The following is a 44,347-nucleotide window of genomic DNA, read 5'->3' as shown; positions in this document are numbered from 1 at the left end:
CCGCCGTCATGGCCATGGCACTGCGCCACCCTATCCAGTCACTGATCAACGCGCCCATCGACGGTGCGGCAATGGTTGCGAGCGAGACGCCCAGGGTGACGATCGCCATGCCCCGACCTGTCGCGCTGGCGCCAACCAGCCTCGCCACAACGGCGACCGAAAGTGCCCAGAAAGCGCTGAGAGCGATGCCAAGCCCGGCCCGGCCCAACAGCAACAGCCAGAAATCGGTCGCCAGCGCCGCCAGGACATTGGAACCGACCGCAAGAGCACTGAGACCAACCAGCACCGCCTTGCGGTTCAAGCGGCCGATGAGAACATTGCTCAACATGGCCGTCACGGCGCCGACGGAAGCGGTGGCGGTGACGACCTGTCCGGCCGTCCCCTCGCTGATGCCGAGATCACGTGCCATTGGCGTCAGCAGACCTGCGGGCAGGAATTCGGCCGACACCAAGGCAAAGCTGGTGGCCGCCAATGAAATCACCGCGAACCAGGTGGCTGCGCTCCACGCGGCTGGTGCATCGGCATCAAGGCCAGTCGCGGCGTCTTCAAGCTGTAATGTTGTGTCAGTCACGGAAAGATCTCCAAAGTTTGGAGGTCTTAAATAGGCGAGTCCGCTCGGATGATATGTATCTTAGAATCCGAAATTCATATCCATTCGTCCGGGAATTGTGCGACGCACAACGCCCGGCGAGACATTGGTGATGCGCTTGAACGCGCGCGCGAAGGATGCCTCCGAATCATAGCCCAAACGGGTAGCGACTTCGGCAACCGACAAGTCGTTTTGGCCCAGCAATTCGCGGGCAAGCTGCATGCGCAGGCGGGCGAGATAGTGTGCGGCACCCTCCCCCAATACCGCACTGAAACGCTCGGCGAAAATCGAGCGCGATTGGCCTGCCACGCCGGCCAGGCTTCCCAGCGTCCAGTTGTGGCCGGGGTCGCGGTGCATGGCCGCCAAAGCGCGGCCTATATGGGGGTCGCGGATGGCTGCGAGCCAACCGGTGGTCGAGGCTCCGTTGCAATTGACCCAGCAGCGTATGAGCCGGGCCGTCAGCAAGTCGGCCATACGCGACAGAATCGTGGCGCTGCCCATCTGCGGCTGCGAGGCCTCCACCGTCATGGCCGCCAGCAAAGGACCGACGACCGGGTCATTGCCGGCCACGTCGCAACCCTTGATGACAGGCGGCATCAACGTGATCAATGGGTTGAGCGCATAGGAGTCCAAGGCCATGGAGCCGCAGAAAAGGGTGCTCGTCGCGCCCGTTCCTTGCCGTACCACTTCGCAGACGTTGCCCCCCAACTTGATCACCTGGCAACCTTCGAGCGAGCCCCCTGCAACGTCCGGCGCGCTCGCCAGCCGATGGGCGATGCCTTGCGGCAGCAGCACCAGATCGCCATCGCGCAGCTCCTGCCAGCCTTGCGATTCAGTATGAATCCAGCATGGGCCCTGGCCGACAAAGTGAAACCGAAGCAGCTGTTGTTGCGGAAAGTCTATGCTCCATGGGTGCCGGAGTTCGCAGCGGCCATAGTTGACACCACTCAAGCGAAAGTCTTGCAGAACTTCGCTGAGCGCATCCATCGGGATATGTGGCGGCGAGGACGGCCGGGACGAATGGTCAAACATATACGCAATATAGATGCCGAACGTCCGGCAGACAAGCGGGGACCGTTGTTCCACCAGGTCAATCACTGCAACGGCACACTACCCTTCCCGGCAGATTTCTCGCCTTGCCTCCCGCTCCAACTGCATGCAAGGAGTGCTGCAAGACACAGGGACAAGAGGCATGGCGGCGGAAGCATCGGGCAGTGATCTGGTTCAGGTGGTGGCGCTGCTTGCTGCCGGTGTCGTCGCCGTTCCCATCTTCAAGCGCATGGGCCTCGGCTCGATCCTCGGCTATCTGGCTGCCGGCGTGGTGATCGGCCCGTTCGGCCTCGGCGTCTTTTCCGAATCGGAAGCCATTCTTCATGTCGCCGAACTCGGCGTGGTGATGTTCCTGTTCATCATCGGGCTGGAAATGCAGCCATCGCGGCTCTGGGGCCTGCGCCGCGAGATCTTTGGCCTCGGTGCGTTGCAGGTCGGCGTCTGCGCGCTTCTTCTGACCGCCGTCGGCATGGCTGGAGGGTTTCCAATCGCGCAATCCTTCGTCGCCGGCGCCGGCTTCGTGCTGACCTCGACAGCGATCGTCATGCAGCTTCTCGAGGAACGCGGCGAAATCGCCGCGCCGAAAGGCCAGCGCATCGTATCGGTCCTGCTGCTCGAGGATCTTGCCATCGTGCCGCTGCTGGCCCTGATCGCGTTTCTGGCGCCCGGCGGTGCCGACACCAGCCTATCGGAGCGGCTGACCGAGGTCGGCATCGGCCTCGCCGCGATCGTCGGCCTGGTTGTGGCCGGCCGTTATCTGCTCAATCCGTTCTTCCGCATCCTGGCGGATGCCCGTGCCCGCGAGGTGATGACGGCGGCGGCACTTCTGGTCGTTCTCGGATCCGCGCTCGCCATGCAGCTCAGCGGCCTGTCGATGGCGATGGGCGCCTTCCTGGCCGGTGTGCTTTTGTCCGAATCGACCTTCCGCCATCAGCTCGAAGCCGATATCGAACCGTTCCGCGGCATCCTGCTCGGTCTGTTCTTTCTCGCGGTGGGCATGTCGCTCGACCTGCATGTGGTCGCGGCGAACTGGCGGCTGATTGCCATCTATGTCGTCGCCTACATGGTGATGAAGGCATTCGGCATCTACATCGTCGCCCGCATCCTGAAAACCAGCCACCGCGAGGCGCTTGAGCGCGCGGTCTTCATGGCGCAAGGCGGTGAGTTCGCCTTTGTCCTTTATTCGGCGGCCGCGGCGGTCGGCATCATCGACGGCAACGCCAATGCGACGCTGACGGCGATCGTCATCATCTCCATGGTGCTGACGCCGCTGGCCATCATCGCCTTGCGCTATCTGACGCCGCGCGACGAGCAGTCGCTCGACGGCGTCGACGTCGCCGATGGCCTGACCGGCAGCGTGCTGATCATCGGCTTCGGCCGCTTCGGCCAGATCGCCAGCCAGCCGCTGTTGCTGCGCGGCATCGACGTCTCGATCATCGACAATGACGTCGAAATGATCCAGGCGGCGGCCGATTTCGGCTTCAAGGTCTACTATGGCGACGGCACGCGGCTGGACATCCTGCATGCCGCCGGTGCCGGCCGGGCGCGCGCCGTGCTGATCTGCGTCGACAAGGCCGATGTGGCTGTTCGCATCGCCCAGCTGATCAAGGCCGAATTCCCACTGCTCACCGTGCTGGCCCGCGCATTCGACCGTGGAACGGCGCTGCAGCTCATACGTGCCGGCGTCGACTACCAACTTCGCGAAACCTTCGAATCCGCACTTGTTTTCGGCGGCTCGGCCCTGGAATCTCTGGGCGTCGATCCCGAAGACGTGGCTGAAACGATCGAAGATGTCAGGCGCCGCGACACCGACCGCTTCGAAACCCAGCTCGCCGAAGGCATTCGCGCCGGACAGCGCTTCCTGAGAGGCAATATCGGCACGCCGATTCCGACACCGCTCTCGACGCCGCGCCGGCCTGGTCAGGCACTCAACGAAGAGACCGCGGGTGTGCTGCACAAGTCCGAACCCGCCGATTGAGCAAGGAATCAGGTATGGAATTGGACAGCAGAGCCCTGTCGGTCACCAAATTCTGGCGCGATGCCGGCGAGGATGCCTGGTTCGAGAAGAACGAAGCATTCGATGCCGAGTTCCGCGACCGCTTTCTCGACCTGCACTACGCCGCCGCGCGGCGTGAATGCGACGACTGGCTGGAACATGCCGAAGGCGCGCTGGCGCTGATGATCCTGCTCGACCAGTTTCCGCGGAACTGCTTTCGCGGCACCGGCCATATGTACGCGACCGATCCGCTCGCCAGATATTTCGCAGAGAAGGCGATCGCGGCTGGTCATGACCTGGCACTCGAGGAAGAACTCCGCGTTTTCCTCTACCTGCCTTATGAGCATTCGGAGCTACTGGCCGACCAGGATATTTCGGTCGAGCTGACGGAGGCCAGAGCCGAGCCCTATCTGAAGTATGCTGTCGAACATCGTGATATCATTGAGCAATTCGGCCGTTTTCCGCATCGAAACAAGATGCTTGGCCGCGAAACCACCTCGCAGGAGCAGACGTTCCTGGATGGTGGCGGCTTCTCGGGTTAGAGGCCTCGCTGCGCCGTTTGCAGGCCGGTATCACCTGAATATCAACGCACCTAGGCCAGCCACCAATCCCGGCCGGACGACAATCGCTCGATGCCTGAGGTATCGACGGCGACCAGGCGATCGGTGATGCTGCGACCGCTGACAACCAGGCCGGGCGCGATCTCGGCCAGCGGCGCCAGCACGAAGGCGCGCTCCAGCATGCGCGGATGCGGCACCTCCAGCCCGGTCTCGTGGATGACGCGGTCGCCGAACACCAGAATGTCGATGTCGATCAGCCGCGGCCCCCACCGCTCCTCGCGCACCCGCTTCAGCTTGCGCTCCGCATCGAGGCAGAGGTCGAGCAAGGCACGCGGTGCAAGCACGGTGGAAATTTCGGCGGCCGCATTGAGAAAATCCGGCTGATCGAGCTTGCCCCAGGGCGGTGTGCGATAAAGCGAGGAGACGCCGGTGACACGCGTATCCGCGTCGGCATCCAGCATGCGCAGCGCCGCGCTCATGGATTTCGCCGGATCGCCAAGATTGCCGCCAAGGCTGAGATAAACGGTACTATTCGGGCCAGACAACGGTCACCTCGACATAATCGAGCACGCCGGGCACTGGTGCGTTCGGCTTGCGCACCGTGATCTCGGCTTTCTTTATCTGCGGAAAACGCGCCGTCAGCGCACGGGCCACTTCGAGCGCCAGCGACTCGATCAGAAAACGGCGCTGCCCGGTGATGATCTTTTCAATGACGCTGAATGCAACGCCGTAGTGGACTGTATCCTCGATCGAATCTTCGGCAAGCGCCCGGCCTGGATCAACGGTCAGAACGGCATCGACATAGAAGCGCTGGCCGAGCCGTTCCTCCTCGTCCAGCACGCCGTGCCGGGCAAAGAAAGCGCAGTTCTTCATGCGGATGACATACATCGATCAGTTTCTCGCCCGGTCGGTTTGACGCGCCAGCATAGCATCGGCGAGCGCCAATGCGTCCACGTTGAATGCGACATCGTGGACGCGAAACAGATCGGCGCCCTGGAGCCTCAAAATGACGCTGGTCGCCGCTGTTCCGACCCCTCTGTCGGCGGCATCACGGCCGGTGACCGTGCCGATGAAGCGTTTTCGCGACGTGCCGGCCATCAGCGGCAGGCCGAGTGCATGCAATTCCGAAAAGCGTGCCATCAGGTCGAGATTTTCCTCCGCCGTCTCCTTGGCGAATCCGAAACCGGGATCGAGCACGATGTGATCATCGGCGATGCCGGTCTGGCGGGCGATTTCCAGCGACCTTCGCAGGAATGCCAACTGATCGGCAATCGCGTCCGGCAGCTTCTGGCGATCCCGCCCGGTATGCATGATGACAAGCCCGGCACCGGTATCGGCGGCGACACGAGCAATATCGGGCTCGCGCTGCAAACCCCAGACATCGTTGACGATATGCGCGCCGGCGGCGACCGCCAGCCGCGCCGTGTCGGCGCGATAGGTATCGACCGAAATCAGCACCTCGTTCACGCCCGCCAGCGCTTCGATCACCGGCAGGATGCGGGCCTGTTCCTGGCTGGCCGATACCGCGGCAGCACCTGGGCGCGTCGATTCTCCCCCGACATCGACAACCAGTGCCCCTTCCCCGATCATGCGGCGCGCCTGGGCCAGCGCCTTTTCAGGGGCGTCGAACTGGCCGCCGTCGGAAAAGCTGTCGGGCGTGACATTGAGGATGCCGACGACCACGGCCTTGCCGCCAAGGTCGAGATGGCGTCCATGCGCCAACTGCCATCGCCTGGCCGTCATTGCTCATCGACCATGGAGTTCATCAATCATGTGTGATCCCTGGCGGATCAATTTCATTGCGCCGGCAACGGCCGTAAAGCAAGGTGGTCAAAGAGGCAACATGATGAAACGATCCATGCTTGGCATGAAAAAACAGTCCTTGGGCGTGAAACAATCCTTGGCTTGCGCGCTGCTGCTCGCCATAACGTCGCACCCGGCGGCGGCGGCCAATCTCGTCAAGACGTACAGCTATTTCGCCATTGGCGGCAGCACCCTCGACGACATCGAGGCACAACTCTCCAAACGCGGGCCGGAGGTGAAAAGCACCGGCACGCGGCACCCGGGCGCTACGCAAATGGCCTTCACCACCCGTATCAGCTATGCGCAGACACCGAGTTCCTGCCGGATTGCCGACGCGGTGGTGACCGTCAAGGTGAAGGTGATCCTTCCCGAGTGGCGCCGGCCGCGCAAGGCCGATGCCGATGTCAGGCTGTTCTGGGATACGCTGTCGGCCGACATCAAGCGCCATGAGGAGCGCCATGTCGAAATCGCCAAGAACCATGGCGGCGAACTCGAAGAGGCCTTGAAAGCCACCTACCCGCAAAAGAACTGCGACGCCGCCAAGGCCAAGGCGGCCGCGATCACCGCGGCTGTTCTGGCCAGGCACGACCGCGCCCAGCTTCAGTTCGACCGCGTCGAAAGCGTCAATTTCGAAAGCCGCATCTTGCGGCTGCTGCGCTACCGCATGGAGCGCATCGGCAACGGACGACTGCCGCCGGCCTGAACGCACCCGAACTGAAGCCAAATTCACCGAAGCGTAGTGCCAGATTCGAAAAACTTTCGAGCCGCCGTCGAAACCGGCCTATATGGGACGACATATCAGGCTCGCCAGACGAGCTTAAAACACCAATGCGATCCAAACGGTCATGAAGCCGGAGCGGCTGAACAGCGCCGGTCAAATCGCAAGCTTATGGATGAACGATCATGGACCAGGCTGTCGATGAGAAAACGATGGCGGAAACCGGCACGCCGATAACAGAGCGCGAAAAGAACGCCATCATCGGCGGCGTGCTGTTGTCGATGCTGTTGGCGGCACTCGATCAGACCATTGTCGCGCCGGCCATGCCGACCATCGGGCATGCGCTCGGAAACGCACACTATCTGCCATGGATCGTCACCGGTTATCTCCTGACCGCTACAGCCGTGGCTCCGCTCTACGGCAAGATTTCCGATGTCTACGGCCGCCGGCCGACCGTCTATGCCGCGATCCTGATCTTTTTGGCGGGATCGGTGGTCAGTGCGATGGCTCCCAACATGTTTGTGCTGGTTGTCGGGCGGGCGATCCAGGGCGCCGGTGGCGGCGGCCTGTTCGCTTTGACGCAGACCGTCGTCGGGGATCTCGTGCCGCCGCGCGAGCGGGCACGCTATGCCGCCTGGTTCTCCGGCACATGGGCTGTCGCCAGCATTGCCGGTCCGTTGCTCGGCGGCACTTTCGCAGAGCACCTGCACTGGTCACTGATCTTCTGGATCAACATTCCGCTTGGTTTTCTTGCGATGGCGATCATCAACAAGCCGCTCAAGAAACTGCCCATTGCCGCAAAGCGCCATCGCATCGACGGCCTGGGCGCGCTGCTTCTGATAATTGCCACGGCGCTGCTGCTGCTCGCCTTGAACTGGGGCGGCAGCGCCTATCCCTGGACTTCGCTTGAAGTCATCGGCGTTCTCTGCGGTTCGGCGATTTTCTGGAGCGCTTTTGCCTTGCGGCTCATGCGCGCCGTCGAGCCGCTCATCTCACTCGAAGTGCTTGGCAATCCAATCGTTTTGGCGGGCACGCTTTCGATGTTCCTGCTTCAGGCCGCAAGCGTCGGCATGGCTGTGTACCTGCCCGTCTATCTTCAGGCGGTGCTCGGCCTGTCGGCAGCGGAGTCGGGCATCGCGATGCTTGGGCTTCTGCTGGGGACCGTCGGCGGCGCGGCATTCAGCGGGCGTATGATCCCGCATTTCACCCACTACAAGCGCATTGCGATGGTGGGCGTCGTCTTCAGCATGCTGTGCCTCTGCCTGCTGGCCGTCGTCGCAGGATATGCAACGCTGCTGGAGGTCGAGGTCTTGACGATTTGCATCGGGTTTGGAACCGGAACGACGTTTCCGGTCACCACCGTGTCGGTCCAGAACGCCGTCGATCGCGTGCATCTCGGCGTCGCGACGGGCGTGCTGACATTCCTGCGTTCGCTTGGCAGTGCGCTTGGGGTCGCCATGCTCGGCGCGGTCGCTCTGGGCTACGGCTTGCCGCTTGCCGGTGAAGGCGTGCGGATCGCTGGCCATAGCGCGACGATCGAGCCGTTCGTGATGATCTTTGCCGTCGCCGCCGCTACATTGCTGCTCGGGCTGATCACGCTGACGCTGATGCCCGAAAAGGAGCTTCGCGGCTACGCCGAAAATGCGGCGCCGATGCTGGCCGAGTAAAGTTCAGCCGGAGACGCCGAGCTTCTTCTGCAGGCTGGTCGATGAAGTCGTGTACTGGAAAACGATGCGCTCGCCGGGGCTGATGATGCGCTTGGCGGCCTGCGCCATCAGCGCCACTTCGTGGAAACCCGACAGGATCAGCTTCAGCTTGCCCGGATACCAGTTGATGTCGCCGACCGCGAAGATGCCGGGCACCGATGTCTGGAATTTTTCGGTATCGACCGGAATGAGGTTCTCGTGAAGGTTGAGACCCCACTCCGCGATCGGTCCGAGCTTCATGGTCAGGCCGAAGAACGGCAGCATGCGCGTGCAAGGCACCTCGACGTCGCCATCCGGTCCCTTGATGGTGGCCGATGACAACTGGCCGTCGGCACCGGTCAATCCGGTCACCTGGCCGACCTGGAATTCGAGCTGCTTCATCTCCTGCATGGCATACATCTTGTTGACGCTGTCGGGAGCGGCGCGGAACTCAGGCCGCCGGTGCACCAGCGTCACGCTCTTTGCCACCGGCTGCAGGTTCAGCGTCCAGTCGAGCGCCGAGTCGCCGCCGCCGACAATGACGAGGTCGTGGCCGCGAAAATCCTCCATCCGGCGCACCGAATAGAAGACGCTCTTGCCTTCATAGGGCTCGATGCCGGGGATCGGCGGACGCTTGGGCTGGAAGGAGCCGCCGCCGGCGGCAATCACCACCACCTTGGCCTCGAACACCTCGTTTTCGTCGGTGGTGACGCGAAAACTGCCGTCCTCCAGTTTTTCCAGGCTGGAAACCATTCGGTTGTAGCTGAAATCGGGCTTGAACGGCGCGATCTGCTCGAGCAATTTGTCGACCAGCCCCTGCGCCGAGATCGAAGGCCAGCCTGGAATGTCGTAGATCGGCTTTTCCGGATAGAGCTCCGCGCATTGGCCGCCCGGCCGATCGAGAATGTCGATCAGGTGGCACTTCATGTCGAACAGGCCGAGCTCGAACACGGCAAACAGGCCAACCGGCCCTGCCCCGACAATAAGCACGTCTGTCCTGGTGATGTCGGTCATGCCTGTGCCTCGCTGCGCATGACCCCGAAAATCGGATCGATTTTCGGAAAGGATCACGCGCAAATAAAAGTGCTACAGCGTCCTTTGCGCGTCCAAGAGGACGCGCGGCGCTGTGGTGAAACAGCAGGACACTGCATGACCATCGCCCCGCTGCCAAGCCACAGCGGGAAAAATCAGTTGGCAAAAAGGTTGCGCTTATCCCTGGCGGGCAGGCACCCGCACGACCAAGCCGTCAAGCGCATCGCGGACCTTGATCTGGCATGACAGGCGCGAGTTGGGCTGGACGTCGTAGGCGAAGTCCAGCATGTCCTCTTCCATCGCTTCCGGCTCGCCGACTTCAGCCGTCCAGGCTTCGTCGACATAGACGTGACAGGTGGCACAGGCGCAGGCACCGCCGCATTCGGCTTCGATCCCGGGCACGGCGTTGCGGATCGCGTTCTCCATGACCGTAGAGCCGTTCTCGGCGTCCATGTCGAAATGCGTGCCGTCATGGGCAATGAAAGTCAGCTTGGTCATTTGTCACCTGAAGGGAGTTGCAGCCGAGATAATCACTCCGGCTGACAAGTCAACTGCCGCATGAAAGCGCCGCCCGATGACGTTTTTCCGCAAATCGGATTCGGCGCGGATTCAGCGGTTGATGGCGGCGATGAAATCGCGCACTTCGTCGATCAGCGTACCAAGCCGCTTGAGCGTCTGGCCGTCTTCCGGCCGGTGCTCGATCTCGGTGGCGCAATCGGCGATGGCAAAGGCGCCCACGCCCCGTGCCGAACCCTTTAATCCATGGGCGAGCAGAAGCCGGTCCTTGATATCGGCGTCGACTATTCTGTCGCGCACGGACAGCGCCTGCTGTACAAATAGCGCGAGAACCTCTTGCTCAAGGCTGCGGTCACCCATCGTCTGGCGGGCAAGGTGTGCCAAATCGACCGGCCGTGACCGTCTTGGTCCGGATACATCTCCCCCGGGCATTGAGAAGGCGATGCCGCTTTCGCCACGCATGAACTCGAACTCCGTTTCTTCGACTCGCCCAAAAACCTAGGCGAATCCAATGGACAACGGGTTAATGAATGGCCCGGAAAAATGTTGCCAAAGCGGCGTCCAAATCACAGTTCCGTTAACCTTATATTTAAAGTTTTACGTATCCCGCGGAATGCATGTTTTCTTTACCCCCCTGTGTCATTACGATACGAGGGGTCCATTTTCAGCCTCCTGCGCGGGGCAAGACAAACAGAATTATAAGCCCGCGGCAGCTAGTACAGGGTAGCGAAGGCATGGCAAAGAAACCGACGACGAGAACTCTCGACAGCGAAGTGGCCAGGGAACTGGAAAAGGCGCTCGATCTCGACCTCAGCAATGAGATCGGCAGCGGCGACCTCGATATCGCGGCTTCGATGGAGGATCTTGAAGCGCAGATATCCCAGGCGGCCGACGAGCTGGCGCGCGAGGGACGCAATCATAAGCCGGAACAGAACCCGGAGCCGGTGGTCAACCAAAACCAGGCCGCGAAACCCGCGCCCAAGGCCAAACCTGCCGAATTGCGCCCCGTGGAACCGCGCAATGGCGCCCAGCCCGCAGGTTTCGCGCCGGCCAATGACGATCGCCAGAAGGATTACAAGACGCTCCTGCACAGCCTCAACAGGCGTGCCTCGAACACCATTTACTGGGTCGTCGCCTTCGTTTCGCTCGCCTGGTTCGCCGGTGCCGGTGGTTTGGCCAATCTGCTTTTCGGACCGAGCATCTGGAGAATCCGTACGCTCGACCAGTTCCTTGCCCGTCCGGAACTGATCGGCCTCGCCGTCGCGGCCATCGTGCCCGTCATCCTGTTCTGGGCCTTCGCCGCCATGATTCGCCGCGCCCAGGAAATGCGCATCGCCGCACAGTCGATGACCGAAGTGGCCTTCCGCCTGACCGAGCCGGAAAACCTTGCCCAGGATCGCGTCATGATGATCGGCCAGGCCGTTCGTCGCGAGGTCGCGGCGATGGGCGAAGGCATCGAACGCACGCTTGCCCGCGCCGTCGAACTGGAAACGCTTGTCCACAGCGAAGTCAACCAGATCGAACGCTCCTATTCCGAGAATGAATCCCGCATCCGTTCGCTGGTCGACGGCCTCGGCAGCGAGCGCGAAGCCGTCGTCACCCATGCCGAGCGCGTCCGCGCCTCGATTACCGGCGCGCATGAGACGCTGAAGGACGAGATCGGCGCGGCTTCCGACATCATTCGCGACTCGATCCTCAATGCATCGACCAAATTGTCGATGACAATCACCAATTCCGGCGACACGCTGATCGACCGCATCAACGAAAGCTCGATGTCGATCTTCGATTCCGTCGAAGGCCGGCTCGATTCGATCACCGACCGTCTGTCGACCTCGGGCGAGGCCTTCGCCAGCCTTCTCGACACCCGCATTGCCAAGCTGACGGACACCACGGACGGACTGACGCGGTCGTTGACCGATCTGCTCGACGATCGCACCACCGGCATGGTGTCGCTGCTTGGCGGCGCCGCGCGCACCCTCAATTCCGAATTCGAGGCCAGCCTCAACGGCATCGAGCGCACGCTCGCCGAACGCGGCCAGGCGCTGATCAGCGAGTTCCAGACCCGCGCCGAGGCGCTCGACACCGGAACGCAGAAGCTCAATGCCGCACTCGAGGCCCGCGCCCGCCAGATCAATGAAACGCTGGTCGAGCGCGCCCGCGAAATCGCGCACACCTTCGCCGAGAGCAAGGACACGCTGTCGGCGATGATCGATCAGGGCAAGACCCAGATCGGCGCCGACATGGCCGACATCGTCACTTCGACCTCCTCTATGCTCGAAGCCCGCGCCAGCGACTTCGCCGGACGCATGGAAGCCGCCCGTCACGTCGTGTCGCGTTCGTTCGACAGTGACATCCAGCGGCTCGCCGACGCCCGCGTCGGCATCGAGGAAGCTGTCGAGAACCACAGCAGGAAACTGTCCGAAAGCCGCGAGCGCATGGCCGCGGCCATGGAGGCCGACCTGGCGAAGTTCGCCGAGGGCCGCGCCGGCATCGATGCGGCAGTAACCAACCAGGTGCAGAAGCTGGCCGAAGGCCGCAGCCTGATCTCGCGCGCTCTCGAAGAGGATCTGCGCAAGGTCAATGAATCGCGGGCGGCCATCGATGCATCGCTCGGCAGCCATCTCGAAAGGCTGGAAGAAGGTCGCAACAGGCTCTCTATTGCCTTGAATGAAGACTCCGGAAAGCTGGTGCAAGCTCGTACGATCATTGATGAAATGGTCGCCGGACATGTCGGAAAACTCGCCGAGGGCCGCAACATTCTGTCGCGCGCTTTGGAAGCCGATCTCGGAAAACTGTCCGACAGCCGCGCCGACATCGACGGTCTGGTCGCCGGTCAGGTGGAAAAAATCGCCGAAGGCCGCGCCGTGCTCGCCAAGGCGTTGGAAAACGACATCGTCGGCATCAAGAGCCTCATCGAAACCCATTCCGCCAAACTGGCGGAAGACCGCACGCAGCTCTCCCATTCGCTCGACAATGATCTGTCCGGCATACGCGGCCTGATCGAAAGCCATTCGGGACGGTTGGCCGAGGACCGCAGCCTGCTGTCGCAGACCCTTGAAGCTGACCTTGCCAAGCTGGCCGAAAGCCGTTCGAGCATCGACGGTCTGGTCGCCGGTCAGGTCGAGAAGCTGGCGGAAGGCCGCGACATTCTCAAGCGCGCGCTGGAATCCGACCTGAACACGATCAAGGGCGTTATCTCAAGCCAGTCGGAAAAGCTGGCCGAGGATCGCGGTCAGCTTTCCCGGGTCCTGGAAGCCGACCTGCAGAATGTGAACAGCGTCATCGCCGATCACATGAACAAGCTTGTCCAAGACCGCTCCGCCCTGTCCAGGGCCCTTGAGGACGACCTCGCCAAGCTGGCCGACAGCCGCTCCAGCATCGACGGGCTGGTTGCGGGTCAGGTCGAGAAGTTGTCCGAGGGCCGAGATATTCTGCGGCGCGCTCTGGAATCCGACCTCAACGCGATCAAGGGGACCATTGCCGACCAGTCGCAGAAACTGGTCGATGACCGGGCACAGTTCGCCCGGGCACTCGAGGCTGACCTCGAAAGCGTCAATGGCTTGGTCAACAGCCATTCCGAAAGGCTCGTCCAGGATCGTTCGACGCTGTCGAAAGCGCTTGAAGCCGACCTCGAAAACGTCGGTGGCCTCGTTAACAGCCACGCGGAAAGGCTTGTCCAGGAGCGCTCGACCCTGTCCAAGGCGCTCGAGGACGATCTTGCCAAACTGGCCGAGAGCCGCTCAAGCATCGACGGTCTGGTCGCCGGCCAGGTCGAGAAACTCGCCGAAGGTCGCGATGTTCTCAAGCGCGCGCTGGAAGCCGATCTCGCCAAGCTGGCCGAAAGCCGCTCCAGCATCGACGGTCTGGTTGCCGGCCAGGTCGAGAAGCTGGCCGAGGGCCGCGACATTCTCAAACGCGCCCTCGAAGCCGACCTGCAGAAGCTGACCGAAAGCCGCAGCGACATCGACGACGTCATCGCCGGACATGTCGGCAAGCTGTCCGAAGGCCGCAATATGTTGACCCGCGCGCTGGAAGACGATCTCGGCAAGCTCGCCGAGACCCGCAAGGACGTTGACCGCTCGCTGTCGGGCCATATCGACCAGATCGCTGCCAGAAGCACCGGCATTTCCGACGCGATCGCTGCCGATGTCGAGAAGATCGAGCAGGCGTTCAGTCGCCAGACCGGCATCATCGAGGAGCGCGCCGGCACCATGGAACGTGCGCTCTCGACAGGCGTCGACAACGTCCGCGCCGTGCTCGAGAAGAGCGCCGTGTTTGTCGCCGGCGCCCTGCGCGAAAAGGTGCTGGAAGTCACCAGCACCCTGCACGAGCAGGCCGGTGCCGCGTTCAGCGACGCCGACCGCAAGATCGCCGAGCGCGCCGAGCAGACCTCCGCCGCCCTGCTGGCGCGGGCCGAAGACATCGCCCGCACCTTCGAGGAGGCCGACCGTCGCCTGCACGCCCGTGCAGAAGATACGTCGAACGCCTTGCTTGCCCGCGCGGACGACACGTCCAGCTCGCTGCTGGCCCGTGCCCATGAAACCGCCGATCAGCTGGCCGCTCGCGCAAATCAGATCGCCGGCACCTTCGAAGCGGCAGACCAGAAGCTTGCCGCCCGCGCCCAGGAAACCGCAGATCAGCTGACCGCCCGGGCTCAGGACACCGCCGACCATCTGGCAGCTCGTGCAAGCGAAATTGCAGGCACGTTCGATGCCGCCGACCAGAAGCTGGTCGCCCGCGCCATCGAAACGGCCCAGTCGCTGGCCGCGCGCGCCGGCGACATCCTGCGCAACTTCGAAGGCGCCGACCAGCGGCTCGGCATGCGGATCGGCGAATCGGCCGAAGCGCTTGCCGCACGCGCATCGGACCTTGGCCGCATCTTCGATGCCGCCGACCAGCAGCTCGTCTCGCGCATCGCCGAGGGTTCGGAAGCGCTGTCGAGCCGCGCCTCGGAAATCGGCCGTATCTTCGACGACGCGGATCAGCGTCTGGTGTCGCGCATCGCCAGCAGCACCACCACGATCGGCGAGCATGCCCAGACGATCGTCGGTGCCTTTGCCGATACCGAGCAAAGGGTCGCCGAACGCGCAAGGCGGACCGGCCAGGAAATGGCCGTGCATGCCCGCGAAATCGAGCAGGCGCTTGCCGGCGCCGACGAGCGGCTCGCCTCGAGCGCGGCAGCCGCGGCAGCCCGTGTCGAAGAGCAGGTCTCGGGCGTCGAGAACCGCCTCGCCTTTACGGCCGAGACGATGGGCCAGAAGCTCAACGAGCAGGTGTCGAACGCCGAGGCGCAACTCGTCTCGCGCGCCAATGTGATCGCCGAGACCTTCACCGCGGTTGGCCAGCATATCGGCCAGAGCACCAACGATGCCGCCAAGACGATCGGCGCCAACACCCGCGAACTCAACACCATGCTCGCGGCGCGTTCGGCCGAAATGTCGAAGATCCTCGACGAAACCGCACGGCCCCTGGTCGAGCGCTTCGCCCAGGGCGGCTCGGAACTGCAAAAGAGCATGGAAGAGGTCACAGAACGCGCCACCGAGAAGCTGCGCAGCGAGAATGCCGCACTTGTCGACGCGCTCGCCAACCGCACCGCCGAAACCTTGTCGGCGGTCGAGGGCGCCCGCTCGTCGCTGTCCGACAGCGTCGCCGACCTCATCGGCCGGATGACCAAGTCCAGTTCGCAGCTCGGTCAGTTGATCGAGCAGGCCGCGGTCAATCTCGGCCAGGTCGATGAACGCCTGAGCGGCAGCACGCAAAGCTTCGCCGCCACCACCGAGAAGGCCGCGCAGACCTTTGCCAGCTCGGCACGTCTGGTCGATTCGAACACGACAAGGCTGACGGAACTGTCGTCGTCCACCTTGCGCGAGGTCGCGTCGATTGCCACCAAGTTCGACGAGCACAGCCGCCTGCTCTCCAGTGCTTCGGACCTGTTGAGCTCGGCCCAGAGCAACCTCGAGCACACGCTCGAACGGCAGTCGTCGCTCGAAGACCTCGCCGTCGGCCTGGTCAAGAAGTCGGAAGATCTCGAAAGGGTCATGCGCTCGTTCGAAAATCTCGTCGGCCAGACGCTGCAGAACGCCGAAGGCAAGACGATGGAGTCGGCCGACAAGATCCGCAACGCCATCACCGACGTCGTCGACTCGGCAACCAAGCGGTTTGCCGATGCGACCGAGGAGATGCGGCGCACAGCGGGTTCGATCAAGAGCGAACTCGACCTGACCCGCGCCGAGCTCAAGAAGGGCGTCATCGAAATGCCGGAAGAGGCCAAGGAATCGACTTCGGCCATCCGCCGCGCCGTTTCCGAGCAGATCAACGCCCTGAAGGAGCTTTCGGACATCGTGGCCAAGTCCGGCCGCGGCGGTGAAGGGTCCGAACCACGCAACCTGCGTCCGGCGCCGCAAGCGCCGGCCGCACGCGCTGCCGAGCCGCCGCGCCGAGTACCGGCACCGCAGCCGGACCTGCGCACGCCTCAGGCGCCCTTGGGCGGCCCTGCATTGCGCGGCACGCTCGACCTTGACCGTCCGACCGAGGCGGCACCGCGTCCGCGCGGCGATGCCAACGCCCGCACGCCGCAGGGCGGCTGGGTGCGCGATCTGCTGACCGCGGCATCGAACGAGGAGGACCTCAGGTCGGCAGCTCCCCCAGCGGCTGCGGAAGCGCCCCGCGCTACGCCTGCCCAGCGCTCGCCCCTGCATGTCGTCGAATCGCTGAACTCGCTCTCCGTCGATATCGCGCGGGCCATCGACCACGATGCTTCGATCGAGCTGTGGAACCGTTACCGGCGCGGCGAGCGTGACGTGTTCACAAGGCGGCTCTACACGCTGAAGGGTCAGCAGACGTTCGACGAGATCCGTCGCAAGTATCAGGCCGAGGCCGAGTTCCGCGCCGCCGTCGACCGCTACTGCGACGATTTCGAGAAGCTGCTCAAGGATGTCTCGCGCAACGACCGCGACAACATCATGGCGCAGACCTACCTGACGTCGGACACCGGCAAGGTCTACACCATGCTGGCGCATGCGAGCGGCCGCCTGCACTAAGACAGGAATTGAACAGGCGGGCCATGGTCCCGCCTGTGCCTGCTCTAACGTCCGGTACGCGTTGAACCTGCCCGCAACAGGTCTTGCAAGACTATCGATGCCTTCGGAATCCGCCCTAAGTCGATCTCCCGACGGCGCCATAATTCATCCACAGTACCGCTGCCCTAACGCTCGCAGGGTGTGATCGTGAAGACGGCAATCATTTTCGACTGCGAGTTTCTTTGCCTGGAGGGCTCGCAACGCAGATTCTGGTGCGCGGCCCACGATCCCGACCCGGTGATCGCACAGATCGGCGCCGTCAGGCTTGGACTTGAAGGCGACTTCCCCCTGCTCGGAACACACAAGGCCTATATCAGACCGGTCGACCGGTTTGGTCAGAGATACGCCTTGGACCCATTCTTCACCAAACTGACCGGCATCACCGAGGAAGATTTGGAGACAAAAGGGGTGGCACTAGGGGATGCCCTCGCCGACATCGATCGTTTTTCCGAAGGGGCGCGATTCTGGTCCTGGGGCAAGGACGAATTGAACATGATCGCCATCAGCTGCTATGTCGGGGGCATTCAGCCTTCGATCCCGGCCACCCGGTTTGACAACGCCGTCAAGCTGCTGATCGCAGCCGGAATGCCGATCGAGGATCTGGCGAGAACGCCGAGCAACAAGCTTGCGGATTACTACGGCGTCAAGCACCCGCCATTGCAGGGGCACGATGCGCTCGATGACGCGCTGTCCGTGACCTACACCCTGCAGCACCTGATGAAGACCGGAAAGCTCCGGCCGGAGATCTTCGACCACTTGTAGGTAGAGAAGCCTGGTGGGATGAAGCCTGGTGGGATTCCGGCGCGCGTCGCGCTCAGATCACCGAATCCGTCCAGCGCACGATCTGCCCGGCGGCGTCGCCGAACGCCTTGTCGAGTGCGCTGACATAAGCAGGATTGCCGCTGCCCGAGACGGGTGCGGCTGCGGTGAAGCTCTTGGAAGCACGGACCTCGCCGTTGCGATCGTTCAGGATCCGCACGAACAGATCGACCTCGGCATGTTCGCCGCCGTCGACCCGAACCTCGAATGAGCGGATCTCGACGATCACCTGATAGTCGATCGCCAGGCCCTCGCCCGGCTTGCCGACGCCGGCAAAGCTGCCCGAGCGCTGGAAGGTCTCGGCCAGCCGCGCCTGCACGATCAGCGGCAGCCGGTCGGCCCATTGCGCGCCCTTGAGATACTGGATCGAACGATCCGACGGTTTGATGACGATGTTCTGGCTGTCCAGCGCCTTGAGCGCCGACGGCTGCGCGATCAGGATCTGGCGGCGGCTGTGGCCATGCGCGTCGACCGACGGCGCCGACAGCTCGAACGTATCGAGCGGCGCGGGCTTGCCGCCCAACGCCGCACAGCCGGCCAGCGTCAAAGCAAGCAGTGCCGCAGCCGATGTCAACCCGCCCGTTTTCACCCACACAGACTTCACGCGCGATCCCCGTTGTCCCCGGATCGTAAGATCGACCCGCTTTCGCGGCTCATGTTTCTGGGGCGCGCCGACGCCGAAGTCAACGCCGCGCCCTGCCATCGAATTGCCGAACCTCGCCGTCGCCACCCGACAGGATGCGCTGCGGATTGCGGCTGAGATCGGTTACCGCCTCCTCGATGCGGCTGATCGAACGGCGGCTGTCCTGCACCAGCGCTTCGACGTTCGAAAGCCCCTGGCCCGAGAATCGCGCCAGATTGTCGGTGATGACGCCAAGGCGGGCATTCAGCGTGTCGGCAACCTGCTTGAACGACTTCAGCGTCGCCCTCGCATCCGCCATCACGCCGTCGGCCTGCCCCGACCCGAGCAAGGTATCGACCTTGGCTAGAATGCCATCGACCCGCACCGAGGCATCGTTGAGCCGTTGCGCGAGCTGCTTTGCGTCCTTGATCGTCTGGTCGATGTCGTCGGCCCGGTTGGCGAACTTGTGGGTCACCTCCGCGATGTCGGCGGCGGCCTTGTCGGCGCTCTCGCTGGCCTTTTGGATGTTGGCGAGCGCCGAGCGCACTTGTGCGGGATCGATACCGTCGAGCACGTTGTCGACCTTGGCCAGCGTGCCTTGCGTCCGTTTGGCGAAGTCGTTGACCGACCCCACGGCTGTATCGACGTTCTTGATCACGCCGTCGAGCTGCTTCGACGTCTGCTTGAGGTTACCGGTTACTGCGTCGACATTGGCGACGATGCTCTTGATCTTGTCCTTGTCGACCGCGTTGAGAAGGCCTTCGGCCGCCTTCAGCGTGCCGTCGAGTTTGCCGGAAACGCCTTTCAGCTCATCGGCCAGCGTGCTGGCGGCGGACAGGAACTTGTCGATGCCGTCCGAATTCTTGGCCAGCGCATCGGAGAAGGTCTGGACGTTCTGGACGGTCTGCGTCAGCGGCCCGCGAACGTCCTTGGTGAAGCCTTCGAGCTCGGTCAGCACCTTGTCGGCGCGGGTGAAGATATTCTGCGCCGTCTGCAAGAGGTTGGTCACCGCCGACGGGTTGGCGACGATCTCGGCGACCTTGCCTTCCTTTTCCGCTTGGTCGAGGAGCTTTACCTCCTTGGGATCGGCGCCCTTGAGCTCGATGTTGGCCTGCCCGGTCAGGCCGGCAAGCCCGATATCGGCTTGCGTCGATTTGGTGATCGGCGTCATGCGGTCGATCTCGGTATCGGCGATGGCAACCGTCGGATTGTCGACATCGATATAGACGCGCTTGACGTCGCCGACCTTGACGCCGTTGAACAGCACGAAACTTCCGCGGCCGAGCCCGGAGGCCGAGCCCGGAATGCGCACGCGCAGCAACGTCGTCTCGCCCTTGTCGCCGATCGCCGCCGTCCAGTAGACGAAGGCAAACGCCGCCAGGATCGCGGCCAGCGTGAAGATGCCGACAATGACGTAGTTGGCTCTGGTTTCCATTGTCCCACTTATGGCTATGCGCGCGCCGCAAGATCAAGTTGCCGGGCGCGTTTTCCGCGGAAATAGGATTTTACCCACGGTTCCTCGCTCTTCAGCATGTCGTCGATGGTGCCTTCGACCAGCACTTTCTTCTTGCCGAGCACGGCCACCCGGTCGCAAGCGGTGAACAGCGTGTCGAGGTCATGCGTCACCATGTAGACGGTCAGATCCATCGTGTCGCGCAGCTTGACCACCAGCTCGTCGAACTCCGCCGCGCTGATCGGATCGAGACCCGATGTCGGCTCGTCGAGGAAGACGATGTCGGGATCGAGCGCCAGCGCCCGCGCCAGTGCGGCGCGCTTGATCATGCCGCCGGACAGTTCGGATGGGAATTTTTGCGCCGCGTCGGGCGGCAGCCCGACCAGCTCGATCTTGAGCATCGCCAGTTCGTCCATCAGCTTTCGCGGCAGGTCGAGATATTCGCGCATCGGCACCTGGACGTTTTCCAGCACCGTCAGCGCCGAGAACAGGGCGCCGTGCTGGAACAACACGCCAAGCCGCATGTCGATGCGCAGACGCTCGGCATCATCAGCCTTCTCGATATCGACGCCGAACAGCCTGATCGTGCCCGACTGCTTGCGTGTCAGGCCGAGAATGGTGCGCAGCAGAACGGATTTGCCAGCACCCGAGGCGCCGACAAATCCAAGGATTTCGCCGCGCCTTATGTCGAGCGACAGTCTGTCGAGGATAAGCTTGTCGGCAAAGGAAACGCTGATGTCGTGCGCGGAAAGCACGATATCGCCCTCGCCCGCGTCATCCGCCAATGCACCCGCCCTTTTCCTGTTTCGCAGCTTCATCTCAGAACTCGATCGCTGCGTAGAACATGGCAAAAAGCCCGTCGAGGATGATGACGACGAAGATCGACTTCACCACAGAGGCGGTGACGTGCTGGCCGAGCGATTCGGCGCTGCCGCCGACCTTCATGCCTTCGACCGAGGCAATCGTGCCGATGATCATGGCCATGAACGGCGCCTTGATCAGGCCCGCAAAGATGGTGCTGAGATCGATGGCGACACGCAGCCGGTCGATGAAGGCGGCGGGTGGAATGTCGGAATAGAGCCAGGCAGCCAGGATGCCGCCGCCGAGTGCGGCGAAATTGGCGATGATGGTCAGGCACGGCAAGGCGATGACCAGCGCCACGAGCCGCGGAAAGACCAGGACGCCGATCGGGTTGAGCCCGATGACCTTCAGCGCGTCGACCTCCTCGCGCATCTTCATCGAGCCGATCTCGGCGGTGATCGCGCTGCCGGAGCGGCCGGCGATCATGATCGCCGTCATCAGCACGCCGAGTTCGCGCAGGATCAGCACGCCGACGAGGTCGACGACGAAGATATCGGCGCCGAAATAGCTGAGCTGATAGGCGCCCTGCTGGGCAACGATGGCGCCGACGATCGCCGACATCAGCACCACCACCGGAATGGCGCCGACGCCCATACGGTCGATCTGGTTGAAAATCGCCGCCGGGTTGACCGCATGGCCACGGCCGAGCTTCATCTGCGCGCCACGGATGGTGGCGCCGAGGATGTTCATCGAGGCCAGAAAATCGTCGCGCATCTCGTAGACCCGGCGGCCAACCGCCTCCAGCGCGCGAATGACGATGTTGGGCGGTCGCACCGGGCCGGATTCGGGTTCGCGCCGCACGGCCTCGCCGACAGCTTCGAGCAGGATCGAAGCGATCTCGCTCTGGCCTTGCATCTGGATCTCGACACCCTTCTTCTCGAAGGCGCTGACCAGCCGGTCGATCAGCCAGGCGCCGGCAGTGTCCATCTTCTCGATCTTGGAAACATCGAGCGCCAAGGTTTTGAAGCCGCTTCGCTTTTCGATCTTGCGCATGTCGGCGTCGACGAGTGCAACGGTCCGTGTCGTCCAGATTCCGGAGAAAGCGCAGCCAAGAACGCCGTCCTCCTCGCCGATCACCACGCGCGGTTCGTGGTCAGCCTCCCCTGCGGTCGTGCCGCTTGCGTCGCGCTTGCCGATGGTCAACATGGCGTCCTGTTTAGCCTGACGGGTCTGACCTGTCGATTTGCCGACAACGCTTGTCGCACAGCAGGAGCAGAAAAATATGGCGCGTGTCATTTCGGTCGAGGCCGAGCGTTTTCCCATCGCCGGAACCTTCACCATTTCGCGCGGTTCCAAGACCGAAGCCGAAGTGATCTCCTGCACGATCAGCGACGGCGGCCATTTCGGCCGCGGCGAATGCGTCCCCTACAAGCGCTATGGCGAGACGATTGAGGGCGTGCGCGAGGCGATCGACGCCATGCGCGGCCGGATCGCCGATGGCATCAGCCGCAGCGCCTTGCTCGATGCCATGCCGGCCGGAGCCGCCCGCAACGCCATAGACTGCGCCCTATGGGATCTGGAGGCGAAGCTCAGCGGAACATCGGTGGCGGTTGCGATAGGTGCTGTTCCCTTGCAGGCGCTCGAAACCGCCTACACGCTGTCGCTGGGCGAGCCGGAGGCGATGGCGGCGCAGGCCCGCGCCAATGCGGCGCGGCCGCTGCTCAAGGTCAAGATCGGCGGCGACAACGACATTGCCCGCATCCGGGCGGTCAGGCAGGCAGCGCCAGACAGCCGCATCATCCTCGACGCCAATGAGGGCTGGAGCGACGACAACATCGTTGCGAACTTCGCCTTTGCCGCCGAACAAAGCATCGCGCTGATCGAACAGCCGCTGCCGGCCGGTCATGACGAGATCCTGCGCCATATCGCCCATGCGGTGCCGATCTGCGCCGATGAAAGCGTGCACGAGGCTAAGAATCTCGAAGCGCTTGTCGGTCTTTACGATGCCGTCAACATCAAGCTCGACAAGTCGGGGGGCCTGACTGCGGCACTGGTGCTGCGCGATCGCGCCCGCGAACTCGGTTTCGGCGTGATGGTCGGCTGCATGGTCGGCACCTCATTGGCGATGGCGCCAGCGGTGCTGCTTGCCCAGCATGCCGATTTCGTCGACCTCGACGGTCCGCTGCTGCTTGCCCGCGACCGGGTACCGGGCCTTGTCTACCAGGGATCGCTGGTGTCACCGCCCGATACGGCGCTCTGGGGCTGAGCGCGCAGCAAGGCCGATCAGCGCCAGTCCGATCAACGCAATCGGGATCATGGCAAAGAAGCCGTCGACACCGAGACGGTCGTAGAGCGGGCCGGACGCTAGCGTCACCACCGCCATGAAGAAGCCGTTGGAGAAATAGGCAATGCCTTGCGCGGCACCTGTCCGCTCCTCGGAGATCGTTTCGCCGATCATCTTCTGCAGCCCGATCAGCCCCAGCGCCACCGAGACCGAGTGCAGCGACTGGACAGCGAAGAAGCCGGGAATGCCGAGGCCGAGCGGCCAGACCAGCGGAAAGGCGATCCAGCGCACGATGGAGCCGATTCCGGCCATCACCATGACCGACACGACGGAGAACCGGTCGAAAAAGCGGGTGAACATCATGAACATGCAGACTTCCGACACCACGCCCCAAGCCCATAAGAGACCGACTACCGAATCGCCGAGGCCGATCGACTTCCAGTAGATGGAGACGAAACCGTAGAGGAATGCGTGGCTGGCGGTGATGACGCCGACGCCCGTGGAAAAATACAGGAAATACGGGTTGAGAAGCTTCGGCGCTGAATGCTGGATGTCGGTGGCCGACAGCGGCGAGGCGCGCCGCGGACGGCCAAGGCGCGGCGCCAGCAGGCCGGCGGCAAGGGCGGCGGCAAACGCCACCAGAATGATAACCGGAACGGCTTGTGAACCGGTTACCGACAGAATGAAGCCGCCGGCGATATTGGCGAACAAATAGGAAATCGAGCCCCATTTGCGCATGCTTGTGTAGTTCGAACCGAAGCGGCGGACACCCGAAAGAGCCAGCGAATCGGCGATCGGCGAATGCGGCGTCCAGACGATGGTCAGCGCCAGCGAGACCGCCAGCACCATCGCATAGGTGGGTGTCAGGAAATAACCTGCCGACAAAAGCAGCGACGCAGCCATCAGCGCGACATAGACATCGGCGCGGTCCCTGGCACGGTCGGCCAGCGCGGTCAGCAGCGGCGTCGTCACCACGCGCAGGAACATCGGCGCCGCCAGAATGACCGCGATCTGCTCGGCATGAAAACCCTTGGCCTGCAGCCACAGCGGAAAATACGGCAAGTGCGTTCCGAGCGGCACGAAAAGCGTCGCGAAGATCAGGCTCATGCGCAGTTCGAAATGGCGCGGCTTGACGAGTTGTTCGGGCGAGAGCTGCGGCAGGGACATGAATCGATCCAATCGCGCTGTATTCGGCCGGAGGGCAACGCGTATCGATCCCTTAACATGGACGAAAACCGGACGAAACCGGTTGGACTAATTGATTGATTCCGAAGCCGAAAGGACTTCGGACTAGGCCGCCTGCCCTACCCGGTCCTCGATAAGCAGCGGGATAAAGGGCTCGTCCGGCGCCTCGGGCAGCACCTGCGCCCAGGTCAGGATTTCCATGCGGCCGTCAAAATGCTCGACCACAGCCGTACAACTTTCCACCCAGTCGCCGGTGTTGATGTACTGGACATCGCCAAAATTTTCGATGACGGCATGATGGATGTGGCCGCAGATGACGCCATCGACATGCGAACGGCGCGCCTCGTCGGCAAGCATGGTCTGGAACGAGCCGATGAAGTTCACCGCCTTCTTGACGTTGTGCTTGGCCCAGGACGAAAACGACCAATAAGGCAGGCCGAGCAGTTGGCGCAGCCGCGTCACCACGCGGTTGACCAGCATGGCCGCGTCATAGGCGTGGTCACCGAGATAGGCGAGCCAGCGCGCATTGTGGACCACGGTGTCGAACTGGTCGCCATGGATGACGAGCAGCCGCTTGCCGTCGGCGGTCTCGTGGATGGCGCGATCGGCAACGACGATGCCGCCGAAATGCACGCCCTGGAACTGGCGGGCGAACTCGTCATGGTTGCCGGCGATGTAGGTGATGTTGGCGCCCTTGCGCGCCTTGCGCAGCAGTTTCTGCACGACGTCATTATGGCTTTGCGGCCAATGCCAGCTCCGCCGCAGCCGCCAGCCATCAACGATGTCACCCACCAGATAGATGATATCGGCATCGTGATATCGAAGGAAATCGATCAGGAACTCGGCCTTGGCCGCCTTCGAGCCCAGATGGACGTCGGAAATGAACATGCTGCGGAAAGTGCGGGGCTCTTGGCCGGACATCGCGATTTCACCCTTGCTTTCGCGCAGGCTATGCCCCGATTCATGCAACAACCGTATGACGGTTGCGATTGGTCCAGCCGAAGGACTAGCTTGCCGGCCAAATCACAGGAGAAATCGTCATGGATCTTGGTATCCGCGGAAAGAAGGCCATCGTCTGCGCTTCGAGCAAGGGACTTGGGCGCGGTTGCGCCATGGCGCTGGCGGAAGCCGGCTGCGACGTCGTCGTCAACGGACGCAATGCGGAGCTGGTGGCGAAAACCGCCGCTGAGTTGCGCGAGCGCTATGGCGTCACGGTGACGGAAGTCGTCGGCGACGTCTCGAAGCCAGAGGTGCAGAAGGCGCTGCTCGTGGCTTGCCCCGAGCCGGACATCCTGGTCAACAACAATGGCGGACCGCCGCTTCGCGACTTCCGCACGCTCGATCGCGAAAAGATCCTCGAAGGCGTTACCCAGAACATGGTGACGCCGATCGAGCTGGTCCAGGCCGTGCTGGACGGCATGGCGGCGCGCGGCTTCGGTCGCATCGTCAACATCACCTCGCTGTCGGTCTATGTGCCCATTCCCGGCCTCGACCTCTCGTCCGGCGCGCGTGCCGGCCTGACCTCGTTCCTTGCCGGCGTGGCCAGAACGGTTGTCGACCGCAACGTCACCATCAACAGCCTTCTGCCGGGCAAGCTCGACACCGACCGGCTGCGCGGCCCGCATGAGGCCGGCACAGTCGAAAGCCCTCAGGCCGCAGCCGCGCGCAAGACCCGCATCAGCGCCGATGTTCCGGCCAAGCGGCTCGGCACGCCGGAGGAGTTCGGCCAGATCTGCGCCTTCCTGTGCTCGGTCCATGCCGGCTATCTGACCGGGCAGAACATACCGGTCGATGGTGGTCTTTACGTCAGCGCCTTTTGATCAACTTATCCGTGAAACGGTCGGAGCCGTCCGTCAGAAAATCGTCATAAGTATTTGATTATTCGAGGTCTTCTACGCGCCGCCGGGTATTGCCGCCGGCGCGTCAATTAGCGTCGCGAAAAGCCACGGCTGCATGCTAAAAGGGAATCTCCAGGCAGATTTCGAGGGAGTGGCCGCATGGAAGGCGAGAGCAAAAAGACGGCACGTTCGGACCTCGACGAAGCCGCCCTCTACTTCCACAAGCACCCAAGGCCGGGAAAGCTCGAGATACAGGCGACCAAGCCGCTCGGCAATCAGCGCGACCTCGCGCTCGCCTATTCCCCCGGCGTCGCCGCCCCCTGCCTGGAAATCCGCGACGATCCGGCGACCGCCGCCGACTACACCGCACGCGCCAATCTGGTCGGTGTCGTCACAAACGGATCGGCCGTGCTCGGCCTCGGCAATATCGGCCCGCTGGCCTCCAAACCGGTCATGGAAGGCAAGGCCGTCCTGTTCAAGAAGTTCGCCGGCATCGATGTCTTCGACATAGAGATCGACGCGCCCGCTATCGAGCGCATGGTCGAGACGATCTCGGCCCTCGAACCGACCTTCGGCGGCATCAATCTCGAGGACATCAAGGCGCCGGAATGCTTCGAGGTCGAGGAACAGCTGAAGGCCCGCATGGGCATACCGGTGTTCCACGACGACCAGCACGGCACCGCCATCATCGTCGCTGCCGCCGTGCTCAACGGGCTGGAGTTCGCCGGCAAGACCATATCGGACATCAAGATCGTCACCTCCGGCGCCGGGGCTGCCGCCCTTGCCTGCCTCAACCTGCTGGTCTCGCTCGGCGCCAAGGTCGAAAACATCTGGGTCACCGACCGTTTCGGCGTCGCCTACAAGGGCCGCACCGATGAGATGGATCGTTGGAAAGACCCCTATGTGAAGGACACCGAGGCGCGCACGCTGGCCGACGTCATTTCGGGCGCCGACGTCTTCCTCGGCCTGTCGGCGGCAGGCGTACTGAAGCCGGAACTGCTCCAGCACATGGCGCCGAAGCCGCTGATCCTGGCGCTGGCCAACCCCAATCCGGAGATCATGCCGGAAATAGCGCGTGCAGCGCGTCCGGATGCGATGATCTGCACCGGCCGGTCCGATTTTCCCAATCAGGTCAACAACGTACTGTGTTTTCCTTACATTTTTCGCGGTGCGCTCGACTGCGGCGCCAGCGCCATCAATGAGGAGATGAAGATGGCGGCGGTGCGGGCAATCGCAGCGCTCGCACGCGAGGAACCTTCGGACGTCGCGGCCCGCGCCTATTCCGGCGAGACGCCGATCTTCGGCCCTGAATTCCTGATCCCTTCGCCCTTCGATCCGCGCCTGATCCTGCGCATAGCGCCCGCGGTCGCCAAGGCAGCCTGCGACACCGGCGTCGCGACGCGGCCGATCACCGACTTTGCCGCCTATATCGACAAGCTGAACCGCTTCGTCTTCCGCTCCGGCCTGGTAATGAAGCCGGTGTTCTCGTCCGCCAAGGCATCGAGCGCCAAGCGCGTCATCTATGCCGACGGCGAGGATGAGCGCGTGCTGCGGGCTGCCCAGGTGGTGCTCGAGGAAGGCATCGCCGAGCCGATCCTGATCGGCCGCCCGCACGTCATCGAAGTGCGCCTGAAGCGCTACGGCCTGCGCATCAAGCCCGGGGTCGATTTCGGCCTCATCAACCCGGAAGACGATCCGCGCTACCGCCACTATGTCGACCTTTTGATCGAACTCGCCGGCCGGCGTGGCGTGACGACGGAAGCCGCGCGCACCATGGTGCGCACCGACAACACGGTGATCGCAGCACTTGCGCTGAAACGCGGCGATGCCGACGCCATGGTCTGCGGCCTCGAAGGTCGATTCGAGCGGCATCTGCGCAACGTCACCTTGATCATCGGCCCCCGCGCCGGCATCAAGGACCACGACCTGTCGACGCTTTCCATGCTGATCTCGCAGCGCGGCATCATCTTTCTGACCGACACCCACGTCTCCGTCGACCCGACGGCGGAAGAAATCGCCGAGATGACGGTGCTGGCGGCGGAAGAAATCCAGCGCTTCGGCATCGAGCCGAAGGCAGCACTCTTGTCGCATTCCGATTTCGGCTCGCGCGATTCGCCCAGCGCCCTGAAGATGCGGCAAGCAGCGGCGATCCTGGCGCGCATCGCGCCTGACCTTGAATGCGATGGCGAGATGCATGCGGACACTGCTCTGTCGGAGCACCTGCGCCAGCGCGTCTATCCCCATTCGAGACTGAAGGGCGAAGCCAATTTGCTGGTGTTCCCCAACCTCGATTCGGCCAACATCACGCTGACGGCGCTCAGAACCATGACGGATGCGCTGCATGTCGGGCCGATCCTGCTCGGCACCGACATGCCGGCGCATATATTGACGCCGTCTGTCACCTCGCGCGGCGTCGTCAACATGACGGCGCTTGCCGTGGTCGAAGCCGCCCACAAGGCACAAGCGGTCGTCAATCTGGGCTGAACACGGATTTCGCGGTAAACTGCAGTTAACCGCGAACACGGTAGCCTTGCGGGGCTAACAGCCGATTTGGAAGGCGGAGTTTGGGCGGATGGCAAGCGGAGGGTGGAAGCAGGCGCATGCTGCCGTGCTGCTTGGCCTGCTGTTGTCCGCAACCTGGGGAGTAGCCGAGCCACAGGCTGCTTCGCGGGTCTGCCGCCAGTTGGAAGCCGATCTTGCCGCGTCCTCGCGCGGCGGCGGTGGCGGTCCGGCGCTAGTCCGGAAATACGATTCCGCGATTGCCAGGCAGCATGAGCAGATTTCGAAGGCTCGCAGCCAGGCGAGCCAGGCCGGGTGCGGTTTTTCGCTGTTTGGCCGCAACCTCAATCAATGCGCCGGGCTCAACGCCACCATCGACCGCATGAATGCCAATCTCGACGCCTTGCAAAACAAGCGCGAGCGGCTGGCTGGCGGTGGCTCTCGCCGCGATCGCGGACGCATCCTGGCGGCGCTCGACGCCAATGGCTGCCGCGGCGACACCGTTGCGCCTCGGCGTGCGCCTTTGCAGGAAGCGAACCGCGACGGCGGCAGCGCAAACCTGTTCGATCAGCTCTTCGGCGGCAACAGCAAGCAGCTCGATATGCTTGATGAACCCAACCAGCCCGACGATCCCAGCGAGGAGCGCAATGTCCGCCGTGTGCTCAACCAGCCCGGCGTACCGGATTTTCCGAGCGTCGGTGGCGAATTCCACACGTCCTGTGTGCGCACCTGCGACGGCTACTTTTTCCCTATGTCGAACTCGGCCTCGGCAGGCGATTTCGAACGCGACCAGAAGAATTGCGAATCGAGCTGCCCCGGCACCGAGATGCAGGTTTTCTATTCGCGCGGCATGGACGACGATTCGGCGTCGATGATGTCATCTGTCACCGGCCGACCTTACAGCGAATTGCCGACCGCCTATCTCTACAAGCGGCCCGGCATGTCGCGGCCGCCGGCTTGCGGCTGCAACGCCGCTGCGCAGGGCTTCCAGATCATTGCCGGCAATCCGCCGAATCCGGTGCAATCGCAGCCAGAGACAGACGCGTCATCATTCATTCCAGTCCCGGTTGCAAAACCTGATCCGGGCGCCGATCCCGAAACGCTGGCCAATCTGGAAGGTGGGCTCGACCGCGAGGCGATCAAGCGGCTTTCCGCCAGGCCGGTGACGTCGCCCGTGTCCGCGCTGCCGCCGGAACAGCGCAAGGTCAGGGTCGTCGGGCCAACGTTCCTTCCCGACCCATCAGCGGCAATAGATCTGCAAGCTCCGGCCCCGAAGGCAGTCCGGTAAGGGCTGTCCTGAGCGGCATGAACAACGCCTTGCCCTTGCGGCCGGTCGCTTCCCTGATCTTGCCCGTCCAGTCCTTCCAGATCGTCGCGGTCCAGGGTTCCTCCGGCAGCAGGTCGAATGCCTGTCGAAGAAAGTCGCGGTCGTCATCGGAAAATTCCGGCTTCTCCTGCGGTCCTTCGCGCAGGATGCGCCACCAGTTGACCGCATCGGCCAGCCTGTCGAGATTGCCGCGCACCGCCAGCCAGAACGGTTCGGCCTGCTCGCCGGAGACGCCGAGCACGATCAGACGGTCTTGTGCCTCGCTGAACGGCATGTGGTGCAGCAGCGACCGGTTGAGCACGAACAGCTCGTCCGGATCGAACTTGGCCGCGGATTTCGATGTCGCCGCCGGATCGAAGCGTTCGGCGAGTTCGCCCATCGTCGGCATCGCCGCGACATTCTCCGAAGTGCCTACCAGGACCGCCAATGATGCGACGGCCATCGGCTCGATCCCGTCCTCGCGCAGGCTTTCGATGGAGAGCGCGCCGGTGCGCTTCGACAAGCCCTCGCCCGATGCGGTGGTCAGGAGATTGTGGTGGCCGAACACTGGCGGCGTGGCAGCCAGTGCCTGGAACAGGGCGATCTGCACGCCGGTGTTGGTGACATGGTCGTCGCCGCGGATGACATGGCTGACGCCCATCTCGATGTCGTCGACCACGGAAGGCAGCGTATAGAGATAGGTGCCGTCCTCGCGCACCAGGACCGGGTCGGAAAGCGAGGCCAGATCGACGGTTTCCTCACCGCGCACCAAGTCGTTCCAGTGGATTTCAGTGCGTTCCGGCTGTTGTGGATCGTCTGAGAAATTGGGCAGGAGAAAACGCCAGTGCGGCCGGCGGCCATCGGTCTGGTATTCGGCGATCTGTTCGTGCGTCAGGGTCAACGCCTCGCGGCCATAGACCGGCGGCAGACCGCGCGTGCGGCGCACCTTGCGCCTGAGATCCAGCTCCTCCGGCGTTTCGTAGCAGGCATAGAGAACGCCTGCCGCCTTCAGCCTCTCGACCGCCGCGTCATAGACTTCGAAGCGCCGCGACTGGTACTCGGTGGCGTCGGGAAAAATGCCCAACCAATGCAGGTCGTAGAGGATGGCGTCGGAAAACTCCTGCTTCGAGCGCGCAATGTCGGTGTCGTCGAAGCGCTGGATGAAGCGACCCTTGTTGTTCACGGCGAACAGCCAGTTGAACAGAGCCGTGCGCGCATTGCCGATATGGATGCGGCCGGTCGGCGAAGGGGCGAAACGAACGGTAACTGTCATGAGCGGGGCGTACCGGATGCTTTTACGATTGACAAGACGCGCCCCCGCGCTGCCCGGCAGACATAGAACATGGCGGCTGGAATGAAAAGACCGGGCGTTGGACGCCTCAGGAGGCACCCAGTCCGCAGGCGGCCTTTGTAACCGAGCGCTGCCAGCCGCTGGGGCCGACCACCGGTTGAAGGCGATCAGCGGCCGAAATCATCGGAACTGAGGCGGGTCCAGCGGTCGCCCACCAATCCACCGATAAAGATGTCGCCGGAGCGGACCGCTTCCGTGACCTCGGCGATCCGCGAGCGGACCATCGTTCCCCCGGCATAGCGGAAGAAGACATTCTTGTAGCCAAAGAGTTGGGATATGAATCTGGTCTGCGTCTGCCCGGTGATGCCCACGCAGCCCATCTCCCATGCGGCGGCGACAAGCGCATCCAGCGTCGCGCCCCAATGCGATCCGAATGCCTGGATTTGCAACAGGTTCGCCATGTCGCCGGCTTGACCATAGAAGGCATAACAACCGAGCATTTTGCCCGTTTCGTCGTAGATCCCACCGAAATGAAGGGGGCCGTCGGCCCGCTTCTCGGCCGCCAGTGCAAGCAGCCGTGGCAGCTCCCCATCCTTCCAACTCGGCCGAAGAGCGTAACCAGACAGGAGGGTCGGCAGTTCCTCGGCAAATTGCACGGCATTGATCGGCTCACGGTGGGTGCGATGCGACGATGAATGCTGGACGGGGGGCTCGAACCTTCTTTTCGCAAGAGCATCGAATGCTCGCGCAAAGGGGTCGAGTACAAGGTGAGGCAGGCCGGGCCATTTACGGTGCAGTGCGGCGGCGGCCATTCCCGCCGGCCGGAAAACATATGTCCATCCCAGACAATGCACCGGCAGGAGTTGATACTTCATCGGGCGCGCGAAGGCCAAGGATGTCCGGTTGGCCGAATCGGTCAGCTGCAGATCGAATTCGCCTTGATGCAATGCCCGCAGCAATTGCGGTCCGGCCGAGCCGTCATCGGTGCCGGGGTCGGCCATGAGCGGCCCGATGATCGCCGCATTCAATGGCGCACCATTGAGCTCGTAGCGGGCTTTCAAAACGCCGAGGAACCCACCCAGGCGACCCTGCCGGTTGATCTGGACAAGAGCGTTGCTTTCACCGGACTGGCCGGCAGGGTCGAGATAAATCTCTCTCATATACGCGGCCGTTTCGGCGATAGCGCGATCGAGGAGGTGACGGCGCCGCCGGCGAAACTTCGTCAGGAAGAGTGCGGCGACGCGCTCGAGATCTTCGGCAGCAAGCGGCCGAACCGAGCCATGCTGAGATTCCAGCACTGACGGCGCAGCCAACTTTTCCTCGGCATTCGCAGAAAGATGCATCGTGAAGAACGTCCGTGGGTTGCCTCCATCGGATATATATCAACCAATGGTAGAAACAACGTATCTCGGTCAATATGATGAACAGAGGTCCCAAGACTTACTATCCGGACAGGACTTCACAGGCAAATCAAGTCGGCCAGCATCACGGCGCTGATCGACGGGTCGACTGCCTCCCTGCGATCGCATCTCCTGCTCCAGCCCGCTGGGCTGACCGTGCCTGACAGAGGCGGCCTCCGGCCGAAGCTGGAGGCCGCCTCTAATCAGCTGACAAGTCCCTTGGTCAGTTCGAGCGCCTGGCGTTCGAACAGACGGCGGTAGATGCCGCCTTTCAGCCGGATCAGTTCGTCATGCGAGCCTTCCTCGACGATGTTGCCGCGATCGAAGACCAGCAGCCTGTCGAGCGCCCGCACTGTCGAAAGCCGGTGCGCGATGACCAGCGTGGTGCGGCCGACCATCAGCCGCTCCATCGCCTGCTGGATCAGCACCTCCGATTCCGAATCGAGGCTCGATGTCGCCTCGTCGAGGATCAGGATGCGCGCATCGGCAAGGAAGGCGCGCGCGATCGCCACGCGCTGACGCTCGCCACCCGACAGTTTCACGCCGCGTTCGCCGACCAGTGTACCGTAGCCCTTTGGCAGGTTGGTGATGAAGTCATGCGCACTCGCCAGCTTCGCGGCATGCTCGATCTCCTCCTGCGACGCACTCGGCCTGGCATAGGCGATGTTTTCGGCCAGCGACCGGTGGAACAGGATCGGTTCCTGCTGAACGATGGCGATCTGCCCGCGCAGCGAGGCTTGCGCCACCTGCGAGATGTCCTGACCGTCGACCAGGATTTTCCCCGCGTTCACGTCATAGAGCCGCTGGATAAGCTTGACGAAGGTCGTCTTGCCCGACCCCGAATGGCCGACCAGCCCGACGCGCTCACCCGGCGCGATATCGACCGAAAAGTCGCGGTAAAGCGCGGATCGGTGATGGCCATAGTGAAAGGTGACGTTGTCGAAGCTGATCCGTCCTTCGGTGATCCGGATCGGCTTGGCACCTGGCCGGTCCTCGATGCCGAGCGGTTCGGACTGGAAATCGACCAGCTCTTCCATATCGTTGATGGAGCGCTGCAGGTTGCGGATATGCGTGCCGATGTCCCTGAGATAGCCCTGCAGCACGAAGAGCGAGGTTAGCACGAACGCAACGTCGCCGGCGCTCGCCTGCCCCCACGACCACAGCATCAGCGCCAGGCCGATCACCGCAGCGCGCATGACCAGCAGCAGCACCCCTTGCGTGGTGCCGTTGATGGTGCCGCGCACCCAGGTGCGCCGTGTACGCGCACGCCATTTGGCGACGACCTCGGCCAGGCGGCGTTCTTCGCGCTCTTCGGCGCCAAAGCCCTTGACCACGGCGTTGCAGCTGACCGCGTCGGCCAGCGAGCCGCCGAGGCGGGTATCCCAGGTGTTGGCGAGCCTTGCCGCCGGCGCGACATAGCCAAGTGACAGCAGCGCCGTCACCGTGATGAACAGCACCGAACCGGCAGCAACGACCGCACCCATCAACGGCCAGAACCAGCCGAGCAGCAACGTCGACCCGACCAGCATGACGATCGACGGCAGCAACGCGATGAGGATGGTGTCGTTGATCAGGTCGAGCGCCCACATGCCGCGCGTCACCTTGCGCACGGTCGAGCCGGCAAAGCTATTGGCATGCCAGTCGGTGGAAAAGCGCTGAACGCGATGGAAAGCATCGGCGGCGATGTCGGCCATCATCTTCAAGGTCAGCTCGACGATCCCCATGAACGCCAGGTTGCGCAACACGACGCCGGCCAGCGCCAGCGCCATCAACATTGAGAACGCCGTCAGCGCGGCATTCCAGGCAATCGCGTCGGCGCCGGCGCTGCTGGCGACGGCGTCGACCAGCCGGCCGGAATAGAGCGGCGTCAGTACATCGGCCAGCGTCGACAGCAGGAAGCTGGCCATGATGAGCGAGAGCCGCCACGGCTGGCGCCGCCAATGGGTGAGCGTGAAGCCGAGAACGCTGCGAAAGGCGCTCGCGCGCAAATCGATCTTGAAACGAGCCATGATGTCATTCGGGCACAAACGAGCCCGATCCCAGTAGGTCGAAAATTGAAGAAGCCGCGCAAGGGGCCAATGAGTGCCCGGAAAGCGGAGTGGCATATTTGGCGTCTCGCCCATAATCGGGCGGCGACCGGCATCGGCAAAAGCCTGTGCTCGATTCGGCATCGGCACGAAGGGCAAACCTTCGCTGAGCGCCGGATGAGACCTAGGCTTCGCGGCCTCGCATTACCATGTGAAATACTGCCATTCGGACCTCCCGCAAGACAATTGCGGAGGGGTTCTTATAGAGACGCTCCGATGCACCGCCAAGACGGGCTGACGCCAAAAGCGTATCTGGTCCAACCACTGCGATTATTTTGCAACAATGGCGGGCAAGCCGCGCCTCATTTAGGAACGCGATCCAAGCGCATGTAGCGGCCATCGGTCGATGGCTTGAACCCGAGCTTTTCATACATGCCATGGGCATCGCTGGTCGACAGGCTCCAATGGAAAACGGTCCTGACCTCCGGATGGTCGATCAGGGCCTGGACGAGCCGGCTTCCTATGCCTTGCCCGCGATTCTCCGGCCAGATGATGAGATCGGCGAGATAGGCGAATACGGTGCGGTCGGTGATCGCCCGGCCGAAGCCGACTTGCCTGCCATCGACATAGGCGCCGACGCAAAGCGAATTGGCAAAGGCGCGGCGATGGACTTCGTCAGTGCGTCCGGCGCCCCAATAGCTTGCCATCAACAGGTCCGATGTCGCACGGAAATCGATCCGTGACATGTCGAAGCTGATCTCACAATCGGGCATGGTTGTCTCCGGCCGCGCCGCGTGCGCTTTCGGTACCTAGCTGCGATCCCTGAAACGATTGGTGATGGGGTAGCGGCGGTCGCGGCCAAAATTCTTTTTCGTGATCTTCACGCCCGGCGCCGCCTGCCGTCGCTTGTATTCTGCGATGTAGAGCAGGTGCTCGATGCGCGTCACCGTCGCCCGGTCATGGCCGCGCGCGACGATGTCGTCGACACCCATCTCATTCTCGACCAGGCATTCGAGGATATCGTCCAGCACCGGATAGGGCGGCAGCGAATCCTGGTCGGTCTGGTTCTCGCGCAATTCCGCCGACGGTGCCTTGTCGATGATGTTCTTCGGGATCACCTCGCCCGAGGGGCCCAGCGCACCCGGCGGCACGTGGCTGTTGCGCCAGCGCGACAGCGCGTAGACCTGCATCTTGTAAAGGTCCTTGATCGGATTGAAGCCGCCGTTCATGTCGCCATAGAGCGTGGCATAACCGACCGACATCTCGCTCTTGTTGCCGGTGGTGACGACCATCGAGCCGAACTTGTTGGAGATCGCCATCAGGATGGTGCCGCGTGCGCGGCTCTGCAAATTCTCCTCGGTGATACCTTCCTTGGTGCCTTCGAACATCTGCGTCAGCGCGTGCAGGAAGCCCTCCACGGGTTCGAAGATCGGCACGATGTCATAGCGGCAGCCGAGAGCGCGGGCGCAATCCTCGGCATCTTTGAGCGAATCCTTCGAGGTATAGCGGTAGGGCATCATCACCGCGCGCAGCCGTTCCTCGCCGAGCGCATCGACGGCCAGCGCCGCGCAGATCGCCGAATCGATGCCGCCGGACAGACCAAGCACGACGTTCTTGAAGCCGTTCTTGTTGACGTAGTCGCGCAGGCCCAGCATGCAGGCGCGATAGTCGGCCTCCTCCCGGTCCGGGATTTTCGACATCGGCCCTTCCGAGCAGACCCAGTGATCGCCTTGTCTCTTCCAGGTGGTGACGTCGACCGCTTCCTCGAACTGGCTCATCTGGAAGGCAAGTGTCTTGTCGGCGCCAATGGCAAACGAAGCGCCGTCGAAGATCAGCTCGTCCTGGCCGCCAAGCTGGTTGGCATAGATCATCGGCAGCCCACATTCGATGACCTGGCGGATGACGACCTGGTGGCGGACATCGATCTTGGCGCGATAATAGGGCGAGCCGTTCGGCACCAGCAGGATTTCCGCCCCGCTTTCGGCCAGCGTCTCGCAGATATCGACATCGCCCCAGATGTCCTCGCAGATCGGAATTCCGATGCGCACGCCGCGGAAATTGACCGGCCCCTGGATCTCGGGTCCGGCCTGGAAGACGCGCTTCTCGTCGAACTCGCCGTAGTTCGGCAGATCGAGCTTGTAGCGTTCGGCGACGATCTTGCCGCCGTCGGCGAAGATGATCGAATTGTGCGTGCCGCTCTTGCGCTTCAACGGCGTGCCGATGATGACGCCGGGACCGCCATCCGCGGTGTCGGCGGCAAAGTCCTGTGCCGCCTTTTCGCAGGCTTTCAAAAAGGCCGGCTTCAGCACCAGATCCTCCGGCGGGTAGCCGGCGAGGAAAAGCTCGGTATAGAGCACGAGATCGGCGCCCTGACGTGCGGCATCCGCCCTCGCCTCGCGGGCTTTGGCGAGATTGCCTGATATGTCGCCGACAGTCGGATTGAGCTGGGCGACGGCGATGCGCAGGATGTCGAGCTTCTTGGTCATGCCTGCTGACTTAGCGCGGCAAAATTGCTCGGGCAATGGCGTTCGTTTGGACCAATTCGGAGCAAATGACGAATGTCATTCGTGTCCGGACCGATCGATTCGATCGTGTTGACCGATCGACGAATGCCGATCGTGGCAAGCGACCACGTTTCAGTCGTCGCCCATATATTCGCGCAGCGCTTGCGGCGAATGGTTCTCGCCGATCGACATCGCCAGGATGCGTGAAATATGGCGGCGCGGCAGATGCGTCTCCGCTGCCCATTGATTGATTTGCCTCTGGATCTTGTCCAGGTCCTTCTTCGAAGTCGGGCTTTCGGCGATGTCGAGGCCGGCGTCGCGCAACGCCGCGGCCATATCGCCCGAGATGACGAACGCATCCCACCCCAGCCAGCGCAGGAAATACTGGCCCGTGTTGCCGCCCAGCCGGCTGCCATGCTTGCCGAGCCAGGCCATCAGCCCGACCTGGTCATCATCAGGCCATTCCGCAAGGAATTTGCCGAAACCGCCATATTCCTTCGACACACGCTCGACAAAGGCAGCATTGTCGCGAACGGATTTGATCTTCTGCGGGTTGCGTACGATGCGCTGGTCGGCCGTCAGATCGTGCCAGAAATCATCGGGCTGGAACAACAGCCGCTTCGGCTCGAAGCGCAGAAACGCCTCCTCGAAGCCAGGCCATTTCTGCTCGATGACGCGCCAGACGAAACCGGCGGCGAAGACGCGCTCAGCCATAATGGAGAGAATGCGGTCATCGGGGATGTCAGCCACGGCGGCATTGTCAGGCGCCGGACCAAGCAGCGACGTCAGCTCCTCTTCGCCGCCCTTACGTTTTGCGGCGCGAGCGCGAATTTTCTTGAAATCGGCCATTGGTCCCTCGGCAACTGGAATCAATCTAACACTTCCCGTGTGAGCCGGCAGCCTCTACCTCTTACGGCAAGCCTAAGACCCTGGAGATGGCCATGAACAAGACGATCGACGATCTGGCGAACCGCTGGCTCAAGCGGCGGCCGGACGGCCTCAGCCAGCTCGAAAGCCGGGTGCTGCAATCGACGCTCGAACGCACCACCATCTCGCGCGACACCAACAAGGCCGTTGCCTTCCACCAGACCTTCGGCGACCGGCTTGCCGATACGATCGCCCGCATCGGCGGGTCATGGTCCTTCATCCTGACCTTCATCGCCTTTCTGGTCTTATGGACGGCGGGCAATGTCTGGCTGCTGTCGCGTGACGCCTTCGATCCCTACCCGTTCATCTTCCTCAATCTCGTTTTGTCGATGGTAGCCGCCTTGCAGGCGCCTGTGATCATGATGGCGCAGAACCGCCAGACCGAACGGGACCGCATCGACGCCGCCCACGATTACGAGGTCAACCTGAAAGCCGAGATCGAGATCATGGCGCTGCATGAAAAGCTGGATGAACTGCGCCACGGCCAGATTCTCGGCATGCGCGACGAGATCGTGCAACTGACCGAGATGATCAAGCGGATCGACGAAAGGCTGTCTTCGCAGCAGTCGGCTTCATGACCGACGCGATCCACCATTTCATCGAACAATACGGGCTGCTCGCGGTCTTTGTCGGTTGCATCGCGGAGGGCGAAAGTGCTGCCATTCTCGGCGGCTTCTTCGCCCACCAGCAGGTCTTCGTGCTGTGGCACGCCGTCCTTGCGGCCGGCCTCGGCGCCTTTGTCGGCGACACTTTCTTCTTCATCCTCGGACGAAGCTTTGCCGACCATCCCTATGTCGTCAGATTGCGCAAGCGGCCCGGCTTTCGCCGCGCCTTTCGCCTGCTCAACACCCATCCCGACATTTTCGTGCTGTCGAACCGCTATATCTACGGCATGCGTCTCGTCGGCGGCATTGCAGCCGGACTCTCCAATATCACAGCGCCGCGCTTCGTCATCCTCAACGCGCTTTCATCGGCGGTCTGGGCGGTGCTGTTCGGTACGATCGGTTATGTCTTTGGACTTGGCGCAGAGCACTTCATCGGCCAGGCGCTGATGCATCACGAACGGTTGCTGATCGGTCTTGGCATCGGCCTGACCGTGGCCGTTGTGGCATGGCTCGTCGCCCGTCACATCGCCAGGAGGGAACGCGCCAGGGAAGGCTGATCGTCAATCCACGCCGAGCGCCTGATCCCCCCGATCGAGGATAAGCGGGACGATCAGGTCTTCCTCGTCGGCAAGATGTCTTGTCAGCATGGCGATCAGCCGGCTGTTTTCGTCGGCATAGGCGTCGGCTGCAAAGCGCTGTCTGTCTTCGCTCTCCTGCAGCGTCTTGATGAAGGCATTGGCCGCCTCGGCATTGCGCTCCAGCCCTTCATGGATGGTGTGGTGGTCGGCATCGAGAATCTCGAAGCCGCGCTTCAAACGGGGCTCGGCCTTGGCGAATACCGGGAAATATTGATAATCCTCGACATTGTGGTGACCGTCGAGATGCCCAAGAAAATGATTGAGGCGCGGCGCGAACCAGCGCGCGAAATCAGGCGCCGTCAGCCGTCCCTCACGGAAGTCGTCAATGCCGTTGGCCAGCATGCCGCCAAGTTCGCGGAACATGTCGTGCCGCTGCAGCCACATATTGGCGATGCCGTGGACGTTGGCATGGTCCTGCCAGTTTTCACGCGGGTACTTTTCGACGAGCCAGCGCAGATCGTCCGGCAGGCCCACGCGTTCGAGAAGCAGAAAATTGGCGGCCCCGGCCATGACAGTCTCCTTGGGTGACTGGCATATAGGCATCGAAAGGCTAGATCGGTAGCCCAGTGATCCGCTCGATGATGGCGATGCCCCAGACACCGGCGACGATGAGCACCGAAATCAGCACCGCCAGCGAACCGCAATCCTTGGCCAACTGGATGTCGACATTGAACTCGCGGCTGAAAGCGTCGCATGCCGCCTCGATGCCGGTGTTCAGCACCTCGACCATGATCAAGAGCAGCACCGCGCCGATCAGCAAGGCATAACCGCGCCACGAGATCGAAACGAACCAGCCGAGCGGCAGTGCCAGCGCCAGCAGCATCAGCTCCTGCTGGAAAGCCTTCTCGCTGGCGGCCAGCTTGCGAAACGCCCGCACCGAATTGAAATAAGCGTCGATCAGCCGCTGCATGCCAAACCCCTTTGCGAATCACCGGCACGGGATAATGCAATGGCTGGCCAGATCAATGGAATAAGGTGACTTGTCCAAGATTCATTCAGCAACCGGTATGGACGGTGTCGACTTTTCAAACTGCGGCAGCCCGTCGTCGATCGAATAATAGTCGCCCTTGTCACCAACGAAAATATGGCATTCCCCCTCAAGACCTGTCGGCTTGTCGAACGATCCCGCCATGACTGAAACGTAGTCCTGGTCTCGCGGCTTCCAGAACAGCACCGACCCGCATGCCTTGCAGAACCCACGCCTGGCGAAGGTAGAGGCTTCGTACCAGGTGATACTTTCCACGCCATCGATGACGATGTCGACATTGGCAACATTGGTCGCGGCATAGAAATGTCCGCTCTGCTTGCGGCATTGCGAGCAATGACAATAGACGACGCCACGCAACGCTCCGTTCGTTCTGAAGCGGACGGCTCCACACAGACACGATCCCTGGTGACCACCACTCACGTCGATCCTCCTTGAAAGAAAAGTGCCTGGCATCGCCTTCAGGATTCCAGCTTTGCGGCGCACGCACGCAAGCAAATGCGACATGTACTGGCGTGGAGAATCCGAAATTCGGTTTCATTTTGAAACGTGCGATGCGCGAATCGCGAATTCAGGCCGCTGCACCGGCGTTGTTTCCAACTGTTGGACGCGCGAACCAGAGCTTTTACAGCCCGCAGACAGAGAAACCCGCGGAACCTTCGCCAGTTAAGAGAACTTTAGCGACAGCGCATTTATGGTCACCCTGCAAGTGAAGGCCGTGGGTGGGGACGCATCCCTTCGCAAGTTGTTCCGAAGCGTCGGTCGCATTCCCCAGGGTTCGGCGACAAAAGGGGACCCGCGAATTCCGCGGATCATCCGGGGGAAGAACCAGAATGCAGCCGGCAGCTGTCCCGACCGAACGCACCGACATCGCAGCCACTGTTGTCGCGACAATGCGCCAGTTGGGCGTGCTCGGCCTGCCGCGCAATTACGAGATCTTCTATGAGGCCCTGAGCGGCACCAATCGCGAACTCAGCCTGGCCGTCGTTTCGCTGAGCAGCCGGCCGACACAGGATGAACTGGATCAGATCGGGCGCACTTTCTTTGCCCACAACCATGGTCCTGGCATCGTCGAGCATGCCCGAGACGTCATTGCCAGGGAGCTCGAGGAGGTTGCTTCACTGCTGCGGAGCGAGCGCAGCCATATCGAGAAATACGGCAGGATCCTCGATGAGACATCGAGCGGCCTCAACGGCCGCAGCCTCCTCTCCCAGCATCTTTTGCACAAGATCGCCAACGCCATGGCGGTCGCCACCAATTCGACGATCGATCACGGCCGGCAGGTGGCCTCGACGCTCAGCGACAAGACGGCCGAACTCGAGACCGTCAAATCGAAGCTCGAGGAATACAAACGGTTGGCCGACACCGATCCCTTGACCCACATCTGGAATCGCCGCGCCTTCGACAAGGAAATCACCAGGATCTACAACAGCAACAGGGGTATCCTGTTCAACGCCCTGGTCCTTGCCGACATCGACCGCTTCAAGGACATCAACGACCGCTTCGGCCACCCGGTCGGCGACAAGATCATCCAGAGCATCGCCGATATCTTCCAGACCAGCATTCGCGGCGACATGTTCGTTGCTCGCACCGGCGGCGAGGAGTTCGCGCTGATCGTCGAGGGCGCCAGCGAGGACGCCACCTATGACGTTGCAGAGCGTATTCGTGCCCTGATCGAGCAGACGCCGTTCACCAGCAGCCAGACGGGCACGAATTACGGCACCGTCACCGTCTCGATGGGTATCTGCATGGCGTCCGAAGCCGAAGGACCCGAAGATCTCTACACCAAGGCCGACCGGGCGCTCTATCGCTCGAAGGTCAGCGGCCGCAACCGCGTCACCAGGCACTCGACGATGGCTGGCCGAGCAGGCAAGAGCTGGCTGCTCTACAAGAAGGATTGAGACTCCCGTTTGCAGATTGTTTTGCGTCCCGCCCCTTTCCATATGAATTTTTGTGGCCTATATTTTCCACAGAAACAGGAAGGCGTCGTAATGCAATCTCAAACCGCTGCCAAGACAGCCGAGAATGCAGTCCTGACCAAGGCAACGGTGCGCGCGGCCGATCTGCTGGACATCACCGCCAGAATGCTGGCCTCGGTGATCGGAGTTTCGGAGGCCACGGTTTCGCGCATGCGCAGGAACGAATTCGTGCTCGAGCGCGGCACCAAGCCATTCGAGCTTGCCGTGTTGTTCGTCAGGCTGTTCCGCTCGCTCGACGCCATTGTCGGCGGCGACGCGGTCGTCGCCCGGGCATGGCTGAAGAACGCCAACACGGCGTTCGACGCTGCTCCGCTTGAAAAGATCCTCACCATCACCGGGCTCGTCGATGTCATTGCCTATCTGGACTCCCGACGCGCTCTCGTCTGAGACCGTCGGCATCGACAGCAAGTACTGGCGCATGGTCGAAGCGCAGCACCATGTCTCGACGCTGAAAATCGTCGACACGCTCGACGAACAGGCGATGCTGGAAGACCTGATCGAGGAAACTAAGCCGCAGATCCCAATTGAATGCCGCCATCTCCACTATCTCCTGGCGACGCCCTTCCGCTACGGCTCGGTCTATCCGCACGGTTCGCGCTTCCGCCGTGCCGGCAGGACCAAGGGCGTCTACTATGCGGCCGAGACCATGATGACCGCGGTGGCCGAAATGGCCTTCTACCGGCTGCTGTTCTTTGCCGAGTCGCCCAAAACACCCTGGCCAAGCGACGCCGCCGAATACACGGCCTTTGCGGCCGCGATCAAATGCGCCAAGGTGATCGATCTCACCCGGCCGCCGCTCGATCGTAACGCAACGGCATGGACGCATCCGACCGACTATGCCGCTTGCCAGGCCATTGCCGATACTGCCCGCGAGGCCGGGCTGGAGGCGATCCGCTACCGCTCGGCGCGCGATCCCAAGGGCGCCAACATTGCGCTGCTGACCTGCCGCGGCTTTGCCAAGGCAAAGCCGCTGGAGCCGCGGACCTGGCGCATCCGGCTTGGGGCGTTCGGCGTGCAGGCGATCTGCGAGTTTCCGGAAAAGCGCATCGAGTTTTCAAGGACGGCGTTTGCTGACCCCAGACTCGCCGGCCTGCGCTGGGAACGCGGGCACTGAACCAACCAAAAGAAAAGCGCCGGATTTCTCCAGCGCTTTTTCCGTCAGCCGTTCAGGCCGAAATCGAGCTTAACCGTTCGCAACCTGCTTGTGCTGCACCGGGTGGCTCTTCTTGAGCAGGTCTGACACCAGGAACGCCAGTTCGATCGCCTGGTCGGCGTTGAGGCGCGGGTCGCAATGGGTGTGGTAGCGGTCCTGCAACTCCTCGGCGGTGATGGCGCGCGCGCCACCGGTGCATTCGGTGACGTTCTTGCCGGTCATCTCGACATGGATGCCGCCCGGATGCGTGCCTTCGGCGCGGTGCACTTCGAAGAAGGTCTGAACCTCCTTCAGGATGCGGTCGAACGGCCGCGTCTTGTAGCCGGCGGCCTCGATCGTGTTGCCGTGCATCGGGTCCGACGACCACACCACGGAGCGGCCTTCCTTCTGCACCGCGCGAACCAGCTTCGGCAGATGGTCGGCGACCTTGTCGGAGCCGAAACGTGCAATCAGCGTCAGCCGGCCGGGTTCATTTTCGGGGTTGAGCAAGTCGATCAGTTCCAGCAAGCCGTCCGGCGTCAGCGACGGACCGCATTTCAGGCCGAGCGGGTTCTTGATGCCGCGGCAATATTCGACATGCGCATGGTCGGGCTGGCGGGTGCGGTCGCCGATCCAGATCATATGGCCCGAGGTAGCGTACCAGTCGCCGGAGGTCGAATCGACACGCGTCAGCGCCTCCTCGTAGCCGAGCAGCAGCGCCTCATGGCTGGTATAGAAATCGGTCTCGCGCAGCGCGTAGTTGGTTTCCGAAGTGATGCCGACGGCCTTCATGAAGTCCATCGTCTCGGTGATGCGGTTGGCGAGCGACTCGTATTTCTCGCCCTGCGGGCTGTCGGACACGAAGCCGAGCATCCAGCGGTGCACATTCTCCAGGCTGGCATAGCCGCCTTGCGCGAAGGCGCGCAGAAGGTTGAGCGTCGCCGCCGACTGGCGGTACGCCATCTCCTGGCGAGCGGGATCCGGAATGCGCGACTTCGGGTCGAATTCGATGCCGTTGATGATG

Annotated in this window: 39 protein-coding genes; 15 read left to right on the top strand and 24 right to left on the bottom strand. The window is 62.6% G+C overall.

The features are described 5' to 3' along the window. Together EN955_RS16485 and EN955_RS16480 are read right to left on the bottom strand one after the other, a co-directional pair. The coding region (locus EN955_RS16485) for an MFS transporter (RefSeq protein WP_164769886.1) at positions 1-571 on the bottom strand (571 nt) is incomplete at its 3' end. Positions 572-631: 60 nt separating this feature from the next. Then, positions 632-1,621, bottom strand: coding sequence for an AraC family transcriptional regulator (locus tag EN955_RS16480; protein WP_024503538.1), 990 nt, complete (start codon positions 1,619-1,621; stop codon positions 632-634). A gap of 160 nt (positions 1,622-1,781) precedes the next feature. On the opposite strand from EN955_RS16480, the gene EN955_RS16475 reads away from it, so the two are divergent. Next, positions 1,782-3,617 (top strand): monovalent cation:proton antiporter-2 (CPA2) family protein, encoded by a 1,836-nt coding sequence (locus EN955_RS16475; RefSeq protein ID WP_024503539.1) that lies wholly within the window; start codon positions 1,782-1,784, stop codon positions 3,615-3,617. A gap of 14 nt (positions 3,618-3,631) precedes the next feature. After that, the gene (locus EN955_RS16470; protein ID WP_024503540.1) at positions 3,632-4,177 is read left to right on the top strand and encodes a DUF924 family protein; all 546 of its coding nucleotides are present in this window, start codon (positions 3,632-3,634) and stop codon (positions 4,175-4,177) included. Positions 4,178-4,227: 50 nt separating this feature from the next. Here EN955_RS16470 and folK read toward each other — a convergent pair whose 3' ends face one another. The 3 genes from folK to folP are packed head-to-tail and all read right to left on the bottom strand — an operon-like array spanning position 4,228 to position 5,938. Beyond that, complete coding sequence (folK, locus tag EN955_RS16465; protein WP_013531872.1) at positions 4,228-4,740, bottom strand: 2-amino-4-hydroxy-6-hydroxymethyldihydropteridine diphosphokinase; 513 nt, start codon at positions 4,738-4,740, stop codon at positions 4,228-4,230. Next, entirely contained in the window at positions 4,724-5,083 is a 360-nt protein-coding gene (folB, locus tag EN955_RS16460) for a dihydroneopterin aldolase (RefSeq protein ID WP_013531873.1), read from the bottom strand. Before folB ends, folK begins: the two co-directional genes overlap by 17 nt. 3 nt (positions 5,084-5,086) lie before the next feature. Beyond that, the gene (gene folP, locus EN955_RS16455) at positions 5,087-5,938 is read right to left on the bottom strand and encodes a dihydropteroate synthase (protein ID WP_013531874.1); all 852 of its coding nucleotides are present in this window, start codon (positions 5,936-5,938) and stop codon (positions 5,087-5,089) included. 103 nt (positions 5,939-6,041) lie between these two features. Here folP and EN955_RS16450 point away from each other — a divergent pair, with 103 nt between their 5' ends. Together EN955_RS16450 and EN955_RS16445 are read left to right on the top strand one after the other, a co-directional pair. After that, a complete protein-coding gene (locus EN955_RS16450; RefSeq protein WP_050580465.1) occupies positions 6,042-6,701 on the top strand; it encodes a DUF922 domain-containing protein in 660 nt (219 codons plus the stop codon). Positions 6,702-6,901: 200 nt separating this feature from the next. Then, entirely contained in the window at positions 6,902-8,383 is a 1,482-nt protein-coding gene (locus EN955_RS16445; RefSeq protein WP_024503542.1) for an MDR family MFS transporter, read from the top strand. 3 nt (positions 8,384-8,386) lie between these two features. On the opposite strand, the gene EN955_RS16440 is transcribed toward EN955_RS16445, so the two are convergent. The 3 genes from EN955_RS16440 to EN955_RS16430 all read right to left on the bottom strand — a co-directional run bounded on the left by EN955_RS16440 (position 8,387) and on the right by EN955_RS16430 (position 10,411). Then, complete coding sequence (locus EN955_RS16440; protein WP_013531877.1) at positions 8,387-9,415, bottom strand: NAD(P)/FAD-dependent oxidoreductase; 1,029 nt, start codon at positions 9,413-9,415, stop codon at positions 8,387-8,389. A 195-nt stretch (positions 9,416-9,610) separates the two neighbouring features. Then, positions 9,611-9,931, bottom strand: coding sequence for a 2Fe-2S iron-sulfur cluster-binding protein (locus tag EN955_RS16435; RefSeq protein ID WP_013531878.1), 321 nt, complete (start codon positions 9,929-9,931; stop codon positions 9,611-9,613). Positions 9,932-10,042: 111 nt separating this feature from the next. Continuing rightward, on the bottom strand, positions 10,043-10,411 hold the full coding sequence (locus tag EN955_RS16430) for an Hpt domain-containing protein (RefSeq protein ID WP_023813039.1): 369 nt from the start codon (positions 10,409-10,411) through the stop codon (positions 10,043-10,045). A gap of 272 nt (positions 10,412-10,683) precedes the next feature. Between EN955_RS16430 and EN955_RS16425 the strand changes: the two genes are divergently transcribed. Both EN955_RS16425 and EN955_RS16420 read left to right on the top strand, forming a co-directional pair. Next, positions 10,684-16,989, top strand: coding sequence for a kinesin (locus EN955_RS16425; protein WP_024503543.1), 6,306 nt, complete (start codon positions 10,684-10,686; stop codon positions 16,987-16,989). A 186-nt stretch (positions 16,990-17,175) separates the two neighbouring features. After that, entirely contained in the window at positions 17,176-17,790 is a 615-nt protein-coding gene (locus EN955_RS16420; protein WP_024503544.1) for a 3'-5' exonuclease, read from the top strand. A gap of 52 nt (positions 17,791-17,842) precedes the next feature. On the opposite strand, the gene EN955_RS16415 is transcribed toward EN955_RS16420, so the two are convergent. The 4 genes from EN955_RS16415 to EN955_RS16400 are packed head-to-tail and all read right to left on the bottom strand — an operon-like array spanning position 17,843 to position 21,929. Next, positions 17,843-18,550: an ABC-type transport auxiliary lipoprotein family protein gene (locus tag EN955_RS16415; protein WP_013531882.1), complete on the bottom strand. Its 708-nt coding sequence runs from the start codon at positions 18,548-18,550 to the stop codon at positions 17,843-17,845. Beyond that, complete coding sequence (locus tag EN955_RS16410) at positions 18,531-19,904, bottom strand: MlaD family protein (protein WP_024503545.1); 1,374 nt, start codon at positions 19,902-19,904, stop codon at positions 18,531-18,533. Before EN955_RS16410 ends, EN955_RS16415 begins: the two co-directional genes overlap by 20 nt. 14 nt (positions 19,905-19,918) lie before the next feature. Next, positions 19,919-20,740 (bottom strand): ABC transporter ATP-binding protein, encoded by an 822-nt coding sequence (locus EN955_RS16405; protein WP_024503546.1) that lies wholly within the window; start codon positions 20,738-20,740, stop codon positions 19,919-19,921. 1 nt (position 20,741) lies between these two features. Then, positions 20,742-21,929 carry an ABC transporter permease gene (locus tag EN955_RS16400; RefSeq protein WP_024503547.1) on the bottom strand — a complete coding sequence of 396 codons (1,188 nt, stop codon included), beginning with the start codon at positions 21,927-21,929 and terminating at the stop codon, positions 20,742-20,744. A 76-nt stretch (positions 21,930-22,005) separates the two neighbouring features. Here EN955_RS16400 and dgcA point away from each other — a divergent pair, with 76 nt between their 5' ends. After that, positions 22,006-22,989, top strand: coding sequence for an N-acetyl-D-Glu racemase DgcA (gene dgcA, locus EN955_RS16395; RefSeq protein ID WP_024503548.1), 984 nt, complete (start codon positions 22,006-22,008; stop codon positions 22,987-22,989). Here the strand turns inward: dgcA and EN955_RS16390 are convergent. Both EN955_RS16390 and EN955_RS16385 read right to left on the bottom strand, forming a co-directional pair. Beyond that, entirely contained in the window at positions 22,960-24,174 is a 1,215-nt protein-coding gene (locus tag EN955_RS16390; protein ID WP_024503549.1) for an MFS transporter, read from the bottom strand. The genes dgcA and EN955_RS16390 overlap by 30 nt on opposite strands. A 123-nt stretch (positions 24,175-24,297) precedes the next feature. Then, on the bottom strand, positions 24,298-25,113 hold the full coding sequence (locus EN955_RS16385; protein WP_013531888.1) for a UDP-2,3-diacylglucosamine diphosphatase: 816 nt from the start codon (positions 25,111-25,113) through the stop codon (positions 24,298-24,300). A 119-nt stretch (positions 25,114-25,232) separates the two neighbouring features. Between EN955_RS16385 and EN955_RS16380 the strand changes: the two genes are divergently transcribed. From EN955_RS16380 to EN955_RS16370, 3 genes are all read left to right on the top strand, one after another. Then, positions 25,233-26,012 (top strand): SDR family oxidoreductase, encoded by a 780-nt coding sequence (locus tag EN955_RS16380; protein ID WP_024503550.1) that lies wholly within the window; start codon positions 25,233-25,235, stop codon positions 26,010-26,012. A 177-nt stretch (positions 26,013-26,189) separates the two neighbouring features. After that, complete coding sequence (locus tag EN955_RS16375; protein WP_024503551.1) at positions 26,190-28,514, top strand: NADP-dependent malic enzyme; 2,325 nt, start codon at positions 26,190-26,192, stop codon at positions 28,512-28,514. A gap of 88 nt (positions 28,515-28,602) precedes the next feature. Beyond that, on the top strand, positions 28,603-29,817 hold the full coding sequence (locus EN955_RS16370; protein ID WP_024503552.1) for a DUF2865 domain-containing protein: 1,215 nt from the start codon (positions 28,603-28,605) through the stop codon (positions 29,815-29,817). On the opposite strand, the gene gltX is transcribed toward EN955_RS16370, so the two are convergent. From gltX to EN955_RS16340, 6 genes are all read right to left on the bottom strand, one after another. Continuing rightward, positions 29,735-31,108 (bottom strand): glutamate--tRNA ligase, encoded by a 1,374-nt coding sequence (gene gltX, locus EN955_RS16365; protein ID WP_024503553.1) that lies wholly within the window; start codon positions 31,106-31,108, stop codon positions 29,735-29,737. The two genes, EN955_RS16370 and gltX, sit on opposite strands and share 83 nt — an antisense overlap. 185 nt (positions 31,109-31,293) lie before the next feature. Next, a complete protein-coding gene (locus EN955_RS16360; RefSeq protein ID WP_024503554.1) occupies positions 31,294-32,469 on the bottom strand; it encodes a hypothetical protein in 1,176 nt (391 codons plus the stop codon). 260 nt (positions 32,470-32,729) lie between these two features. Further along, entirely contained in the window at positions 32,730-34,535 is a 1,806-nt protein-coding gene (locus EN955_RS16355) for an ABC transporter ATP-binding protein (protein WP_024503555.1), read from the bottom strand. 380 nt (positions 34,536-34,915) lie between these two features. Further along, a complete protein-coding gene (locus EN955_RS16350; RefSeq protein ID WP_024503556.1) occupies positions 34,916-35,326 on the bottom strand; it encodes a GNAT family N-acetyltransferase in 411 nt (136 codons plus the stop codon). 36 nt (positions 35,327-35,362) lie between these two features. After that, positions 35,363-37,039 (bottom strand): NAD+ synthase, encoded by a 1,677-nt coding sequence (locus EN955_RS16345; protein WP_024503557.1) that lies wholly within the window; start codon positions 37,037-37,039, stop codon positions 35,363-35,365. A gap of 150 nt (positions 37,040-37,189) precedes the next feature. Then, complete coding sequence (locus EN955_RS16340) at positions 37,190-37,906, bottom strand: DNA-3-methyladenine glycosylase I (RefSeq protein ID WP_024503558.1); 717 nt, start codon at positions 37,904-37,906, stop codon at positions 37,190-37,192. Positions 37,907-37,998: 92 nt separating this feature from the next. Between EN955_RS16340 and EN955_RS16335 the strand changes: the two genes are divergently transcribed. Next, a complete protein-coding gene (locus EN955_RS16335) occupies positions 37,999-38,562 on the top strand; it encodes a DUF1003 domain-containing protein (protein WP_024503559.1) in 564 nt (187 codons plus the stop codon). Beyond that, positions 38,559-39,146, top strand: coding sequence for a DedA family protein (locus tag EN955_RS16330; protein WP_024503560.1), 588 nt, complete (start codon positions 38,559-38,561; stop codon positions 39,144-39,146). The genes EN955_RS16335 and EN955_RS16330 overlap by 4 nt, the downstream gene beginning before the upstream one ends. 3 nt (positions 39,147-39,149) lie before the next feature. Here the strand turns inward: EN955_RS16330 and EN955_RS16325 are convergent, their stop codons facing one another. From EN955_RS16325 to EN955_RS16315, 3 genes are all read right to left on the bottom strand, one after another. After that, complete coding sequence (locus EN955_RS16325) at positions 39,150-39,737, bottom strand: hemerythrin domain-containing protein (RefSeq protein WP_024503561.1); 588 nt, start codon at positions 39,735-39,737, stop codon at positions 39,150-39,152. Between the two features lie 40 nt (positions 39,738-39,777). Continuing rightward, positions 39,778-40,137: a diacylglycerol kinase gene (locus EN955_RS16320; protein WP_024503562.1), complete on the bottom strand. Its 360-nt coding sequence runs from the start codon at positions 40,135-40,137 to the stop codon at positions 39,778-39,780. An 81-nt stretch (positions 40,138-40,218) separates the two neighbouring features. Further along, positions 40,219-40,635 carry a GFA family protein gene (locus EN955_RS16315; RefSeq protein ID WP_013531901.1) on the bottom strand — a complete coding sequence of 139 codons (417 nt, stop codon included), beginning with the start codon at positions 40,633-40,635 and terminating at the stop codon, positions 40,219-40,221. A gap of 410 nt (positions 40,636-41,045) precedes the next feature. Between EN955_RS16315 and EN955_RS16310 the strand changes: the two genes are divergently transcribed. From EN955_RS16310 to EN955_RS16300, 3 genes are all read left to right on the top strand, one after another. Further along, positions 41,046-42,113 carry a GGDEF domain-containing protein gene (locus EN955_RS16310; RefSeq protein WP_024503563.1) on the top strand — a complete coding sequence of 356 codons (1,068 nt, stop codon included), beginning with the start codon at positions 41,046-41,048 and terminating at the stop codon, positions 42,111-42,113. Between the two features lie 90 nt (positions 42,114-42,203). Further along, complete coding sequence (locus EN955_RS16305) at positions 42,204-42,578, top strand: MbcA/ParS/Xre antitoxin family protein (protein ID WP_013531903.1); 375 nt, start codon at positions 42,204-42,206, stop codon at positions 42,576-42,578. Further along, entirely contained in the window at positions 42,538-43,305 is a 768-nt protein-coding gene (locus EN955_RS16300) for an RES family NAD+ phosphorylase (RefSeq protein WP_032899263.1), read from the top strand. The genes EN955_RS16305 and EN955_RS16300 overlap by 41 nt, the downstream gene beginning before the upstream one ends. Before the next feature lie 69 nt (positions 43,306-43,374). On the opposite strand, the gene EN955_RS16295 is transcribed toward EN955_RS16300, so the two are convergent. After that, on the bottom strand, positions 43,375-44,347 hold a 973-nt coding region (locus EN955_RS16295), incomplete at its 5' end, for a 3-deoxy-7-phosphoheptulonate synthase class II (RefSeq protein WP_164769885.1).

Origin of the sequence: Mesorhizobium sp. M7A.F.Ca.CA.001.04.2.1 (assembly GCF_003998485.1) — a bacterium.
GTDB lineage: Bacteria > Pseudomonadota > Alphaproteobacteria > Rhizobiales > Rhizobiaceae > Mesorhizobium > Mesorhizobium ciceri.
The sequence above is the reverse complement of the archived record's forward strand: the minus strand, read 5'-3'. Positions and strand labels throughout refer to the sequence as shown.

Excerpts from the sequence above, each read along its gene's own strand:
- EN955_RS16480 (WP_024503538.1), bottom strand. The coding sequence starts at position 1,621 with ATGTTTGACCATTCGTCCCGGCCGTCCTCGCCGCCACATATCCCGATG.
- EN955_RS16475 (WP_024503539.1), top strand. The coding sequence starts at position 1,782 with ATGGCGGCGGAAGCATCGGGCAGTGATCTGGTTCAGGTGGTGGCGCTG.
- EN955_RS16470 (WP_024503540.1), top strand. The coding sequence starts at position 3,632 with ATGGAATTGGACAGCAGAGCCCTGTCGGTCACCAAATTCTGGCGCGAT.
- folB (WP_013531873.1), bottom strand. The coding sequence starts at position 5,083 with ATGTATGTCATCCGCATGAAGAACTGCGCTTTCTTTGCCCGGCACGGC.
- folP (WP_013531874.1), bottom strand. The coding sequence starts at position 5,938 with ATGACGGCCAGGCGATGGCAGTTGGCGCATGGACGCCATCTCGACCTT.
- EN955_RS16450 (WP_050580465.1), top strand. The coding sequence starts at position 6,042 with ATGAAACGATCCATGCTTGGCATGAAAAAACAGTCCTTGGGCGTGAAA.
- EN955_RS16445 (WP_024503542.1), top strand. The coding sequence starts at position 6,902 with ATGGACCAGGCTGTCGATGAGAAAACGATGGCGGAAACCGGCACGCCG.
- EN955_RS16440 (WP_013531877.1), bottom strand. The coding sequence starts at position 9,415 with ATGACCGACATCACCAGGACAGACGTGCTTATTGTCGGGGCAGGGCCG.
- EN955_RS16435 (WP_013531878.1), bottom strand. The coding sequence starts at position 9,931 with ATGACCAAGCTGACTTTCATTGCCCATGACGGCACGCATTTCGACATG.
- EN955_RS16430 (WP_023813039.1), bottom strand. The coding sequence starts at position 10,411 with ATGCGTGGCGAAAGCGGCATCGCCTTCTCAATGCCCGGGGGAGATGTA.
- EN955_RS16425 (WP_024503543.1), top strand. The coding sequence starts at position 10,684 with ATGGCAAAGAAACCGACGACGAGAACTCTCGACAGCGAAGTGGCCAGG.
- EN955_RS16415 (WP_013531882.1), bottom strand. The coding sequence starts at position 18,550 with ATGGCAGGGCGCGGCGTTGACTTCGGCGTCGGCGCGCCCCAGAAACAT.
- EN955_RS16410 (WP_024503545.1), bottom strand. The coding sequence starts at position 19,904 with ATGGAAACCAGAGCCAACTACGTCATTGTCGGCATCTTCACGCTGGCC.
- EN955_RS16405 (WP_024503546.1), bottom strand. The coding sequence starts at position 20,740 with ATGAAGCTGCGAAACAGGAAAAGGGCGGGTGCATTGGCGGATGACGCG.
- EN955_RS16400 (WP_024503547.1), bottom strand. The coding sequence starts at position 21,929 with ATGTTGACCATCGGCAAGCGCGACGCAAGCGGCACGACCGCAGGGGAG.
- dgcA (WP_024503548.1), top strand. The coding sequence starts at position 22,006 with ATGGCGCGTGTCATTTCGGTCGAGGCCGAGCGTTTTCCCATCGCCGGA.
- EN955_RS16390 (WP_024503549.1), bottom strand. The coding sequence starts at position 24,174 with ATGTCCCTGCCGCAGCTCTCGCCCGAACAACTCGTCAAGCCGCGCCAT.
- EN955_RS16385 (WP_013531888.1), bottom strand. The coding sequence starts at position 25,113 with ATGTCCGGCCAAGAGCCCCGCACTTTCCGCAGCATGTTCATTTCCGAC.
- EN955_RS16380 (WP_024503550.1), top strand. The coding sequence starts at position 25,233 with ATGGATCTTGGTATCCGCGGAAAGAAGGCCATCGTCTGCGCTTCGAGC.
- EN955_RS16375 (WP_024503551.1), top strand. The coding sequence starts at position 26,190 with ATGGAAGGCGAGAGCAAAAAGACGGCACGTTCGGACCTCGACGAAGCC.
- EN955_RS16370 (WP_024503552.1), top strand. The coding sequence starts at position 28,603 with ATGGCAAGCGGAGGGTGGAAGCAGGCGCATGCTGCCGTGCTGCTTGGC.
- gltX (WP_024503553.1), bottom strand. The coding sequence starts at position 31,108 with ATGACAGTTACCGTTCGTTTCGCCCCTTCGCCGACCGGCCGCATCCAT.
- EN955_RS16360 (WP_024503554.1), bottom strand. The coding sequence starts at position 32,469 with ATGCATCTTTCTGCGAATGCCGAGGAAAAGTTGGCTGCGCCGTCAGTG.
- EN955_RS16355 (WP_024503555.1), bottom strand. The coding sequence starts at position 34,535 with ATGGCTCGTTTCAAGATCGATTTGCGCGCGAGCGCCTTTCGCAGCGTT.
- EN955_RS16350 (WP_024503556.1), bottom strand. The coding sequence starts at position 35,326 with ATGCCCGATTGTGAGATCAGCTTCGACATGTCACGGATCGATTTCCGT.
- EN955_RS16345 (WP_024503557.1), bottom strand. The coding sequence starts at position 37,039 with ATGACCAAGAAGCTCGACATCCTGCGCATCGCCGTCGCCCAGCTCAAT.
- EN955_RS16340 (WP_024503558.1), bottom strand. The coding sequence starts at position 37,906 with ATGGCCGATTTCAAGAAAATTCGCGCTCGCGCCGCAAAACGTAAGGGC.
- EN955_RS16335 (WP_024503559.1), top strand. The coding sequence starts at position 37,999 with ATGAACAAGACGATCGACGATCTGGCGAACCGCTGGCTCAAGCGGCGG.
- EN955_RS16330 (WP_024503560.1), top strand. The coding sequence starts at position 38,559 with ATGACCGACGCGATCCACCATTTCATCGAACAATACGGGCTGCTCGCG.
- EN955_RS16325 (WP_024503561.1), bottom strand. The coding sequence starts at position 39,737 with ATGGCCGGGGCCGCCAATTTTCTGCTTCTCGAACGCGTGGGCCTGCCG.
- EN955_RS16320 (WP_024503562.1), bottom strand. The coding sequence starts at position 40,137 with ATGCAGCGGCTGATCGACGCTTATTTCAATTCGGTGCGGGCGTTTCGC.
- EN955_RS16310 (WP_024503563.1), top strand. The coding sequence starts at position 41,046 with ATGCAGCCGGCAGCTGTCCCGACCGAACGCACCGACATCGCAGCCACT.
- EN955_RS16305 (WP_013531903.1), top strand. The coding sequence starts at position 42,204 with ATGCAATCTCAAACCGCTGCCAAGACAGCCGAGAATGCAGTCCTGACC.
- EN955_RS16300 (WP_032899263.1), top strand. The coding sequence starts at position 42,538 with ATGTCATTGCCTATCTGGACTCCCGACGCGCTCTCGTCTGAGACCGTC.